The sequence below is a fragment of the Clostridioides sp. ES-W-0016-02 genome, from assembly GCF_020641035.1.
GTDB lineage: Bacteria > Bacillota > Clostridia > Peptostreptococcales > Peptostreptococcaceae > Clostridioides.
Genome location: NZ_CP061361.1, coordinates 1,805,311 through 1,862,981, shown reverse-complemented (window position 1 = coordinate 1,862,981; position 57,671 = coordinate 1,805,311). Strand labels below are relative to the sequence as shown.

Here is a 57,671-nt window from a genome sequence, read left to right as displayed (position 1 = left end):
TTATATTTTAATATTTATGTCAATTAAATGTTAGTAAAGTATTTTATCTGCATTTACACCAATATATAGTAACACAAAGCTTTTCAATTTTTTATGGTTAAGCATAAGCAAAAAATGTTAACTAAAAATTACAATTAAGTAGACATTTGTATTAATCTATGATACAATAGTATTTGTGGTAATACACAATTAAATCAAGTATATCTTGATATAGGTTAATAGGAGTATTTTTAATGAATAATGGAATAGTGAAATGGTTTAACAACGAAAAAGGATTTGGTTTTATAACAGTAGAAGGTGGAGATGATGTATTTGCTCATTTCTCAGCTATACAAACTTCAGGATTTAAATCATTAGAAGAAGGTCAAAAAGTAAGCTTTGATATAGTTAAAGGTGCTAGAGGTCAGCAAGCAGAAAACATAACTATATTATAATTATATAGATTTTTTCGGAAAAGACTCTTTTAAGAGTCTTTTTTTATTGGTAATATACAATATAATTATTAATTAAGTAAATAATATTATTTGGACAAATAAAAAAAAACCTCTCCTAAATATAAAATACTCTTCATAAATAAGGGTTAATTCAGTAAAGATATATAGTATATTATATATAAAAAATCCAATAGATTAGCTCTATTAGATTTTTATTTCATATATAAATATTTTTCATTAATGTTTTCAAAAGTTTAATAACGTTTTTGAAATTTTATCAAATTTTTCACTAGATATATCAAATTTTTGCTTAAATTTTTCATCGTTCATTCTTTCAACAATTACTTTATCTGGAGATAATTCATAAATAATACTTTTTATCTTATTAATAGATTCCTCATTATCATTATATTCCTTTATAATTGTTACTTCTAAAATAAATTTTCCTTTATACTGTTTATTAAATAAAATCATATTTGAAATATATTCTTCTAGAGTATATCCTATAATTGGTCTCTGAATTTTTTGAAAATCTTTTTCCGATATTGTTTTTATCTCTCCAATGACTTCATCACACATATTGGCTATTTCTATATATTCGTCTTTACCTAATAAATATCCATTAGAAAGTAATCGTACAGGCACTCTTTTGCGCTTTACTAACTCGATTACATCACAAATTTTATCATTCAATAGTGATTCTCCTTTTGAATTAATGAAAACTAGTTCTGCCTTATGCTTTTCTATTATACTTTCTAATTCTCTAAGTGAGTCATCCATCTTGTCAAATGATTGAAGTGTATCCACTTTATTATATGACCTTCCAATAGGACAGAATATACAATCAAAGTTACAATACTTTTCAGGAAGTATATTTACTTCTAATACTCTTTTTCCATCCTCAATATAAATATCTTTATAACTAAAACCACTCATTACTCTATCCTCTCAAAATTAATTTATTGATACTTCTTTATTATTAATATCTAAAATTGAAATTTTACATGTTCCACCTAAATTTTCTTGAACTGTTTTCGCCAAATAATTCAAGGCATTCTCAAATTCTTCAAATCTACTTTCATCTACTAATTCAATACATAAAAATGCATTATTTGTATTTTCAGTAAGCATTGTCCTCACTGCTTCACGCCAATTCCAACATCTACAAATTGCACCTTCATTATCTTTATAGACTATCTCACCTTCATATGGAGATGAGTTTTCTTCTGTTCCTAATGGTATAAATTCTTCATTTCCAACTGCTCTAGTCAACCTAATATCTCCCATAAATTTGTCTATGTCTTCTCCACCACAAGGCAATGCATATTTTAGCGAAATAGAATTGTAAATATCCACTAAGGGGTTAATAGTTGCTATATGATTTCCATTATGAACTCTTTTTAGCAATGCCTCAATAGATGACCTTGCTCCTTTTTTCGTTTTAAATTTTTTGAATGCTTCTCTCCATACTTTAATTACTTGGTTATTGCTAAATTCTAAATCCTTCAAGTGTTTTAATGCATCTTTTTCTCCCTGCAAAATCATTTCCTTGTATTCTTCTTTATCCTTTATAGAGTTGTCTATGTCCTTACAAATAACAACTCCAATCTTTGAACTAGGAAATAGGTTCCAAAACTCATCCTCAACAACAAATTTTTTCATTAGAATACCTCCTCAACTTTAAAATATATAAAAATAAAAAAGCCTACAGAAATATTATTAAATATCTCCCAGGCTTTTATCCTTCCGTGTACACAATAACTGTGCGTTTTCTCTTGGACCTGCCCATTATAAAATGCGGAACCCTAGAAAACTAAACTATATATTTTTGTAATTTATAAAATACAAATAAATTTTAGCATAATATAAGATTTAAAACAATACTATATTGGATTCTTATATTTGTACAAAATAATATTTAAAGGTTATTTAGCTAATCTAATAGAATACTACATTATTGATATAATTTTATTAATAAAATTATAAGTATAAAAATTTCAGAATAAGTCTATTTTAAGTGTAAGTTATAAATCCCAATTAAAATAGACTTAAATTTCATTTTATGTTAAAATCTTTACAGTAATAAACAATTTTATTTTAAGGAGATAATTTTATGAATAATTACTTAAAATTTGCTACATATCAGCTCATAGGCTTTACATCTTCTATACCTAAACTTATAAAAATCAAAAAAAATCCAGATAAATTTAGCTTAAAAGAAAAATTTGAATTTATGCAAAAACAAGCTAAAAAATCTTTAGATATAGTAAATATAGACCTTAATATACTTGGCAAAGAAACATTACCAAAAGAACCAATTTTATTTGTTGTAAATCATTCAAGTATGCTTGATAGTTTTATACTAGCAGCAAGTGTAGAAAGACCAATTGGATGTGTAATTGCAGATGAGCCAGTTTGGAGAAATATACCTATATTTAAAGAATGGGCGAAGTTGTTACGATGTGTATATGTAAACAGAAAAAATAATAGAGAAGGGATTAAAAGTATTGCTGAAGCCTCACAAAATATACTTACAGGTCAGAGTATGGCAGTGTTTCCAGAAGGAGATTTAACCTGGATTAAAGAACCAAATTCTCTAGTATCAGATTTTAGAAGTGGAGCCTTAAAAATAGCATATAAAGCAAAGTGTCCTATTGTTCCATTAGTCATAAAAAATTCAAAAGATACTTATGAAGGATATCAACCTATTGGTAAAATTAACTCTGTTCCTGTTGAAGTTGAATTCCTAGAACCAATTTATGACCATATTGAAAATCCTAGACTAAAATCTTCTGTATTAGGAGAAAATATTAAAAAAAATATGATAAACAAAATAGAAAGTTTTAGAAAAACAAATAAAAACTTTTAAAGAATTTTAACATTAAAATTTATTGACTAGAAAAAATTTTAATGTTAAAATTTTTTTAAGAGGTGATTAAGATGGCAAAAAATACAAAACAAACAACAGTTCACATTGATGAAACATTACTTAAAGAAGTTAAAAGAATAGGAATTAATGAAAATAAAAGTATATCTCAAATAATAAATGAATCAATAATAGATTATGTATTAGTTTACAGAGAAAACGAAGACAAAGAAAAAAATGAACACGATAAAAATTTAAATGATACAATAAATGCTTTTAAAAGAGAGGAAGAAAAAAGAGTTGAGGCAAAAAGTGCTGCTAGAGCTATAGCAGAAGCAAAAAAACGAGTTCTCTACTAATAAATATAAAAAATCGGTACAAACTATGCACCGATTTTTTTATATCTAAAACATATTCAAAAAGACTTAAATTTTCTTTAAATTATATCAAATCTCCAACAACTTTCACTTTTATCAGGAGTGCATTACCTGGAAGATATGCAAGTGGAACATCTTCTATATTTAATACTTCTATAGTATCCTTTTTAGCACCTGCTTTTAAAGCTTTGTTTATGGCTTCTTGTTTTGCATCTTCTATAGCATCTTCTCTAGACATTTTATCTAAGCTGTACACTTTTTCTACATCCCCACTTATTTGCCCTAAAGCTGCACCAATAGCATTTGCTGCAGTATAATGAGGAGGTCTTATAACATCACTTATACCTTTTAGTTTTTCTGGAACAATTATACTTCCTCCACCAGTTAAAACTAATTCAACATCATTTTGGCTAGTCTTCATTTGGTCTACAGCATCTTCTAGTTTTAAAATTACTTTTTTATATACCTCATCACAATAATCTTTATCTAAATTTTCAACATTATTTTTTCTATCCTCAAATGCCATGCCTAACTTTGTAACAACATCTGATAAAGTTAAAGTATCACCACCAAATATTATTGCATCTTCAGTTATTCTATACCCTACACTCTCAGGACCTATTTTTATATTGTCTTTTTCGCCTTTTACACAAGTTCCCCCAGCAAGTCCAATAGTTAAAACATCGGGCATTCTAAAGTTCGTATGTACTCCTCCAATTGTAACAGGAATTGAAGATTCTCTAGGAAATCCATTGTATAATACACCTAAATCACTCGTAGTTCCTCCAACATCTAGTACTATTGCATTTTTTACTTTTGACAAGAAAGACGCTCCCCTTATAGAATTTGTTATTCCACATCCAATTGTGAAAATAGGATACTTCATTGTGTACTCCAAATTCATTAATGTTCCATCATTTTGACTAAAATATATTTCTGCATCTATTCCTAAATCTTTCAATGCTTTTTCAAATCCTAAAGAAACAGCCTTACCTACTCTAGACAATGCAGAGTTTAAAATTGCTCCGTTTTCTCTTTCCAGTATGCCTATATTACCTATTTCATTTGATAAGGATATTGGAATATCACCAAGAATCTCTCTAACCCATTTTGCAACTTCTTCTTCTTGTTGCTTATTTACAGGAGCAAATACTCCACTTATTGCAACACTTTCTACCTTGCCTTTTATCTTATTGCAAAAATCTACAACTTCATCTTTACAAAGTTCATTTATCTTTCTTCCATCAAACTCATAACCACCAGATATCAATATTGAATCTAATTCTATTTTTTCTCTTAAATCTTCTGGCCAATCTATAAATGGTAAAATAGCAGTGGTTGCTGGTTTTCCAATTCTTATCATTGCTACATTATTAAGTCTTTTTCTTTCTACTATTGCATTTGTACAGTGAGTTGTACCAAGCATAGCATATTTTATTAATGAATGGTCAATTTTACTTTCATCTATAACTTTTTTTAAGGCATTATAAACACCAGTTTCAACATCTTTTGTAGTTGCTACTTTAACTGAATGGATTACTTTTAATTCCTTATCCAGTATACAAGCATCTGTATTTGTTCCTCCAACGTCAATTCCTACACGATACATCAAAATTTCCCCCTAAATTTTTATTTTCCTTGTAATTCTTCTACTGTTTTATACTCTACATCATATCCAAAGTATTCAGGTCCAACTGTCTCAATTCCTTTTTTAGTTCTCCATTTTTCATTACAAGGAAAAGCTACTACCATCACACGAGAACCATATTTTATTCTTTCTGTAGTTATTGGGAATCCAGTTTCTAAATCTAATATTGCTATTAAATCTGGCGTAATACAAAGTGGTGTACTACCTTTTTTTGCAATTAGATTTTCATTTTGAAATAGTACAGAGTATTCTCCATCATATCCATTAATTCCAGCGAAGAATGCATGCCCTCTAGTAAAACCACCTTTTAACTCTCTTTTAATATCAACTACTTTTCCTTCAAATAATTTATACCCTTTTAATTCTTTCAATATATTTTCAATAGCACCTTTTGAGTCTGACTTATTCTCAAGTAAAAATCCTCCTATAGTTTCAGCTATAGTCAAGGTATTTCCTATCGCAGCTTTTTTAACTTGAGCTCCACTTAAATTATAGTCACTAATAGAAGAACTTCCTCCCATTTCTACTGTTAAAGTTCTAGCCAATCTTTCTGACCAAATTCCATCAACAGGATAAAGGATGGCTGAATTACCCTTTTCATCAGCCATTACAGCAGGTGATGCTTCATATCCTTCAAGATAAAAAGTTACCATTTGAGCTTCCGGAAACGCTCTACCCATAGAATCTGCATCCAAAATAGGAAGCCCTTTTTTTGCAGCAACTGCTATTGGCATAAGTGAATTTATTCCTCCTATTTCTATAGGAATTATAACATCAACTTTTCTATTCAATAATTTTTCCATTATCTCTAAAGGAGTAGTTAATTCCACTTCAGAAAGTAATTTTTCTATTGTAATTACAGGGGAACCCATACCAGATACTGGTACTACTAAAGCATCATCCTCTAGCTCATCTAAACTAATCACTTTTACAGGCCCATACTTTTTAATTGCTTGTTTTGCAACTAATTTACCTATGTATGGGTCTCCTCCTCCTCCTGTTCCAAGCACTGCTGCGCCAACTGCTATTTTATCCACGCTTTCTTCTGTTAAAAATCTCATGTTACTTTCTCCTCATATTCCAAATTTATTTTATACTTTACAAGCATATTTCATTAAACTGCTTTTTCTGCTTCTTGTTTGTTTTTTGATGAACAAATCACTTTTCCAATAATTGATTGTATTATAAATCCTGCTATAAATCCATCTAAAGGTGCTATAGTAGTAAGAGTTATAAATCCATATGTAGAAAGGTATGTTATTAATATACCAATTATCCAAGATATTATTGAATGTTTAACTATTGGTTTGTATGCTATCCCCTTATCAAATCCTTTAAGTTCTTGTTTTACTATATAATATTCTGCTGTATACACACCACCAACAGGTGCAATAACAATTCCAAGTAAATTTAAAAATCCTATAAATCCTTCATATATTCCAAATACAGCTAATAAAGTTGCTACAACACCAAGAACTATAGTTAATACTTTTTCAGGAGCTTTTTTTAGTACAAGAGCTATACTTAGTGATGCAGAATATACATTGCTTGTATTTGTAGTCCATTGAGCTAATGTAAGTACAATTATACCTGGTATAGCAATTCCTAATGTAATAAAAATTCTCATAATATCTGAAGTACCCATACATTTTACTAATATTATTGATACTACTATCATAAAAGCATTTCCAAATTGTATCCCTAGAAAACTTGAAAGTGCACAATCTCTTCTACTTTTAGCCCAGCGACTTATGTCAGGTGATACTATTGCTCCAACTATTATTATACTCATTGATAGAGAAACTCCACCTGCAAATGTCATAGTCGATTTCATATTATCATCAACTGGAATTCCATTTGCTTTAAAAGCTAAGAATATAGTTAACATCATAAGAATTAATAAGAATGGTACTGAATACACACTTAATTTTTCCATTGCTTTATATCCATAAATAGCTGTACTCATCATCAAAAGACCACCTATGAGGCTTAAAATTTGCATGCTCACATCTAGATTAAATATATCTTTTATTATTATTTGAGCATTTTGAGCAAAAAAGCCTACTTGAACTCCAAACCATCCTAATAAAGAAACTCCTATAACTAGAGAAAATATTTTTGCTCCAGCTTCTCCAAACACATATTTTGTTATCATAGATGTAGATAAGCTTGTAGATGAACCAACTAAAGAGCATATAGTATACAAAATAGCAGAAAAAAATGAACCTACAATTACTGATAATATTGCTTGTTTCATTGGCATACTTTGAGCTAACTCAGCTCCTAAAATAACAGATGATAAATCCACACCTATTGCTACTAGCACTGAAAACATAGCTACCCAACCACGTTTTTGATTCTCTGGAACCTGTTCCAGGGCATAATTAATTTTTTCTTCTTCCATTTTCATCCCTCCATTAAAATTGTAAAACCATTTAATTTGTTTGTTTTACAATTTTCTAATTTATAAATTTATTAACAACTATATATTTATAATTTTCATTTAATATATAGTTTTAAATTTTCTGAAATAATTTTATAATAAAAAACGCCTCTTGGAAAAAATCCAAGAGACGAATACCAATCCGTGTTACCACTCTTATTAGTAAAAATTTATTTTACTCACTCATTTTCTTAAGGCGAATTAAACCACTACTACAATAGAACTGTAATAGTATTCTCCAAAGCTCTTTTCACACAAATTTCAATATTAGTTCTCAGCCAAATCTAACTCTCTGTAAAATTCCTTTATGCTACTTTCTTCTTCTGCGAATCTACGTTATTTATTTATTTATGATTTATATCATAATATATATGCAATATTTTGTCAACTTAAAAAGTAAATTACTTGTATTTTTTAGTTTTATATGTAATTTTTTATATTATTACTGTATTTATATTTTGTATTTTTTAAATTTAATAAAAATTTATATTATTTTTATATACAATTGAATATAATTTTACAAATTATTTTCATTTTTTTGTAAAGTTCTACAACCATATTTTACAATCCAGTTAGTATATTCATTTACACTATACCAATCCTTCGCAAGCTTTACAAATAAATCTGGGTGTGTTTTAGAAATGTCATTTAAATTATTAGCAACACTCTTTCGCACATACAGTGATGAGTCGGTTTTTAATTGTTCCAATATAGGTAGAATAGGTGTAGGGTCTTTTTTAAATTTAGTTAGTGCTTAACCCCAAGGCAACTGTGGACGACAACATGAACGTACAGCAAATAATCATATCTCACATTATACAACAGTATGTTATATTGTTAAATCTATCTATTTAAAATACTTCACACTGCACATTCTGAAATATTGTAAAGTATCTACTGACAGTAAAAATGTCCGAACAGCCTATAAAACAAGGCTATACGAACATTTAATAAAATTTTAAAATATAATCAGAAATTTATTTTAAGTTCAATCAAATTTTTATTGAATTATATCTATTGAATCTCCAATACTTATAATTCCTTCCTTTAAAACCTTAACAAAAATTCCTTCACGTGGCATTACACAGTCCCCTGTTAATTTTTTAATTTCACATCCATTATGACACTTTTTACCTATTTGAGTTACTTCAACTTCACATTTGCCTATCTTTAATTTTGTACCAACAAGTAATGAAAACACTTCTATTCCTTCTGTAGTTATATTCTCAGCAAAGTCTCCAAATTTTAATTTGTCAAAACCTCTCATCTTCATTTTATCTATACTTTCTTTTCCAAGTAAACTTATTTGACGATGCCAGTTTCCCGCATGTGCATCTCCAACTATTCCATAATTTATTTTTAGTTCTGCACATTGCACAGGAACCTTAATTACACCCTTTTTGTCACTTATATTTATTGACACTACTTTAGCCATATTTCCTCCAAATTTTCACCCATATATTCTTAAATTATTCAAACTTAAAATCACCTGATTTTCCACCAGTTTTCTCCACAAGATGTATATTGCTTATAACCATCTTTTTATCAACTGCTTTACACATATCATAAATTGTAAGTGCTGCTAAAGAACAAGCATTTAATGCTTCCATTTCTACACCAGTTTTACCAAGTGATTTACAGGTTGCATATATCCTAATAGCAGATATAGAATCATCTATCTCAAATTCCAAATCACATCCAACCAATTTAATTTGATGGCACATTGGTATATTTGAAGATGTATTTTTAGCTCCCATTATCCCTGCAACTTGAGCTACAGATAATACATCTCCCTTTTTTATTTGTCCATTTTTTACCTTTTCTAAAGCTTCTTTACCAAGAGTAATCGTAGCTGTTGCTATAGCAGTTCTCTTTGTATCATCTTTTTCACTTATATCTACCATTTTAGCATACCCTTTTTCATTTATGTGCGTTAACATTACCTATCCTCCAATTTCATACATACGTCTATTTGTATCACTACATTTATTTTCTATTAAATGATGTTTTTCTGGCTTTTCTTTTATTATATCTTTCATAGTTTCTCTAAATAACAATGGTTTATGTAAAAGTGGTTTTATATCTATTTCCTCTTTTGAATGTAGACACAGTTTTATTGCACCACTAGAGGTAAGTCTAATACGATTACAAGTGTTGCAAAATGAACAACTTAATGGAGTTATAATTCCTATTCTTCCTTTTGCTCCTTTAAACTTATAATATTCTGCTGTACTTTTTTCATCATTTTTAACTTTATATAAACCATATATTTTTTCAACCATTTCTTTTACATTAAAATATCCTTTTTTGTAGACTCTATTAGCTTCACCTAATGGCATAAGTTCAATAAATCTTACATCAATTGGTGATTTAACTGTTAAAAACATAAAGTCTTTAAGCTCATCATCATTAAATCCATTTATGGCAACACAATTTACCTTTACTTTTATACCTAAATTTAAACATGACTCAATCGATTTTAATACTTCTTTTAAATTGCCACCTCTTGTCACAGATTTATATTTATATTCCTTTAAAGAATCTAAGCTTATATTTACTTTATTCAGACCACATTCTTTAAGCTCAAAGATTCTATCAGAAAGTCCAAGAGCATTAGTTGTCATTCCTATATTTTCTATTCCACATTCTTCTCTTGTAAACCTTATAAGTTCATTTAAATTGGGATATAAAAGAGGTTCTCCTCCAGTAAATCTAACCTTTTTTATACCTTGTTCTGACATAGCCTTTATAATGAATTTATAGTCTTCAAAACTTAGATTATCGTTTATATAATTTTTTTCAAATTTAACATCTGGTGGCATACAATAAACACACCTTAAATTACACTTATCTGTAAGTGAAATACGAAGGTAGTCTATTTTTCTTCCATACTTATCAATCATACTCTATCTACCTCTTTGTCTATTTTTTATCTATCTGAATTATATACTATTTTTTGTTATTAGTGGCACATTCTGTGGCTTCTCCTCTTAAAATTTCTATGCCATGGTCTAAGACATCAATAATGAAACTTAGATTTTCAACTGCACCTTTAGGACTTCCAGGTAAATTTATTATTATAGAATTATTCCTTATTCCACTTACACCCCTACTTAGTATAGCTTTTTTAGTAATTTCTGTAGATTTCATTCTCATGTATTCACTGAGACCTGGTATCTCTCTTTCTAAAACATCTTTAGTAGCCTCTGGAGTTATATCTCTCTTTGAAAATCCAGTACCTCCATTAGTAAGAATTAAATCTACTTTATTACTGTTACAAATTTTTATAATATTTTCCTTTAACATTTCCTTATCATCTTTTATCAACACGTATTCAGTAACTTTATAATTCCCTGTATTTTCAACAAATTCAGTTAATTTTTTTCCTGTTATGTCTTCTCTTTTCCCTTCATAGCCCTTATCACTAAGCGTTATAATTGCTACATTAAACATATGGTTTCACCCCTTTATATATTAATTAAACTTTTATAAATAAAAAATCTATTTAATAGAACCTATTCTGGTAATATTCCTTCTGATAATAATGCTTCTAAAACTGCTCCTGCTATACAACGTCCTTTATCTGATATCGTAAATGAATTTTTTACTTCTTCCATTCGAGGGTCTATATCCAATATCTTTAATCCTTTTTCTATTTGTGAACCATTTCTCAATAAGCCTCTCAAAACACCATCTATAGAAGCTTTCACTTCTATTTTATTTCCATTTTTTTCAGTGATATAACATATTATATCTCCTTTTTTAACTACATCCCCTATATTACATACATTTTCTATTATTCCAACGTTCTCAGAATAAAAAACTCGTTCTTTGGTTATACCCAATATAGCACCTGGTATTCCTGTATTTTTTAAAGCATATCCTTTTCTTATCACTTTTCCTAAATTATGTCCTCTCATAGTTTCAATAACTATGTCTACATCTTTACCTGCACAAAATCCTGGACCTAAAGCTATTGTAAGTGCTGCCATCGCTTTATTTGTTCCAATATTTTTTTTTGCAAGTATACAATCTATAACCGCTACAGGACGTATTTCACCTATATATTTACCTTTTGGGTCTATTATTAGTGCCACGTTTCTTTTATTTAAAGCTTTTTTTATTTCTGCTTTATCTTTGCAATACACACAATAAACACCTTCCACAGAAACTTTCTTTTCATAGATAGCCTCACTAAAAGAAACTTTCCTTCTTATTGCGAGAGGAGTCTCAACTTCTAAAGCGATTATTTTAAAACCACAGTTATGTAACTTATGTATAACTGCTGTTGCTAAATCTCCAGCCCCTCTAACTATTATAACATTGTTCATATTTTCTCCTACTAATAAAAATTTTAAAGTCTATACTTTATATTATATAATATAATTTTACTTATTTATATAATATCATCTTATTTTATTATTATAATGGTTAAAAATTACTTTTACTTGATATTTTTCAAACAAAAAGAGACATCCATAAAATTTATAAAAGATGTCTCTTTCTAATTCCTTATATTTTATTTTTCAGATATATCATTGTTATCTTCTAAAATAACTGCTGTTCCATAAGCAAGCATTTCTGCCGCTCCTTGCATAACTGAAGCTGAAGACAATCTAAATGCTATTATTGCATTTGCACCTTTAGATTCTGCATCTTCAACCATTCTACCAATTGCAATTTGTCTTGCTTCTGTAAGCATTTCATTATATCCTGTAAGTTCTCCTCCAACAAGATTCTTAAAGCTTGCTCCTATATCTTTTCCAACATGTTTTGCTCTTATCGTACTTCCTCTAACTAGCCCTAAAACTTCTGCTATTTTTTTTCCTTCTACTTTTTCTGTAGTTACTATTAACATAATATATCAACTCCTTTATATTCCTGTTTAATATATTATATCATGTAAATAGCAATCTTCTTAATAAATCTTGTAATTTAATACTTTATCTAGGAAATCTATACTATAAAATAAGATATTTCGTTAACCAATTATGTTCCTAATCAATTTTCTATATATAAATTTACTTAGTTAACTCATCATATAAACTTAAATTGTATTCTACATTCAATTTTAAATCCTTAATTTTTTTAATAATCATTTCACTAAAGCTTCCTTTTTCAAACCAGATATTTTGTATGTCTAAAAGTTCTATCTCTTCTAAAATGGCCTCCATCTTAGACTGCTTATCTATAATAGCTACAACATCAATATTGTGTGGTACGTCTTTTAGACACTCATATACATCTATACCTTCAATATTCTTTTTCTCTTCATCTATAGCAACAACTTTGTACATATTCTTTTTAAGTTCATCTAATATTTTATATGCTTTGCTTTCTTCGTCACTATTATTTAATATCACTGCCCAAGAATCACATTTAAGTAAATTCATAAATTCTCCTCCATATAAATCCTACTCTATTTTACAACCGTAGCTAATTAAACTTCAGTCAATTTTTTATACTCATCAATAGTATTTACATTTAAAAATAAATCTTCGTTATCAAAGTATATATAGCTTTTATCTATTTTTTCTATAAGAGTTCTAAGCTTCAAATCATTTTTCCCTATACATAAAGATACTTTATTTATTATACTCTTTTTGTATCCAGAACACAATGGTTGTAACTTTCCATTTGTTACTGAAATTACACTTTTATCATCCATTTCATCAGCTATTTTTTCGACTACTTCATTATTTAGATATGGCATATCACATGCAACTGTAACTATATCATACTTTGCATGTTCAAGAGCAGTATATATTCCTCCTATTGGACCAACATTTTTTATTATATCATTATAAACTTTAATGTTATATTTTGAGTATAATTCTTCATTGTTAGATACTATTATTACTTCATCAAAATTTTTAAATACTTCTATTGCAATTTCAATAAAAGGCTTTTCATGTAATTCTAGAAAAGCTTTATCTTTCCCCATTCTAGAACTTTTCCCTCCTGCTAAAATTACACCTGTTTTTTCTATACAAATCGCCTCCTTTAAAATACTTTTATTTATATTTGAAAAATGGCGCTATTGCGCCATTTCAACATTGATTGACTACTCAAAAATCTGAATAATTTTTTCTTTAAATGCATTCATAAGTTTTTCTTTTTCTTCTAAATATTCACTATAACACTCATATTCTCTACATATACAATTTATAATTTCACTTGATGTAAAATTGATTTTTTCAAGATTATAGTTATATAAAATTTCAACACTATCAACCTCACTTATGCTATTAAAAATACAATCATATATATCTTCAATTATAAAATTACTATCTTCTTCAAATTGACCTAAAAGTTGTTCTCTATTTTCTTCAAGCAATACATTTTCCTTTATAAATTCTACAAAGTTTTCAAAATCTTCAGTGTTATTACATGGTTCTATTTCAAATAGTATCCTAAAAAATAAATTCCATGGAAACTCTGTATTTAGTCTACTTCTAAAATGATTTCCTAAATCATTACAGAACTTATCATCAAATGTAGGTTCTCTTTCAAACTCTATTTGGTCATTAAAATCTATATCTTTATTTACAATTTCATTTAATCTTGCAAACTCATCAAGCATAAAATTGCCTAAAACTTCATCACTTATATCTTGTTTATTAAAAGAATAACTTAATATAGTTTCACATGGCTTTTTAAAATCCACAACAAAACCTATACTTTTATTCATCTTTTCTGAAAAAGCATCATACACTAATTTTGCAAAGAGTTTTTCAATTTCTTTTTTACTTACTTTCATGTTAAAAGACTTTCCTGAATGAAAGTTTTTATAAATACTCAAAAGCTGATTATCTATCATAGTAAGATTATTCTTTATAGAGTCCATCATATCCTTTATAAATTTATCAGCAAGTAAATATGTGTTATTTTTATAAATTATTTTATGTTCAATCTCACTCCAAAACACATTTACAAGAGATTTAATTTGAAGTTCAAATTTTACTTCTCTATCTAAATATGCAAAAACTCCATCTATCTTATATATTTCAAATCCATTTTTTTGCTTATTAGGTTGTCTTTCAGACAATTTTAATTTAATATTTTTATTTTCTTTATTATAATAGTTTATTTTATCATCTGTTTTATTAAAATATCTTCTTAAAAGCCTATATATCTTATTTTCATCCTCAATAAATCTACACTCAATTCTTAGTCCTATTAAATCAGATACATTATGAATAAGATTACTTGCCTCCCCATATTTTTTTAAATATCTATTTCTAATTATCTTTTCCCTCAAACTTGATTCTGATTTTATTCTAGAGGTTACATTTATATACTCTTGATTTTTTTCGTCCAAGATATTTTCAAAGTACTCTTCTATTTCATCTGATATAGTTTCTAAAGTTGGAGACATTACCCTCAACATTTCTATAGACTCTTCAATAAAATCAAATTCTTTTAATCCCATAAATTTTTACACTCCTATGTTTAATAACTGTTAGCTATTTCAGTTCTTTATATTTAACTACATTCTTATTTTAACATTTTTTCCTATTATAAGTAAGTATTCTCCAAAAACCTTCATATATATTTCAAATTAGAATTAAAATATCAGATAAAATTAAAAGATTTTGTGATAATAAAGTTATAAAAATAGTGGATTTTTTTTCCTAATACGAGTATACTATAGATATAAATATTTAACTAATTAGTTAAATATTTATATCTATAGTAGGGAGGATATTATGGTAAAAGTATTTAAAGCATTAAGTGATGAAACTAGAAGAGAAATTTTAAAATTGCTTAATGAAAGAGATATGAATGCAGGAGAAATAGCAGGTCATTTTAATATGTCTAAACCAGCAATATCTAAACATTTAGATATTTTAAAAGATGCAGAACTTATTAGTTCAGAAAAAATGGGGCAATTTTTGATTTATTCTATTAATTTATCGGTCCTTCAAGAAGTACTTGGAAACTTCTTGGATATTTTTAAAAAGATATAGGAGGCTATTATGGAAAATATAGGTTTAATATTACTTATAGCATTATTAATTATAAACTATGTAAATGCACCAGAAATTTTAGGTTTTTCAAAAGATAACCCTAAAGTTAAAACTGCAAGAAGGTTACAAATGTTATTTTTAATAGTCGCAGTTGGAAGGTTTATCATTCCTTTACTAGGTATAGATGAGATATTTTCTTATGAAATTAACGACAAAGTATCAGTTATAATAAATGCCATTATAATTATGTATTTTGGTAATTTATTACCTAAGCTACAAATTTATAAGAACATAGATACTAAATGTGCTTGGGCCATTGGAGATGAAAAAATATGGAAAAAGGCAAGTAAGATTTTTGCGTATTTATCATTTGTTATATCTATTGGAATGATTATATTGAGTTTTTATTTTGATTCAGATACAGTCACAACAGCATGCCAGTTCATATGGTTTGCAATACCATTATTATATTTATTACTTCATTATAGAAACAAATTTAGAGCTCCTAGTCCTAAATAAATAGTTGTAAATAAAATAAAGCCACCTCTTCTTAAAAAAAGCTATACTTTATTTTAATATTGAAATGAAGTGTTTATAAAATAAATTGCCACCAAGGCATTTATGGTGGCAATTTATTAATAATCATATTTTTAGTATTTTATATAATTTCTAAATATATTAAATTAAATTTTCTTCAATTAAAAACCTATATATATACCTATTGTTAAAAAAACTAAAGATACAGCTGTTAAAATCAGTAATATAGGCATTATAAATTTTACCCATTTTGAAAAAGGAATATGAGCTACTGCAAGTGCTCCCATTAGTACTCCAGATGTTGGAGTTATAAAGTTTGTAAGACCTACCCCAAATTGATAAGCAGTTACTATAACTTGAGCTGATATATTAACTAAATCACCAAGAGGAGCAAGGACAGGCACTGTAAGTGAAGCAAGTCCTGAAGATGATGGAATCAAAAATGCCAACGCAGCTTCCAAGAAAAATGATAGATATACAAATATAACCTTTGGAAGTCCACCTAAAAAGCTTGCTGCAGAATTTAATATAGTATCTATTATAAATCCATTTTGAGCAATTATTACAATTCCACGAGCTAAAGCTATTGCAAGGGCAGCTGATGCTAAATCTTTTGCTCCATCTATGAAACTATCGGAAATTTCACTTTGTGACAATCTACCAACTAATCCAGAAAGTACACCTATCGCAGCAAAACACATTGATATCTCTGGAATATACCATCCTTGACTTAAAACACCCCAAATCATTATTGCCATTCCTATTCCAAATATAGCAAGAACAGATACTTCTTTAAAAGTAAACTCTTTTATTTCAGTTGAAGTATGATTAAGTATTGATTTATTATTTTTATCTATCTCATACACTATTGAGCTTTCAGGGTTTTCTTTAACTTTTTTAGCATAATACATAACAAATGCTATACTGATTAATATATATGCTATAAAAATCACTACTCTATATGCTACTCCTGAACCAGGAGCAAGTTGAGCTAGTGCTTGTGCAATACCAACTGAGAATGGATTTATTGTCGATGCAGCCGCTCCTGCCGCTGCTCCTATAAATACAATCGCAATGGCGGTTAGAGAATCATATCCTAAGGATGTCATAAGTGGAACAAATATCATATAAAATGGTAATGTTTCTTCTGCCATCCCAAATGTAGTACCTCCAAGACCAAATAAAATCATTGATATTGGAATTATAAGTAGTTCTTTTCCTTTAAACTTCGATATAACTGATGCTATTCCTGCTTCTATAGCTCCAGTTCTATTTACAATACCAAAAGCACCTCCAACTATTAAAACAAATCCTACAACTTCTGCTGAATCAATAAAACCTTCTATGGGTGCTTTAAAAACATCCGTAAATCCTTGAGGATTACTTTCTACACTTTGATAAGTCCCTGGTACAACAACCATCCTACCTTCTACATCTTCTCTACTAAATTCACCACTTGGTACTATCCAAGTTAATATTGCCATTAATACTATTAGCAAGAATATAATTGTAAAAGTGTGTGGTATAATAAATCGTTTCTTCTTACTGTCAATCATTATAATGTCCTCCATACTTTACTAAATTTTGAATCTATATAGGATACTTTTTAATCTCTCTGACTAAAGTTTTCCCTTTTTACAATTTTTTATTAGCAAAGATACAAAATAAAAAAGCTCTCTTTTAGATTTTAAAAGATAGCTTTTTTTATTTTTATTCAATTTAAATACTTTACTTTCTATTTTACTAATTGAATTTTTTCATTATAATTTGATATTGTTTCTTCAATATTTTTAGATTTCATTATAGTTGACATTACAGCAAAATCATCACAGTATTTTAATGTTTCTTTGACATTAGATGGTAGGATTCCTCCAAGTGCAACGGTCTTAATATCAGTAATTTTCTTAGCTTCCTTCAAAAGTTCAATTCCTTTTGGCAATAAATTTTCTTTACACTTAGTTTCATATATATGTGATAATGTTATGTAATCTATTTTTATATTTAGTTTTCTTATTATTTCTTCTAGACACTTTACTTCTTCTACTTTATGTAATGACAATCCCAGTATCTTATTTTTATTGAAATTATATCTATTTCCCAGTAAATTCAAAAACAATTTAAATGGAAGATGAATACCTTGACAATCTGTCTTTTCAAAAAATTCTATATTGCTATTTATTATAAAGTTTACTTTAAATCCATCATTATTCTCTTTCTTTTTTATACTATTCTTCAAGCTTTCATCCAATATTTTTTCCTGAAAATTAATATACTTAATTTTATTTTTTATCTTTATATATAAATCTTTTAATGCTTCATATTCTAAATCTTTTTCTCTTATTATAATATTTTCTACACCACTCAATATAGATTCTTTAATAACCTCTAAGTATCGTTCCTCGCTACATAAATTTCTATTTGTTATCAAATACATCTAAAATCTTTCCCAATCTTTAAATACATGTTGATAACCAATTGAATTTAGCATTTTCTCTATATCTTCAACAGTACTTTCATCATTTATTTTGAATTGAGCAGTATCATGTTCATCTTGAGAATGCCCTCCTACATCTGTAGATACACCTGCACTTAATTTAGTTACTCCTAAAGGTACTATATGACTTCTCATTTCCAAATTTTCTCTAGTAGATATATTTAAAGCTGCATGAGGGTCAAACAGCCTCATACAAACCATCGCTTGAACTAAATCAGTGTCGCTTATATCTACTAATTCTTCAAAACAACCTTTGAATGGTCTCATTCTTGGTGTTGAATATGAAAGCTCAATATGAGGATATTTTGTTTTTAGATATTTCCCATGCAATATTGTAAAGAAGGTCTCTTTTCTAAAATCATTTAATCCTAAAAGTGCTCCTATTGATAGAGTTCTCATACCTGCCTTTGCTCCTCTTTCAGGAGCATCTAATCTAAATTTATAATTTGATTTTGGCCCTTTTAAATGAACTCTTTTATATATTTTCTCATCATAAGTTTCTTGGTATACAGTTAGACCTTCAACTCCTTTGTCTACAATATACTTATATTCATCTATTTCCATTGGATATACTTCAATTCCTATAGATGGAAATTTATCTCTTAATATTTCTATAGCCTCACCTATATATTCTACACTTGAATGAAAACTACTTTCACCAGTTAAAACAAGTAGATGTTTGAAACCTTCTTTTGAAATTTCATTTCCTTCCTCTCTGATTTCATCCATAGTTAGTTTTTTTCTTTTTATTCCACTTTTTATATTGTAACTACAATAAACACATTGATTTACACAATAATTTGCTATGTACATTGGTGTATATAGGCAGACTGTCTTTCCAAAATATTGAACACTTAATTTATGTGCTTTTTGTGCCATAGCTTCTAAATGTTTTACAGCAGTTTTAGAAAGTAAATTTAATATATCAAAATCCTCAAGTTTGTCTTTTGATAAACTTCTTAAAACATCATTGTCTGTAACATTATTTAAATATCCATCAAAATCAAAATCCCTATATTTTTCTATTACCTCATAAAAACTCATCATCAATCACCACTTTCTATAAATTGCCTAAAAAACCTGTTAAAGGAGAAGATGCATTTGCAAATTCTGATACACTTCCTGCTTTTGCTATATAAGCTTCTCGTCCACCTTCTACAGCTAACTTAAATGCTCTAGCCATTTGCACAGGGTCACCTGCTGAAGCTATAGCAGTATTAACAAGCACTGCATCAGCTCCCATTTCCATAGCTTCCATAGCTTGAGATGGTTTACCAATACCTGCATCAACTATTATTGGTATATCTAATTCATCTATCATTATTTTTATCATTTCTTTCATTTGAAGACCTCTATTTGAACCAATTGGAGCACCAAGAGGCATAACTGCTGCTGCTTTAGCTTCTATAAGTCTTCTTCCAGCATAAAGGTCTGGTGTCATATATGGAAGTACTATAAATCCTTCATCAGCAAGTATTTTTGTAGCTTTTATAGTTTCTTCATTATCAGGAAGTAAGTATCTAGTATCTGATATTACTTCTATTTTTATAAAGTCTCCACAACCCATTTTTCTAGATATTCTAGCTATTCTTACAGCTTCTTCTGCATTAGTAGCTCCTGACGTGTTTGGAAGTATAGTCATTTCTTTTGGAATATATGTTAAGATATTTTCTTGTTTATTATCTAAATCTACTCTTCTAAGTGCCATTGTTATTATTTCGCTTCCACTTTCTTTGATTACTTTAGGCAATATATCATTTGAGCCATATTTACCTGTTCCAACCAATAATCTGCTATTGAATTCATGTCCTCCAAGTACTAATTTATCCATTTTCTTTCCTCCTCATCTTATTTTTTTCAATTTTCAATCTTTTTATTTTCTGATTCACGTATTTATATATCTATAAGTATTTTTGTTGCCAAATTTGCCATATGATTTGCACAAATAGCAACTCTTGGAGCCATAAGTCCCTCTCCAATTTTAGCTTCATTTACAAAATCTCCACATATATAAAATCTATCTCTTATTTTCTTAGTAGTTATTATATTTGAATCATAGTAACCTGCCATACCTGATGATGCTATCAAATATTTATCTTTCAAATTTATTAAGATATAATTACAAACTTGTGCTTTACATGAAGCATCATCAAAAGCTTCAATTATCAAATCTGCCTCTTTAAGTATATCCATATTATATTTATTTAAAAAAATATTTTGCTTTTTTAATTTTATAAATGGATTAATTTTTGTTATATTTTCAACCATAGCATCTGTTTTTAGTTTTCCTATATCATCTATAAAGTATTGCTGTCTATTTAAGTTAGATGGCTCCACAACATCATAATCTATAAGTAGAAGTTCTCCAACTCCAATTCGAGCTAAAGAGATAGCTATATTGGACCCAAGTCCACCTAGTCCCAATATAGCAACTCTTCCTTTTTTTAATTTATTATGCACATTTGGAGTATGTCTAGCTATCAACAAGCTTTCTAACTCATCAAAAGAAGGTTTAACCCCTTTTTGTATAAGTGTTAATTTATCATTTTCAGAAAGTGGAATGTCAGCTTTAATTGGATATCCATTCAACACCAATACATCACATTTATGATTATATTTATCTCTAACTTTATAGGCAGTTGTATTTTTTTCAACATCTGTTAATACTTCATTTACAAATATTTTTATTTTAACCACCTCCAATAAAGCTAATAAGTTCTACAACATCTTCATCCTTTAATATATATGTATTGTAATTGGATTCTTCAATTATTTCTAGATTTATCTCAACTACAACTCTATCGCTCTTCAAATTATATTTATTCAACAAATCTATAACAGTTAAGTTTTCTTTGAATTCAACATTCTTTCCATTAACCTTCACTAAATCACCTCCTCATTTTGACTTTATTCAACTAATGCTCTGCACAAATTATATTAAATTAAGTTCCTCATTGTTTAATATTTTTTTAACTGTTCTCATTGAACACATTTTTCCACACATAGTACAACTATCTTCATGAGTCGGAGTTGACTCATCTCTATATCTTTTAGCTTTTTCAGGGTCTATTGCAAGTCTAAACATTTCACACCAATCTAAATCTGCTCTAGCTTTACTCATTTTGTTATCCCATTCACGAGCTCCTTTAACATTCTTAGCTATATCTCCTGCATGAGCAGCTATTTTAGCAGCTATTATCCCTTCTTTCATATCATCTAAATTAGGTAATCTTAAATGTTCTGCTGGAGTTACATAGCATAAGAAGTCTACTCCTTTAGCACATGCTAATGCTCCTCCTATTGCACTAGTTATATGGTCATAACCTGGGGCTATATCTGTAACCAATGGACCAAGAACATAAAAAGGAGCTCCATGACATAGTCTTTTTTCTAACACTACATTTGCTTCTATTTCATCAATAGCCATATGACCAGGTCCTTCTATCATGACTTGTACATTTCTTTCCCATGCTCTTTTAGTAAGCTCTCCTAATACTACAAGTTCTTGAATCTGAACTCCATCTGTAGAATCTTTTATACAACCAGGTCTACATGCATCCCCCAAACTTAATGTAACATCATACTCTTCACATATATCTAAAATCTTATCAAAATTAGTATAAATAGGATTTTCTTTATTATTTAACTCCATCCAAGCAAATAATAGTGAACCTCCACGAGATACTATATGAGTTAATCTTTCATGATTTTTTATCTTTTGACAAACACTTCTAGTAAGACCAGCATGTATAGTAATAAAATCAACTCCGTCAATAGCATGTTGTCTTATTACATTTAAAAATTCTTCTTCTGTTATATCCTTTAGTTCTTTTTCTAAATACCCTACTGCATCATACATAGGAACCGAACCTATCATTGCAGGTGACATTTCAACAACTTTTTCTCTAAATTCTCTAGTTTTTCCATAGTTACTCAAATCCATTATTGCTTCAGCTTTCATGTCTATTGCCACTTTAACTTTTTCAAGTTCATTTTCTATATTCTTACAATCTCTTGAAATTCCTAAGTTTACATTTATCTTTGTTCTTAAATTTTTACCTACACCTTCTGCACTTAAGGATTTATGATTTTTGTTAGCAGGTATAACAACTTGTCCCTTTGCTATTAATTCTCTTAATTCATTTACATCTACTTGTTCCTTTTGAGAAACGATTTCCATTTCTTTAGTTATTATGCCTTTTCTAGCAGCATCCATTTGCGTTGTATAATTCATATTACATTCCTCCAAGATTAAAGTTATAGTTTTTAACAATAAAAAAAGTGCTTTTCCTTGTTTTGGAAAGCACTCTTATAATCATATATACACTTAGACAAATTTCTCACTATGCAGAATAATTTATCTATTTATATAACAAAATTATATTACAAAGCTTCCCTTCGCAAGCATTATCTTGATCAGGTTATTAGGGTTTGTAAGTTACGGCTTTATCTCTCAGCTAGCCAATTCTAGCGCCCCTAGCTCTAAATTTTTATCATTTTTACAAATTCAGTATAACACAGCAAAAATATTAGTTCAACATAATAATACAAATTTTATATTTTAATCCAGCTAACTTTACTCCAATGATGCACCTTTTTTCGAATTTTCAAGATAAGATTTAAGTATAACAGCCCTTATATTTTCATACTTTATTGAATCTGGAAGTTTTCTTTTTATGTTATTTAAATTTTCATAACCTACTTCTTCACATACTTCTAAAATCATCTTCCTTTCATCTTCACTATAAAAATTTTCTAAATCTAATGTAAATGATATACTTTGCCCATCTTTTAAATAATCATATACATATCCAATAACTGTAGATAGGGAGACTTCTATTTCTTGACTTACACTTTGTATATCCTTACCTTGATTTAACAAATCTAGTGCTATTTCATTGTTTTTTCTGCTTTCTCCATCTAGTATCAATTTTCTTTTTTTCTTTTTCTCCCAAGTAACATCAATACTATTTTCTTTTACATAATGTTTAACTTCATCTAAAATACTAGCCCCATACTTTTCAATTTTTACTTCACCTATACCAGAAATATCCTTTAATTGTTCTTTATCAATAGGATATCTTCCACTTATTTCTTTCAAAGCCTTATTAGTTAAAATCATGTATGGAAGTAATTTTTCTTTTTTAGCATATTCTTCTCTAATATTTATTAGCCTTTCATATAAAGCTTTATCTGTATTAACTTCAAGAAATTCACTATTGACATTTATTAAATCGACATTTTTTTCTTTGTCTTTTTTATCTATATTGTTTTTTTCGACATATTCTTTGATTAGTGTTTCAAAATCTTCACCATATTTTTGATATTTAATTTCTCCTACTCCAGATATATTTAGCATTTCTTCTTTATTGACTGGATAACTACTAGACATAGCTCTAAGTGTTCCATCTCCAAAAACCATATATGGAGCTATTCTTTCTTCACTTGCAATTAAGTGTCTTAATTCTCTTAAAGCACTATATAATTCATCTTCTATTTCTAGAGATTTTGTCATTACAATTTCCTTAAATTCTACCTTTACCTCGCCCTTCAAAACTTTCATAGACATATCATTTAATCTTATAGTTGGGTAACTTCCTCTGTTTCCGCTACCTAAAGTTTCGACTAAATCTAAAAAACCATGAGAAACTAATGTATTTATAAAATTCTTCAAGTCTTCACTTGAATAATCTCTCATAATATTATATGTAGACAAAGTATCTAAACCAAGTTGTAAAATTTTTTTGTTTTTAGACCCTCTAAGTACATCTACAATAGTAGTAACACCATAACTTCTTTTCATTCTAGCTACACATGAAATAACTTTTTGAGCATCTATAGTTTTATCCACTATTTCTCCTTCAACTAAACAATTACTACAGTTATTACAGTTTTCTATATAATTTTCTCCAAAGTAATTTAATATTGTCCTCCTATAGCATGAATTACTATAAACTAAATCAATCATATGCTGAAGTTTTTTATGTTGAAATAATTTTCTTTCAGGATTTTCAACACCAATATCTATTAAATATTTTTGTATATGTACATCTCCTGGAGAAAATAAAAGTATACATTCACTTTTTTCTCCATCCCTACCAGCTCTCCCTATTTCTTGGTAGTAATTTTCTACACTTTGAGGCATATTGTAGTGTATAACCCATCTTATATTGGGCTTATCAATACCCATCCCAAATGCATTTGTTGCTATCATTATATCTATATTATCATTTATAAAATCTTCTTGATTCTTATTTCTTTCATTTTTAGATAAACCTGCATGGTATTTTGATACAGATATATTTCTCTTTGCCAAACCATTATAAATATTTTCAACTTCTTTTCTAGTAGCTGTATATATAATTCCAGACTCATTTTTATGATTTTGAATATAGTCTAAAATATATTTATTTTTACTAGATGATTTCACTATATTTATTGCTAGATTTTCTCTATCAAACCCTGTTATGTAACAATCTGGACTCTCTAAACACAATAAATTTATTATATCAGCTCTTACCTCTTCTGATGCAGTAGCTGTAAAGGCTGTGACTATAGGTCTTTTAGACAAACTATTGATAAACGTAGAAATCCTTCTATAACTCAGTCTAAAATCATGTCCCCATTGAGATACACAATGTGCTTCATCTATTGCAATTTGACTTATGTCATTATTATTTATTAGTTCAAGAAATTCTTGGGTATCTAATCTTTCTGGAGCAATATAAAGTATTTTATAAGTATTTTTTCTAATATTACTTAATATTTCATTAAATTCTTTGTTTCCCAATGAACTATTTATAAAAGCAGCATTGATTCCCATGGCTTTTAAAGCATCTACTTGGTCTTTCATAAGAGATATAAGTGGTGAAATCACTACTGTCATCCCATCTAATATCAATGCTGGAAGTTGATAACATATAGATTTTCCTCCTCCAGTTGGCATTATAGCTAATACATCTTTTTTATTCAAAATAGAATTTATTATGGACTCTTGGCCTTTTCTAAAACTTGTATATCCATAGTATTTTGATAATATTTCTAAAGGTTTTTTATTCATATATTTCTCTCCCAATTCAAATTAATTAAACTTCTTTTCTGATTATGTTCAAATTTTTATTTTTATATTCACAATCGCATTATTCCAAAGTTTCTAGCTGTTATATATTATATATTAACATATATTTTTAAAAAAATAGTTTGCAAAGTAAAATAATTTATGATACATTCTAAATATAAATTTAATACTTAATCTTCGGGGTAGGGTGAAATTCCCAATCGGCGGTATAGCCCGCGAGCTGAGTTAAAACTTGGTTGATTTGGTTAAATTCCAAAGCCGACAGTAAAGTCTGGATGGAAGAAGATATATACTAAATAAGTGTTTTTGTAGAGCCGTTTTGCTATACATTTATACAATATTTATTGTAGATTATTCTAAACCCCGAGTTAATTCTCGGGTTTTTTTGTTTGAAAATTATCTAAGTTTAAATAGGAGGTGTAAATATTGTGAAATTTATAAGTCAAAAAGAGAAAGATATTTATTATATGAAAAAAGCTATTGAATTAGCTAAAAATGGAGAAGGTTTTGTAAATCCAAATCCATTAGTGGGATGTGTAATCGTTAAAGATGATGACATAATAGGTAAAGGATATCATGAGAGATTTGGCTCTAATCACGCTGAAATAAATGCTATAAATAGTGCTAATCAAAGTTTAAAAGACACTACCCTTTATGTAAATTTAGAACCCTGTTCTCATTATGGCAAAACACCTCCTTGTGTAGATAAAATTATTCAAAATAAGATTAAGAGAGTCGTAATATCTACATTAGACCCAAATCCAATCGTTTGTGGTAATGGAGTAAAAAAACTAAGAGACAATAACATTGATGTTACTGTAGGTATATTAGAAAAAGAAGCAAAACAATTAAATGAAATATTTTTTTACTATATAAAAACAAAAAAACCTCTTTGTATTGTAAAATCAGCAGTAAGTTTAGATGGCAAGATTGCCACAAAATCGCTAGAATCAAAATGGATATCTAATGAATCATCAAGATATCTAACTCATAAGTATAGAAATAAATATCAAGGTATAATGGTTGGGATAAACACAGTTTTAAATGATAATCCATTGCTAACTTGCAGACTTAACCAAGAAAATGTATCTCACCCTGTAAGAATAATAATAGACACAAACTTAAAATTGCCAGTTGATAGCAAATTAGTTAAAGATAAAAACAATAAAACTATAGTTTTTACGTGTTGTGAAGATAGTGAAAAATCATTAGTTCTAAGAAAAAATAATATTGAAGTAGTACTTTCTCCTAAAAAAAATAATATGGTAGATTTAGAATTTGTAATGTATAAATTAGGAGAATTAAAAATTGATTCTGTTTTAGTTGAAGGTGGTGCTACACTTAATGACAGTCTATTTAGAAACAATTTAGTTGACAAAGTCAAATTGTTTTTATCACCTAAAATTATAGGTGGAAAAGATGCTCCTACTTTCGTTTCTGGAGATGGAATAGATTACTTATCAGATGCTATACAATTAGAAATTAAGAATGTAACTTTAATAGATGGCGATATTTTGGTAGAGTCTGATGTTTTAAATTAAATTTATAAATATACACGTCTAGGAGGTTAAAATGTTTACTGGCATAGTAGAAGAAGTTGGAATACTTAGAAAAATTACTGCTAATGGCAAAAGTGGAAAAGTCACCATACAATCAAATAAAATACTAGATGGTACAAATCTTGGAGATAGTATTGCTGTAAATGGAGTTTGCTTAACTGTTTCAAGTTTAGGTAAAAATGAATTTACTGCTGATGTCATGATGGAAACAGTCCGTTCCACAAATTTAAGTTCATTAAATCCAAGTGATGAAGTAAATCTTGAAAGAGCTATGAGCCTTTCTTCTAGATTTGGTGGACACCTAGTAACAGGTCATGTTGATAGTAAAGGTACTATTTGTAAATTTGAAAAAGATGAAAATGCAGTTTTAATAAGCATACAACCGTCCAAAGAACTTTTATCAACAATGATACACAAAGGTTCTGTTGCTATTGATGGTGTAAGTCTAACTATAGCTTATTTAGATGATGAGATATTTAAGGTTTCGGTTATACCTCATACTAAATTTAAGACTACTCTCTTGACAAAGAATATTGGAGACTTTGTCAATTTAGAAAGTGATGTAATTGGAAAGTATATTAATAATTTTCTTGTAAAAAACTACAAGGAATTAAATTCTAATAGTAGTAACTATAAATCAAATATAGATAAAGAATTTTTATTTAAAAATGGTTTTTAAAAATAATAAAAGGAGTGAATTACATGTTTAACACTATTAAAGAAGCTATTAATGATATCAAAAATGGAAAAATGGTAATCGTAGTTGATGATGAAAGCAGAGAAAATGAAGGAGATTTATTGATGGCAGCTGAAATGGCTACACCTGAGACAATAAACTTTATGGCTACATATGGTAGGGGCCTTATTTGTCTTCCTGCTACTGAAGAAAAATTTAAAAGTCTAAATATACCTCTTATGGTTAAAGAAAATACAGACACATTTCAAACTGCATTTACTGTCACTATAGATGGAATAGATACTTTAACAGGTATATCTGCATATGAGAGAGCTGAAACTGTCAAACTATTCTGTAATGAAAGTTCCACAAGTAAAGATTTTAAAACACCTGGACATGTATTTCCATTAATAGCAAAAACTGGAGGTATCCTAGTTAGAGATGGTCACACAGAAGCTTCTGTAGACCTTGCTAGACTTGCAGGATTTAAAGAAATTGGTCTTATCTGCGAAATAATGAAAGATGATGGTACAATGGCAAGAGTTGATGATTTAATGATATTTAAAGAAAAACATAATTTAAAAATAATTACTATAAAAGACTTGATAGAATATCGAAAAAGAAATGAAACCACTATAGAAAAAATTTCTAGTGCTTTTCTTCCAACAAAATATGGAAATTTTGAAATAATAGGATATAAAGATATTTACTCAAATGAAGAACACATTGCCCTTACTTATGGAAATGTAAATGAAGAAAATACACTAGTCAGACTTCATTCTGAATGTTTAACAGGTGATGTATTTCATTCTTTAAAATGTGATTGTGGGCTACAGTTAGAAACTTCTATGAAAAAAATTGTAGAAAATGGAAGTGGTGTTTTAATTTATATGAAACAGGAAGGCAGAGGTATTGGGCTTTTAAATAAAATTAAAGCTTATAAACTTCAAGAAGAAGGTTATGATACTGTTGAAGCAAATTTAATGCTTGGATTTGAAGAAGATATGAGGGATTTTTATATCGCTGCTCAGATATTAAAAAATTTACATATAAAAAGTATAAACCTTTTAAGTAATAATCCTGACAAAATAAATCAATTAGAAAAATATGGAATAAAAATTGAACATAGAGTTCCTATTAATGAAGAAATTAATGATTTTAATAAATTATATCTGAAAACTAAGAAGGATAAAATGGGACATCTATTAGATATTATATAGCTAATGGTATTTAATTTTTATTCTACTAAGTAATTTTTATTACAATAATATGCATATATACTAAAAATATAGATTTATAACCTAAATAAAATTGGAGGAAATAAAAATGATATATGAAGGAAAACTTATTGGAAAAGATTTAAAAATAGGTATAATAAACTCTCGTTTTAATGAATTTATAACATCAAAACTTTTATCTGGTGCTCAAGATTGCCTTTTAAGACACGATGTTACTCAGGAAAATATAGAAGTGGTTTGGGTACCTGGAGCTTTTGAGATTCCTCTCGTTGCTCAAAAAATGTCTAAGAGTGGTAAGTATGATGCTATAATATGTTTAGGATGTGTTATAAGAGGTGCTACTTCTCATTATGATTATGTATGTAGCGAAGTATCTAAAGGCATTGCAAAAGTATCTTTGGATAATGAATTACCTGTTATATTTGGAATAGTAACAACAGAAAATATTGAACAAGCTATTGAAAGAGCTGGCACAAAAGCTGGAAATAAAGGATATGATTGTGCTATGAATGCACTAGAAATGGCAAACCTATTTAAGGTTCTAGATTAAATACCTTTATTGATTAAATAGTGGAAATTAAAATAGAGACTATAAAATACTATTAAGTACCAATATGGCAAAGCATACTTGTCTTTTGGTACTTAATAATTTTAAAGATAATTATCTATTTGAACAACCTTACCCATATCTTCATATTCATTAGAAATACCAACACTATTCACGTATATTTTGAAATTAGAATATATACAATCATTATGTAAATTTTTAAGGACACAAGATAGATTTTTAGTGTTAAATTCCCTGTAATCTAGGAAATATAAGTTAATAATAAAAAATACTTTTAAAAGCTTAAAATAACTACAAATATAAATCTAAATATAAAATACCATAAATTTGTACATATTACTATCAAAGCTATCGTTTTTATTTATAGCATATATTAATGTTATATTAATTATCTATTTTATTATTTTCTCGATTAATTATACAATATAATTAAGTAAGCAATAATAAACTATAAATGAACACCATAATTTAATGGTTGTTTATTGAATATTTATGGGGGACTGAATTATGAAAACAAGTTCAATACAAGATTTAACACTAGAAAAACGTAACCTTATAAAAAAATATTCTCTTACTTTGAATGAAGATTTAATTTGGGAATTTAAACACGATAAATACCACACTGTAAAATACTTCACACACAAGTTTGCAGTTAAAGAATCTATATTTGCTCTTTTATTCAATATACACAGATTATGTTATGCTAAAATAAAATACTTTGAATCAAATTTTTCAAAATATGAACCTTATAAATACAACTATCAAGAAGGATTTGTTAAATGTGAAATATATGATATGAGTTTTATGTTGCATAAATATAGCAACATGATGATAGACTTAAGAAATTTACAAGAAATCAAAAATATAGAAGAGTTTAGATTATTTTGTGATTACTTAGAAAGCTTTGAAGATAACTTACAAGATTTAATTGTGTAGTATTTAAAAAGAGAGGTTTTAATATATTATTTATGATAACTAAATTATATTAAAATACTAAAAACTCTTAATAAAATATAATATACTTGATATAAAAAAATATTACTGGAATTAAAAATTCCAGTAATATAAGTTAACTAAAATACTATATTCACATAAATTAAATACATTCTAATCTATCAAAATTACTCTATAATTTTTATACTACTTTTTATCCTAAACGTTCATCAGATAATTCAGCATGCCACTCTGATACATTTTCTAGTCCTTCTATTTCATCTGCAATAAATACAGGGTCTTTTATTCCAGATTTTTTTTGGCTTGTATAGTCTTTTAAAGCAATAAATGCGTACTTACCTAAAAGAGTTATTGCTATTAAGTTTATTATAGCCATCAGTGCCATAAATAAATCTGCTAAATTCCAGACTACTTCTACTTGAGTAAGAGAACCAAATAAAACCATACCTACAACGAAAACTCTAAATACATTAAGTTTAATTTTACTTCCACTCATAAACTCCATATTTGATTCTCCATAGTAATAATTTCCTACTATAGAACTAAATGCAAATAAGAATATACAAACTGCTATAAAAATATTTCCTATTGGACCTATATGGTGAGTTAAAGCTTCTTGAGCTAATTCAATTCCTGTTGCTCCACTACTAGCATAATCTGAATATAATAATACCATGAATGCTGTACAACTACATATAATTATAGTATCTGTAAAAACACCTAGAGATTGGATTAAACCTTGTTTTACAGGGTGAGTTACATGTGCTGTTGCAGCAGCATTAGGTGCACTACCCATTCCTGCTTCATTAGAAAATAAACCTCTTTTTACTCCAGTCATTACAACTCCCATAAATGTACCAATTGCCATTCCTCTAAAATCAAATGCGCTTTCTACTATTAATGATATAACTCCTGGTATTTCTGTTATATTCATTACAACTATAGCTAAAGCAACTAATATGTATAATCCTGCAAATACAGGAACTATTATTTCTGAAACTTTTGCTATTCTATGAACACCACCAAAAATAACTATTGCTGTTAAAATTCCAAGACCTATTCCCATAGCCATTTTACTTATACCAAATGCATTATTAAACGCCAATGAAACAGTATTTGCTTGAACTGCATTGAATACAAATCCATAACAGATAGTTATAAGTATTGAAAATAAAACACCCATCCATCTTTTATTTAAACCTTGTTCCATATAATAAGCTGGTCCACCCCTAAAAGCTGGTCCATTCTTAACTTTATAAATTTGAGCCAATGTACTCTCCACAAAACTTGAAGCAGAACCAATTAAAGCTATAAGCCACATCCAAAATACAGCACCAGGACCTCCTGCTACTACTGCAATTGCTATCCCTGCTATATTTCCAGTACCAACTCTTGAAGATGTACTTATACAAAAGGCTTGAAATGAAGATATTTTTCCTTCTTTTTTTGCATTTTTATTTGCTGCACCATCACCTAAAAGCCTAAACATTTCTATAAAATATCTGAATTGTACAAAATTTGTTTTAATAGTAAAGTAAATACCAATTACAACTAACATTATAATTAGAATATAAGACCATAAGTAATTGTTTACAAATACTACTGCATTGTTAATGCCTGTTAAAATACCATTTAAAAAATCCATTTTATTAATTACCCCCTGTTAATATTGTTTTCTCAATAAATCTTAAAATCAAAAAAATGCATAATTCCTTGTGAAAAATTCATTAATTTAATTATAATATTTATAAAATTAAATTACAAGGTTTAAAATGAATAATTTCTTTAATAAATTGCAGTTTTATCTTTAAATTCAACTTTATTTTATTAATTTTATAACTTAGATGTAATTAATACTTTATATTGCTTACCAAATACAATAAATTATACTTTTGAAGTATATTTTTTCGTTTGTCGTTTAATATTATAAGTAATGATATGATTTTAAAATTTATTTAAATAACAAAAATTTTCTCTAAATTCTGTTAATTTTTTAAAAACTTTGTTAAATAATATACTTTTATACATCCATTGAAAAAACTAGAAAAAAGTAATACTATATATAGTACTAGCATTAGACACAAAAGAATACAAATGGAGGTACTTATATTATGGAATTTCAACAAATAATAGCTATATGTATATTTTTAATAGTTATGGCAGCTATTATTACAGAAAAGGTAAACAGATCTGTAGCAGCGGTTGGTGGTGCACTATTAATGATAATATTCAATATACTTACACTTGATGAAGGATTAAGCCATATAGACTTCAATACTATTGGAGTATTGGTTGGTATGATGCTATTTGTTGCTGTTGTTAAAAACTCAGGACTATTTGAATATATAGCTATTTGGACTGCAAAAAAAGCTAAAGGTGATCCATGGAGAATAATGATTTGTTTTGCTATTATAACAGCTATTTTATCTGCTGTATTAGATAATGTTACTACTGTTTTACTTATAGGTCCAATGACTATAGTTATTACACAAATTCTAGGACTTAATCCAGTTCCATTTTTAATAACACAAATTTTAGCTTCAAATATCGGAGGTACATCTACTCTTATAGGTGACCCTCCAAATATTATGATTGGTAGTGCTGCCAATCTTAGTTTCATGGATTTTGTAATAAATTTAGGACCTGCTGTTATAGTAATACTTATTATAACAATAATATGTTTTAAATTTATTTATGGAAAAGAACTTGTTGTAGATGATAAAGCCAAAGAAGTAATATTAAAGCTTGATGAAAAAAAATCTATTAAAGATAAACCCTTACTTATAAAAAGTCTTCTTTTAATAGCATTTATACTCTTTGGTTTTATGTTTCATAGCACAATCCATATAGATTCTTCTGTTGTAGCATTAACTGGTGCATCTATAATGCTTCTTATAGGAAAACAAGATGTAGATGAAATTATGGCAGGTATTGAATGGTCTACAATCTTATTCTTTATGGGATTATTTGTAGTAGTTGGTGGATTAGTAGAAGTGGGTATAATAAATAAATTAGCTCAAGCATTGATTGGACTTACAGAGGGCCATATTGTATTTACAATGTTATTAATATTATGGTTATCAGCAATAGTTTCTTCATTCTTAGATAATATTCCGTTTGTTGCAACATTAATTCCACTTATTTTGACTATGCAAGCTGAAGGAATTGATGTAATGCCACTATGGTGGGCAACATCCCTTGGAGCTTGTCTTGGAGGTAATGGGACACTTATTGGAGCCTCTGCCAATGTTGTACTAGCAGGTATAGGCAATAAGCATGGTCATCCTATATCTTTTAAAGAGTATTTTAAGATAGGTTTTCCACTTATGATTATATCTATTATTATATCTACTGTTTATTTAATTATAAAATTTTAGAAAATATAGTATAATAGTATTAAAGGGGATGTGTATATATGAATATTAATACTGTTCAAGGAGATTCAATTGAAGTTCTTTTAAGACAACTTGGAGCTACAAAAATATCAAAAGTAAGTAGTACATTATATTTTATTAAGTTTGATTTAGGAGACAACTGGGAAATATCTTATACTTATAATATTAATGCTAAAGATCAATATTTTTTACAAAGAATTGAACCATATCCTATTGGTAGAGGTCTTTTTAATGATGAATATGAAATAATATCATTTATATCAAAGGATTTAAACAAATTTCTAAATGCTAAAAATAGTAGTAACTTTAAAACTTTTGTTGAAGTTACTAGAAAAGTCAATTCTATTATTGATAATGTAGAAGAGTTATTTTTAAACTATAATGTAGATGGAGATGATTTAAAAACACTCAATAAAGAACTTAACGATATATTAAATGATATTAACTATATAGAAAAGCATACAAAGAAAATCTAAAGTAAGATACTTATAAATTTAAGGTTATATATAAAAACTTTGTACAACCTCAAAATTTAATACTAAATATAAAGAATCTTATTTGTTAAAATGATAAAATAGCTGATGAAGCATATGCTTCATCAGCTATCTTGTTTTTAATGATGCCCACATCCATCATGTGAACAAGTATGATTTGATGGAAATTCTACTAATTTTCCATCTTTAAGTAAGTCCAAATTACCACTGATAGTATCAGCTTCAGCTCTATAAACTTTTATTCCCATACTATTTAATTTAACTATGGCACCTTGCCCTATTCCTCCAACTACTACTGCATCTACAACTGTACCTGATAATGCTTTTATTGGTTGGCATTTCCCATGTTCATGACCTAAATCTCCATTGTCTAAAGATTTAACTTCTCCACTTTCTAAGTCACACACAACAAAGATTGGTGCAGAACCAAAATGACCATATGGTTTACTATCTAATCCTTTATTTTCTTCTACTGGTATACATACTTTCATTATTATTTCTCCCTTCTCTTGCAACATTTTTTCATAGATTTACATTCTTTACTGCATCCTAGATGTATTGTATTTATATCAAATACATCTATAAAGCTTTCACTAGAATTACTTAACATAGAATTTATAAAATCCATACATATGTTAAACACTTCTTTGTTAATATGATATAAAACATAGTATCCTTCTTTATATCCTGTTATTATGCCAACTTCTTTTAATATTTTTATATGTTGTGAAACAGCAGAATCTGAAATTCCTAAATATTTAGAAATTCCTTTTTGGCAGATATTTCTTTTAGATACTAATATAAGTATGTTAAGTCTAGTTTCATCACTCAATGCTTTAAATATTTTAACCAAATTTTCCATAAAGACCTCTTTTTGATTAAGTAATTACTTAATTAAATTATAGTACTCTTAATTAGATTTTTCAACTATTATTTTGAAATTTTGGAACTTATTATAAATAATTCTAATTGTTTCTATATATATTTCAATTGTCAATTTAAATCTATCAAAATAAATATACCTAGAGATACATCTCTAATGTATCTTGAAGTAAAATAATAATATACAAATAAAAAACTGTCTAAAATAATTATATTATTTTAAGACAGTTTTTTATTTGTATATTTAAAAATTTACTTACTAATTATACTAAGCTCTTTTTAATTTATCTAGATAATAAACAGCATTTAATGCTGCTATTTGTCCTTGCCCAGCTGCTTTGATATAAGAATAGGGTTTACCTACACAGTCTCCTGCGGCAAAACATCCTTCTATATTAGTTTTCATATTATTGTCAACCTTAATATGGATACCATCAATTTCTATTCCAGGAATCAATGTACTTGGAGCTGTACTATCTTTTATAACGAATACTCCATCAACTTCAATATGATTTTCTTTAAAAGATATCTTATTTACAAGTTTATCTCCATCTATTTGCACTGGTCTATCATGTATAATCTCAATAGAATCATCTAAATTATCTGAACTTCTCATAAGGTTTTCTTTTTTATACATAGGTATAAAATAAGTTTTTGAAGTAAGTTCACTTAAGAAATTTGCCTCTTCTTTAGATTCTTCATTATATCCTATAACTGCTACTTTTTTATTTCTATAAAGTGGTGCATCGCATGTAGCACAATATCCTACTCCTCTTCCTAGAAATTCTTCTTCACCTTTTATTGGTCTAGTATATTCTACACCAGTTGCAAGGATTACAGTAGTAGCTTCATACATATCATTTCCAGACATTATTGCAAAGTATTCTCCCATAGCATAAATATTATTTATTCTTTTATTTTCAATTGAAATATCCATGTTATCTATATGGGATTTAAATTTGTCTTTTAATTCATCTCCACTTATATCATAAAAACCTAAATAATTATCTATTGAAGGAGCTTTAACAAGCTTATTGCTTAAATTATCATTGCCAAACATAATCATTGTTTTATTTCTTATTTTTGCATTTATAGCAGCAGATAATCCTGCTGGACCACTACCTATTATAGCTATGTCATATCTCATAATATTCACCCATTTTTATAAATATGATTTTACTTTCATCTCAATTTTGTTCTTAGGCATAAATCCAATTAGAGTTTCAACTGGCTCTCCATCTTTAAATATAATCATAGTTGGTACTGTAGATACACTAAATTGTTGAGCTATTTCTAAGCTTTCATCTATATCAACTTTTACAAATCTAGCTTCGTCTTTCATCTCTTCGCCTAATTCTGCAAATACAGGTCCTAACATATTACAAGGTCCACACCAAGTTGCAAAGAAATCTACTACAACTACTCCTTTACTACCTTCAACACTACTTCTAAATTCAGATGTATTTATAATTTTTGCCATTTTTTTAATCCTCCTAAAAATTTATTATCCTTATAATTATACTATGAAATTTATAAATATAATTTTACTTTTATAAATTCTTTTATATTTTATTTTATACTATTAGTATACCCATTCTTTATTTGTAAAAACAGATTTTTATATTTTTATTATTTTAATTTTTTTGGTATTGATATTTCAAATGTAGTTCCAATACCTATATCAGAAGTTACATCTATTTCGATAGATAAATTCAAGCTAATCATATGTGCTATTGAAAGACCTATTCCAGAACCTTCTAAATCTTTATTTCTCACATTTTCACTTCTAAAAAATCTGTCAAATATAAAAGGCATTTCTTCTTTTTTTATACCTATACCAGTATCTCTTATAAGTAATGTTACTTCATCTTCCACATCTTCTTTTAATTCTAATACTATCTCATCACCTAGTTTAGTATATTTAAAAGCATTATCAATAAAAATTAATATAAGTTGTCTCAATTTATTTTTATCTGTTATTATAACTTTATTCTTTAATTCAGAGTTAAATGTAAATTTTTTTTCTTGAAACTCAGCAATATCCACATAATCTTCTGATATTTCTTCTAGTAATTTTTCTAAATCAATTTCCTCCAAGTTAACTTTAACAATAGAATCTTCCTTAGTAAGAGATAGTAAATCCGTTATCATCTTTTTAAGTCTTCTAGTTTCTTTCATTGCAGTAGCTATTGTTTCAACTTCATCATTTACTGTATTTTCTGGAGATTTTAACATACTTTCTAATTTTGATGAAACTATTGTTATTGGAGTCCTTAACTCATGTGAAGCATCTTGTATAAATTTAGCTTGGTTCCTCCAAGCAGTCTCTATTGGAATTAATGCTTTTCGAGTAAGATATACAGCTACAAAGTATGTTATTATAACAGAAATTAGTATTCCAATTATAAGTACAGATGTCAACTGTTTTAAAGAATTCATCTCTGAGTCAATGTTTCTGATTATTTGTATCTGATATCTGCCCACATCCACATTTAATTCTCTAAATGTATAACCATTTTCTGTATATTTAAAAAATGTATTTTTCTTATCTAGTCTTCTGTCTGGAAGTAATTCATCAAAATATTCATTTTGAGTATAGTAACTTATTCTGTCATTCTCATAAACATATACCATATCTTTAGGGTCTTTAAGTCTTATTGGGTTTAAAAATGAGGTTCTCTTAAATTGAGAAACTATATACTCCAGTTCATCATTGATTTCACTATCAATTCCACTATATGTAAGACCTCTAAAATATGAATATATAAATATAGAAAATATTATTAAAAAACTACCCACTACAACAATGTACATTTTTATCAAATGGTTTTTAGTGCTGGTAAATACATTCTTATTTATCATCGAATATGTATCCTACCTTACGCTTAGTTTTAATATATTTATCATATCCATATTTACTTAGTTTTTTTCTCAGATTACTTACATATACCTCTACTATTTCAATAGTTGCATCTGAATCAATTCCCCATATTCTATCATAAATCTGTTCTTTTAATAAAATTGAACCTTTATTTAAAACAAAATATTCCAATAAGTTAAACTGTTTATTTTGAAGTTTTATTTCTTCTTCTTCAATATACACTCTTTTTTCTAATGTATCTAGATATAAAGATTTAAATTCTAATCCATTTCTTTCTTTTATTTTTCCATTAGTCCTCAATATGGCATATACTCTTGCTACTAGTTCCTCCATATAAAAAGGTTTTGTTAAATAATCATTAGCTCCTATAGTAAATGCTTCTACTTTATCATCTAATGCTTCTTTAGCAGTCAATATAAGTACAGGTGTATCTATATTATTGATTCTCATTTTCTTCAAAATATCAATTCCATTTATATTAGGAAGCATTAAATCTAAAATAACTAAATCATATATATTTTGATTTATTAAATATAATGCTTCTTCTCCATCTTCACACTTTTCAGTTTCAAAATGATTACTAAGTTCTTCTACTACACTTTCTAAAAGCACCCTATTATCTTCAACTATCAAAACCTTCATAAATATCCCCTACCTTTACTTGTCTATCTTGACTTTATGAGATTTCAAATCAATATCTACATTTGCTTTTTCTTTTATATCATCATAAGTATATCCTACTATTTCAACATTCTTTGCTTTTGTTGAACATGTTATATCTATATCTGTTTCTTCTGAAGCCTTCAAAACTTTGTATGATGGTACACGACTTACTGTCAAGTATTCCCCATTATCATTAACTTCTGCCGTCTTAAGGATAATATTTCCTAAGTCTTTTGATGATGAATTCTTTACTTTTATTTGATATGTAATTCCCTCTTTTGACTCATTTACTTTTTTAAGTTCTGAAGTAGATAATACTTCATACTGACTACTATTTTCTAGCTTAATTTTATTGTTTCTTATATCAATAGTATTTTCTTTTAAATTAACATATACAATTTTACCCTCTGCTTCATATTCATATGCATAGACTTCTACACTTTTGGCAAAAGTTTTATGTCCACATTCTACATAAGCAACTTTCCCAGGCATTAAAGTCATATCTAACAGAGATTTACTATCAGATGAAGTAATTTTTTTATTATCATCGTATTCATTATATATTAGTTCAACATTCGATATATTAAATGTTGAATTATTTTCTATCTTTGTGGATGTATCTATTTTTCCACCTTCATCTACAGTTATAATCTCTGTTGCTCCTATATTCAATACTTTTGCATTGTCCTTATCTATTGTTACTTCATTATTGTCTTCTGCTTGAATCTCAACTGAATCAGATTGTTCTTCTTCCCTTTTACATGCAGTCAGTGTAAAAATAAATATTGTTAATATAATCATTAAAAAAATTAATTTTTTTACTATTTTATTCATATTAAGCACCTCATATAGTAGTATTTTATAGTAGATTTTTATACTTTTTCATAAATTCCTTCAATGCTTGTGTAAGTATTTGGTGTTTTTCAAAATTTGAGTTGCTACATAATCTTTCAAAGTCACTCCAAGTTTCTTTATCTATACGTACTCTTGTTGTTTTTAATTCACTTAAAGATTCATTATCTATATGTACATCTTTTTTATTAGATATTTTTTTAGGTTTTATATTATAATCCTTCACTTCTAAATACCAATCATACACTTCACAAAGCTTATCTAAATCTTCTTGAGTTATATTTATTTTTCTGTCTTTTTTAGGTTTAATATTTTTTCTTGATTTTATATTTTTTAAATCTGTGTCGTTAAACTCAATTTGTTCAATACTCTTATTTAAAACCTTTTCATTAGATTTCTTCTTTTTGGTGCTTACCTTTTTTACATTATTAGTGTTATCTTCCTTAGTTTTTTCTTTATCCAAATCTTCTTTATTCTTTAATTCGTCTTTTAATATGTATTTACCTTTTTCTGACTTATATCCTTTTTTATTTAAAAAAGTTCTTAAAGTACTTTGACTAATTTTTAGATTTTGAGCTATCTCTGTAAATTTGATTCCTTTACTTTGAAATTCTAAAAATTTATCAATTCTTTCCTCATTATTCATTAATACTCCTCCGTCAATATCTTCTTGTCTTTCTTTTCATACTTCTTATTATATTCTTCTTTTCTAAATCTACTCTGTTTGATTCAACTATTTTTTGTAACATTTTATTATAAGTAAAATCATCTAAATTATTATTTTTTATATAAAGAAGTGTTTCTTCTTCATACTTAACAAAACAAATTGACAATAGCCATGCCATACCCATTTTAACATAATATTCTTCACTTTGTATATTGTTACAGTATTCAAAAATATCTTTAATATGTTCATCATCAACATAATATATTAAAAACATAACTAATGCAAATCTAATCTCCCACGGATTTTCTGAACAAACATATTTTTTTAATATATCATACATGTATTCTTTATAATTATTTGTACATTTTAGTCCAGAACAAAATCCATCACAAATTGCCCAATTACTAATTTTAGGTACAAATTTTTTTATGTAATATAAAATCTCTTCAAAATTACTATTTATATTGCCAATCACCATACCCTGTAACATAACTTCTTCATAATAAGTATCTTCTGCTACTTCTAAAAATTCTTTCCAGTTGCCTTTACTTATTTCTTTTGACAACTTTCTTAAATTAGGAATTCTAATACCTATTATATTTTCTGTTCCTGGTATAAGTTTCTTATTAAAATCTCTATACTTAACATCTTGCATAGATTTCATATACTCTAAAAATTCGATATATTCCAATTTATCCCATTTTTCCCTACTAAGCATCATTTATTTACTCCTTAGTTCCTTTTTTCTTATTGTAACATAAAATTATATAAAAAAAAGCTTCTACATATCAGAAGCTTTTTCAAAAATGTACTAAATTTTTCAATTTAAAATTTAAATTAAATTAATCTTTACTACAGCATAATATCTCTTTAGAAAATCTTACTAATCTCCCACACCGAAGTCTGTATTATTGTATAAAACTTCTATATTTGGATTTTCATTTAAAAATTCATACTTATTAATAAACCATTTAACCAACTCTTCATCTCTTTTTATTTTAGAAGAATTGTTTATAAAAACATTCACAGTTGCTTTTTCAAAAGTATTTAGAATAATATCCATGTCATTATCTATCATTTCTTTAGTCTGTCCTTTTATTCCAACCATAATACAAGGCGAATCAAAATATTCTTTTACATCTTCTGGAGTTTTAAATCTTGCATTCTTATTTAAAAAATTATTTCTAAAATCATAATCAAATGTTTCAACCCCAATTTTAAATATTATAGGAATTTCAAAATAATCTCTCATTTCCTTTAGTCTATTTTTGTAGGACCAATGACTTTCTAAGAATAGTTTTTTTATATTTTTTTCTTTTATAATCTTCTTTATTCTCTCTAAAGTATCTTTAGGTATTTCAAAACAGCTACCAGAATTTATGACTTCAAGAACTCCATATTTTCCAGTTATATTTTTTAAAACTTCAAAGTTTACTTTGTTCATTTCTTCTTCCAAATTAGAATTATCATCTATATAATCACAAAAAGAACATCTTCCCCATATACATGGAAAGCTTTTAAGTAAAACTATTTCTCTTTGATTTTTATTTATTATCTCACTATATCTATCCATATTCTCTCCTATCTTTCTCCAGTTAATGATACTTTTAAAGTCTTTGGAACTGCATTTAATCCCAAATTTACCAAAACAACAGCAATTAATTTATCTGTATAATCTGTGAACACTTGAGTTATAAACACACTAAATACATCTCCAAGCCCTAGTACTTTTAAAATTTGAACTATATAAGAAGAACCCGATGATGTCACCCCGCCAAACAAAAAAGCTGAAATTACTGAGCTTACTATAGATGTTGGTATGGCAAACAACAATACTCCTAATGGAGTTTTTAAACCAGTTAAGAATTTCTTTTTAAAAGCAATACCAGCAAGTAATCCTGTTGATATCTGAACTGGTGCAAAATAAAGAGAATATACATCAAATGTAACTCCACTTATTAAACTTCCAAACACACCTGTAATAACAGCATATTTAGGCCCCAAAAGTGAAGCTATCATTATAGTTCCTATTGAATCTAAATATATAGGTAGCCTCAGCCCCATAGCTATAAACGCACCTACTATATTTATAGAAATCCCAAAGGCTATAAGTGTAATAGTTTTGACACATATTTTTCTTTTCACACTATATCACTCCTTCCACAGAGTCTATAATGTTTTCATATCCTTTAAAAAGTCTTTTTAAAAACATATACATAAATTTCTTTTCATCAACCTCATTTAAAATAATCGCATTAGCATGTTTTTTGTAGAAATTAAATGAGTCTACTATGGATTGACCCATAGCTATTCCATCTTCCACAATTTCTACATATGATTCAAATCCTTTACATATACTTCTGTCTATAAAATATGCCACTGCTAGAGGGTCATTTATTACACAACCTATTATTCCTTCTTGCTCCCAATGAAAATCAATATAAAATCTAGTGATTTCAGTTATATATTTTGCCATTTTTTCATCAAGTCTATTTATAAACTCAATAATATTAGGAGTAAGTACAATTTTTCTAGTTACATCTAAACCTACCATGTGAATTTTTTTAGATAAATTCTTGTAAACATAATCTGCTCCATGTGGGTCTACCCAATAGTTAAATTCTGCTACTGGAGAACAATTTCCATGAATTTTAAAAGCTCCTCCCATAGATACAAATTCATCAAGATTTTCAAAGGCTTTTTTATCTTTCATAAGTGCTTTAGCTATGTTTGTAAGTGGTGCAAGTGCTATTATAGATACTTTTTCACAATTATGTAAAGTATTTATTATAAAATCTACTGCTCCATTTTTTGCTTTAACTTCTGTCACTTTTTGATAAAAATTTTCTCCTATACCATCTTCTCCATGTGTATCTTGAGCTGTTACAAGTGTTCTTTTTAGTGGTGCTTCTTCTCCTATATATACTGGAATATTTAGTGAAGAACACATTTGAAGTGTTTTTAGTGCATTTTCTGCACCTACATTTGCTGGTACGTTACCACAACATGTGGTAATTCCAATTACTTCTAGCTCTGGTGAGTTTAAAGCCAAAAGGATTGCCAAAGAATCATCAATTCCTGGGTCACAATCAATTATTACTTTTCTTTTTTCCATATTACTATCCTCCTTGATTTGTGGTCGAGGAGAACTACACATCTTTTTTCCACTTTCAAAAAGGTGTGTCTAAGGGTATTAATTATATACTGCCACTATATAATTCCTTAGTTTTTTATACTTGGAGTTCTCGAACAAGTACAGATGTTAAGTTTAGTTATGATTTTAAGTCATTTATTATAACCTGTCAATCAACTAAAACCTTTCAAACACCTGATTTACTAACTACAAAAACACTGTTTGTAGTTTAAAAGAATTTATTATATTTTTATGTGTCTCATTAAAGCATGCTTAAATAATAAACAAACTTTAATAAAATGTGGCACGTTTAAACCGATTATTATTATACAACAATATTATAAATATTACAATTAATACCTTTAATTAAATTTACATATAAAATTTATACTAAATTTAATTTTTATGTTGCAAATAAGCATCAAATGTTATATATTTTTAACAAGAAGTTAAAAATATATAACATTTACTAAAGGAGTTGTTAATAATGAAAAGTTTTAGGGAATTAAATAAACTAGGATTTTTAGGTTTCTTAGGTTTTTTAGGACTAGCTGGAATATATGCTGGTGAAATACGAACTATTAGTTTTTGTGCATTCTTTGTTTTTTTTAGATACTTTAATATTATGCCAGATGAATTATTTAGAGAAAACCTGAGAAAAGCAGCTGTGCCAGCATTTTTCTTTACACTTTCATCGCTATCAGTAGCTATGGTTTTATCCATCATCTCAGATAATATTTCTACTATTGAAAATGGTCTAGGAATAAGTTTTTCTATATCAATGATTAGCTTTGTTGCAGTTTTTGCATACTTACAGTATAAAGAAGGAAAAGGACTAGAGTAATGATGATTCGTTCAAGAACTAAAGAATATAGAGCAAAATATAATATGAAACAAGATGAACTGGCATCATTAGTAGGAGTAAGAAGAGAAACTATAGGAAATCTTGAAAATGGAAAATATAACCCTTCATTAAAATTAGCATTTGACATTGCTAACGTATTCAATGTAAGTATAGAAGAAGTTTTTGAATATATAAAGGATTAGTAACTATTCTCTTCTTAAAATTTTTGCTATACTTTTCTTAAATAGATTAAAACTAATACAATTTGGTGATTATATGAAAAGAAAACTTTCAACACGCTTTTTTGGATATATTTGGTTTGTTCATATTCTTTTTAGTGGCTTTTATATTAAAAAAATTAGTACTAGATACTATGATAGGAATAATAATTCAACCAGTTTTACAGTTGTAATATCCAGTTTTGCATATACACTTGTAAAATATATTAAAGCGAAGTATTATACATATATATTTTCAAATAAAATAATTTATTTTATTTACTGAATATTTTTATTTTTTAGGGGGATGTATTGTGTTTAAAGACAAAATTGATGAATGTGTTCATATAATGACTGCATACATTGTTAGTTTAAAAGAATACTATTCATTTATAGAAACTCAGATTGATGATTTTATTAAAAGATATGGAGAAGATATTGTAGAGTCTTGTCTTCATAGAATTATGATTTTATTATGTGAATGTGGTTTGGCATAAAATTTAATTCATCAAAAAGAATAAGAAGAATTTTATATAAATTCTTCTTATCTAAATATTTAATTTAATAAAGATTTTAAATTACGCTTTTTCTTTTATAAATGCTCTTACTTTATCCATTGTTGACCACACATCACTATCATATATTTGTGTAAATTTTTCTCCTGTGCTCTTACTCATTTCTTCCATCTTGCTACAAGCACCTCCGCCAATAACATACAAATTTTCTGTTTTATATGGCTTATAATCTTTTATATCTGTTACTAAACAGCTTTCATCTTTTCTTTTATAATATAACCCTATTATTTCTGCTGAAACTCTATCATCTCCACTATAAACTATTGTATGTTTAATCTGCTTGATATCTCCACCATTTATATTATTATTTAATACGCCTTCTACGATTAACTTAGCCACACCCTCATATCCAAGTTTTTCTGCTTTCTCATAATCCTCTTTATTGTCACAAAAAAAACTTTCTATTAATATAGCAGTAGGTTTTGAACTATTTAGAATATACAATCCTTTATCTAATTTGGCTCCTCTATTTTTAAATACCATACCTAATTTATTACATATTCTAGTTGCATATTCTAAACCTTTATTACTATAATATAACACTTCTGAGCCTTTTCCTTGACCATCACTTGCATTTAAATGTAACTCTATAAGTAAATCATATTCTCCATTATTAACTTTAGGTATTTTATAAGACTTTTCCTCATTTTTAGAACTAAACTGTTTTTCAGGGCATATTATTACGCTTACTGTATGCCCTTTTTTCCTAAATATATCTGCTAATATTGGTGCCAATAATTTGTTATACTGATATTCATTAACTAATCCATCAGCAGAAGTACATGCACCATTTTTTAGAATACTGTGTCCTACTGTAATACATATTTTCATAACATTTTACTCCTTTAATTAAATTTTATCCATGTATATGTCCCATAATAATGAAAATCTAAATTTATATAAATCATTCATCTTCATAAAAAAAATAATTATCATTTTATTTTTTATAAAAATATCACAAATATTCTTAATATTCAATATATAATACATAAGTGGTAATCTAAAACGCATAACTAGACAAAAACATTTTTATTTTCATTTATTTTCATCTGATTTGATAAACTTTTATGTGATTCTACTATATAATCTCTATTGTCTATTTTTATTTAAAAATTCGTAAAATTATTAATTGATAATACTTTTTTTAACTATAACACTTTTTTATCATTTATATATTTTATAAATACTCTGTTTTAATTTTTTTATGTTAATATCTAATGATTACATTTTTTAGTATAACTTTAGTTATATCAAAAATATTTTAAAAATCTTAAATATATTCACACATTCTCATAAATTATGTTATAATGAGAATATTGCGATGACAGTTTTAGATTTTTGACAACTGGAGTGTAAAATCACTCCCTTTTCTTTTTACTAATTATGATAAATATTTAGTTAATACTAATATGCTATTATATAAAGTAAATATAAAAAATAAACTTTGTTATATGTACATTTTGCATTAATGCAAAAATGAATTTCATATATATTTCTCACAATAGGAGTGCTATGGCACTCTTTTTTGTTTTTTATAATTATGTGAAATATTCAGATACCATGTAATAAACCTTCATTTTTCAATTTTATATAAGAATCAATCATTAGATAAATACTATCTTTTTTATCTTAATATTATCCAAATCAGCACATAATAAATCCAATGTATCTTCTTAATATCACATAAGAAGATTCTAATCAATTTTAGTATCCTAAATTATTTTGCAAAACCAAATTAATTTGATTTAATAGTAATTCAATTAAAATGTGTAAGTACTGTACCAATATAGAAAGTATAGAAATCTAGATTGTTGACAAACTTAAAAATAAAACATACAATAACATTGTAAATTAAATTAACACTGTTAAGTTAAAGAGGTGATTATATGAGTGTCAAAGAAAGACGTAAAAAGGAAAAAATAGAAATGAAGAAAAAAATTATGGATGCTGCCATTGAAATTATCAATCAAGAAGGATATGAAAATTTATCAATTAGAAAAATTGCTACAAAAATAGAATATTCTCCAACTACTATTTATCTTTACTACAAAGATAAGGCACAGATTATTAATGATATGGCTAATGAACTTTATAATAAAATAGAAAATGATTCTATTACTGTTATGGATAAGTACTCCTCATTTTCAGTAGATAAACAAATCAGAGAAATTATGCTTACTTTTATCAAAATTCTTTCTAGCAATCCAGAAATGACAAAAGCCATAATGTATAGTGGAATGAATATTATATTTGCATCTCAAAATACTGCTAGTACTCCTGCTAATAATGGTATAGAGATGTTTGATAAACTTCTTGCTATTGGAATTAAGCAAAAAATATTTAAACCAAACATAGATAATGCTTCTTGGATGCTTATAAGTGCATTATTAGGTTTTGTTTTATGTGCTGTTGAAAATCACTTGTATTCTTTACATAACTTCCCACAATTTATAGACAATTTCGTGGATATTTTACTTGGAGGAATTTACAATGAGCATTCACATCAAAAATCTTAATAAGAAAAATAAATTTTTAAGAATTCTAAAAGTATTAATAGTTTTATTTTTTATATTTATATGTATTATTATTGTAGCTGTAGTTAATTTGAAACCAGAAAAATTAGTAGTACAAAATATAAATCCTACTAAAATAAAAAATGGTACTTATCTTGGAAATGCTGATAATGGTCTAGTAAAAGCTACTGTATCTGTCAAAGTTAACAATGGAGTAATAAAAGATATTCATATATTGAAACATGACACTCTTTTAGGTAAACCAGCTGAAAAGATTGTAAATAATATTATTAAGCAACAATCTTTAGAAGTGGATGCTATAACTTCTGCAACTTACAGCAGTGATACTATACGAAAAGCTATAGAAAATGCTTTACAAAAAGGAGAGTAAAATATGGATACTATTATTGTATATTCAAGTAAATATGGTTGTACAACAGACTGTGAAAATATATTAAAAAGTAAACTATCAAATAATGTTACTATTGTTGATATTAAGGATAAAAACAGTAAAATTGAATTATCAAAATTTGATACAGTTATTATTGGAAGTTCAATATATGTGGGTTCAGTTTCAAAAGAAATTCGTACATTCTGTAATGATAATATAGAGTCATTAAACCAAAAGAAAGTTGGAATTTTTCTTTGTTGCGCATTCTCTGAACAGACGGATAAATATCTATCAAGTAATTTCCCATCATCATTATTAAAGAGTGCAAAATCAATAAGTGTATTTGGTGGTGAAGCTAGATTAGAGAAAATGAAATTTTTTGATAAATTGATTATGAAGTCAGTTACAAAAAATGATTACAATGGTTTGAAAATATCACAGGATAATATAGATAATTTTTTAAGAAATTTTAATGACTAAAATAAGCTATACTCTTCGTTAACAATCCCATCTACCCCTACTTTATGGCAAAGAGCTCAAAAGTCATGGAATGTTTTACCATATATTTTTATATCAAAAGTTACATAACTTTCCCTTATATAACTTTTGATATAAAATATAATAAAGTATACAATATGTTTTCACATTTAAACTTGAACATTATAAAACAAAAACTATTATATTTACTACATTGGAGATGATACTTATGGGAAAAGTTAAAATCAGACTAGCAAAGGAAACAGATGCTGAAGAAATATTAGAAATATATACACCATATATCACTAATACAGCAATTACTTTTGAATATGATATACCAAATATTAGTGATTTTAAAAATAGAATAAAAACAATTTGTTCAAAATATCCATATCTAGTATGTTTAATTGATGAAAAAATTGTTGGATATACTTATGCTCATGAACATAATGAAAGAACTGCTTATCAATGGAATGCTGGATTATCAATTTATATTGATGAAAGGTTTGTAAGTTGTAAAATAGGCATAGCTCTTTATAATTCAATAATAGATATATTAAAATTACAAAATATTCAAAACTTATATGTTAGCATTGCATCGCCTAATATTAAAAGCGAAAGACTTCACCAACACTTTGGTTTCAAACCATGTGGAATTTATCATAATACAGGATATAAGTTTGGTAGTTGGCATGATGTTATGTTATTTGAAAAATACATAGGTACTCATCCTATAAAACCAGACTACATAAAAACAATCAAACAAATTGATACGAAAGAAATCGACACTATTTTAAAAAAAAGCAGTCTTCTTGTCAAATTACTTTAAAATAAAAACTTTAAATAAACCAAAATAAAAATAAGAAAGTAACTTTAAAATAAGTATTTTAAAGTTACTTTCTTATTTTTTATTAAATTTTATAATAATAGTCATATTAACGTAAATACTATAAAAAGAGTTTAAATTTATTTATTTAGTAAAATTAAATCAAAATAGAAAAAATGGAAGGAGAATAATTGATGATAAAACTGATTGGTATATTAATAGTTGTGATTGGATTTATACTTAAAATTGATACATTATTTACTGTATTATTAGCAGGAATAGCAACAGGACTTGTAGCAGGATTAGATTTTAACCAAATCTTTACAACTCTAGGAGATTCTTTTGTCTCAAATAGAGGTGTGTCATTGTTTATACTAACATTACCTGTAATTGGTGTTTTAGAAAGATATGGATTAAAACAAAGAGCAGTTTCTCTAATAGAAAAATTACAAAGACTCACAACAGGAAAAGTACTGAGTATATATATGTTTGCTAGACAAATAGCTGGAGCCTTATCAATAAGAATGAGTGGACATCCTCAATTTGTAAGACCACTTGTTAACCCCATGGCACAAGCTGCTGGATTAAGCAATAGTGATGAATTAAAAGAATCAGACGAAGAAGCTATAAAAGCATTATCTGCTGCATCAGAAAACTATGGTAACTTCTATGGTCAAAACTTATTTGCAGGTAGCAGTGGAGTTTTACTTATAGCATCTACTCTTACTCAATTTGGATATAATGTAACTGGAATTGAGATTGTAAAAGCTAATATCATTATGGCCGTAATAGCATTTATAGCTGCCACAATCCAATTTACTCTATATGATAAAAAATTAAATAAAAGTCATAAGAGATAGATTTATTTAGGAGGTATAAAAGTGCAAAATTTTATAAACATATCATTAGAAATTTTTTATGCATTAATGGGGCTTTTAATGATTGTCATAGCATACAGGTCTTTTACTACAATAGACAATAATAAAAAATACGGTACATCATTATTTTGGATACTAATATCACTACCATTTATATTTGGAAGATTAATTCCAGCTAATATAATAGGAATCATACTAATATTATCTAGTTTATTAACACTTACTAAACAAGTCATATTTGCAAAATACGAAGAGCCAAATGAAAATTTTGGGAAAGAACAGGCAGACAAACTTAAAAATAAAATATTCATACCATCATTAATATTAGCTTTTGCAGCAGTAATTGTAGCTATGAGTCTTTCTAATTTCGATAATTCTTCACAGTTTGCAATAGGTGTAGGTTCAATAATTGCACTAATATCTGCTCTTATAATAACCAAATCAAAATCATCTACCTCAGTTCATGATGGTTCAAGATTATTGCAACAAATGGGACCAGCTAGCATGCTACCACAACTTTTGGTTGCATTAGGTGCTTTGTTTACTCAAGCTGGAGTTGGCGAAGTTATCTCAGGTATGATATCAGGAGTAGTTCCTACTGACAATAGATTATTTGGCGTTATAGCTTATGTATTGGGTATGGTTATATTTACTATGATAATGGGAAATGCATTTGCTGCATTTTCAGTCATAACGGCAGGAATTGGAATTCCTTTTGTATTGTCTCAAGGTGGAAATCCTGCTATAATTGGAGCATTAGCATTAACAGCAGGATATTGTGGAACTCTACTTACTCCAATGGCAGCTAATTTTAATATAGTTCCAGCCGCTTTACTTGAATGTAAAAATGATTATGTTGTTATAAAGTATCAAGCACCAGTTGCTTTAATATTAATTGTAGCACACATATTAGTAATGTATTTTTTAGGATTTTGATATAAATAGGAGGTAAAATAATGAAAGTTTTATTAACAGGGTTTGACCCATTTGGTGGAGAACCAATTAATCCCGCTCAAGAAGCTGTCGAAAGGGTCAAAGATAATATAAATGGCTCAGAAATTATAAAAATAACTATACCAACAGTTATGACAAAATCTGTTGAAGCAATAGATAAAGCTATTCAAAAACACAGCCCTGATATAGTAATATCAGTCGGACAAGCAGGAGGTAGATTTGATATTACACCTGAGAGAGTTGCTATAAATGTAGATGATTTTAGAATAAAAGATAATGAAGGAAATCAGGTTATAGACACGGTTATAAAAGAAGATGGTCAACCTGCATATTTTTCAAAATTACCTGTAAAAGCTATGGTAAAACATATGAATGAAAATAAAATTCCAGCTAGTGTTTCAAATACTGCAGGTACATTTGTTTGCAATCATGTAATGTATGGAATTCTTTACATGATAGATAAAAAATATCCTAATATAAAAGGAGGCTTCATACACATACCATACATGACTTCTCAAATAATAGATAAAAAGAATACACCATTTATGTCTTTAGAAGAAATAGTTAAAGGTTTGGAATTAGCCATAGAAGCTTGTGTAATCTACAAAGATGATATAAAAGAAATTGGTGGTGAAATTTCATAAAAAATATCTAAAATAAATTTTTTAAATTATAAATGAAAATAGACATTTTTTTAAATATAGACTGTAAGTATATTTGTTTAAATTCAAATTTACCTACAGTCTTTTACAATATGTACAATCTTCAAATGTAAAATTAAATTCTATTCTGTTCTCCCCACTCACACATTGCATCTAAAATCTTAATCAAAGACTTCCCTCTCTTTGATAAACTGTATTCTACTTTAGGTGGTATTTGAGGATATTCAGTACGAATAATCAAATCATCTGCTTCTAATTCCTTTAAAGATAAACTCAGAGTCTTATAAGAAATAGTCTTTATATAACGTTTTAGTTCATTATATCTAACAACTTTAAATTCAGCAAGGCAATAGAGAATTACCATCTTGTATTTTCCATTAATCAGTGAAAGTGTATAACTAAACCCTGTTTCACTTAAATCTGCTTGTGAGATACAATCCATATCCATGTGCTACACTCTCCTTTAGGTTAGTATTGAACAAAAATGTGCGTACTTGTCTTTTAGCTAATTTATAATAAAATTATAGTGTAAGAACAATTAAAAGTCAATTTGCTATAATACATATAAATTCTACTTAATACTAGTACTTTAGCATATTGTCAAATTTTAATTTATTTACTCTTTAATTCAAGTTATAAAAAACTTCTAACAAATGTAGTTTCATATCACTGATAAATTTAGTAATAGGAGGTGTTTTAAATGTAAATCTAAGAACAAATGGAATATACCTGTACTTATAGATTCATAGAAAACCTATTTTAGAAAAAGCAAAGACCCTTGAATATCTATTAAATAAATTTTACTGGAGGAATTTCTAATGAAAGTTTTATTAATAAATGGTAGCCCAAACCAATACGGGTGTACTTATACAGCATTAAATGAAGTTGCTAAAACATTAAATAAGCACGACATTGAAACCGAAATATTATATTTAGGTAAAAAACCAATACCAGGTTGTATTGCTTGCTCATCATGCTTTCAAACCGGCAAATGTACTTGGAATGATAAGGTCAATGAGTTAGCGAAAGAACTAGATAATATTGATGGTATTATTGTTGGTTCACCTGTATATTATTCTGGTGCAAGTGGACAACTAACTTCATTTCTTGACCGCTTATTTTTTTCAGCTGGAAGTAAAATGGCAAAGAAACTTGGTGCATCAGTTGTATCATGTCGACGTGGTGGAGCAACTGCAACATTTGACCAACTAAATAAATATTTCTCAATCAGTAATATGCCTATTGTATCATCACAGTACTGGAATCAGGTTCATGGTTTTACACCAGAGGATGTTATGAAAGATAAAGAGGGATTACAAACTATGAGAACTTTAGGTGAAAACATGGCATGGCTTCTTAAGTGTATTTCAGCTGGGCAAAAAACAGGAGTCAAAGACCCTCAATATGAAGAAAAAATTATGACTAATTTTATACAATAAATAATTTGGTTTTATTAATTGTTAATTTAAAATTAAAGTGATACTTAATAAATGGAATAGCGCATAGAAAGCAGTATAATACCTAAATAGTGGTTTTGATTCTATTTATATCAAAACCACTATTTTATTATTTAATCTGTTTAAAACGATTAATTTCTGACATGCTCAGTTATACCCTTCCATTTTCTTTTATAAAAATAGATTAACCCAATAATAGCTGGGAGTATTGGTGATAAAGATTGAGCAAAATAAACGCCTATAAATCCATATTCTAAAATAGTTCCTAGTGTATAACTAAGGGATAGTCTAATAACTACAGAATCTAATAATGCATTAAACATAGCTAGACTAGTAAAACCTATACCAGTTACAAATGAATCATAAATATGCATTACTGCATAAATCAAACTGTTAATTAAACAATAAATTCTAAGATACACAATTCCCTCTCTAATAACTGCTTGATTTTTAGACCCCCAAAATACAACTATTGATTCTGCAAATATTTGTACAAAAACAATGGAAATAAATGTTACAACCAAGCTTAATAATGACAGCTTGACCAACTGCCCAACATAGCATCCCTGCAAAAGTATTTATCTTCAATCCAATTCCAGATACTGCTGAGACAGCAACTCCATAATTATTTAACATGCCAGTCATTAATAAGTAGAATATATTGACCATAGACATTTGTATGAAATATAGAAAGTTATTAATAACCATACTTATCAATGTCTTCTATATTCTTAGATTTTTATCAAATACACTCCTAAAATATACAATATATATATATGTATTGGATAGTATAAATAAAACAAATATTTCATACTCTTACCTTTTTCTCCATTATAAAGCAACATAAAAGGAAGTGACGCAATCATCATCCATTGGTAATTTTCTAGAAGAGATTTTTTCAAGCTATAATCTCCTCCTGCTATGGCTACAAATATAAATATACACATCAAAAAATAACAAATACTTAAACTAAACTTCTTTCCTCTACATAAATAAAAAATAATCCCCAGTGCAATCAAAATTGGTCCACCTTCTACCAAAAATGGTACTGGTACAAAAATCATAATAAACATAAGTACTTTATCCGCTGAGCTAAAAAGTAAAGTTAATATAACGATTCCTAAAATTATAGGAACACTTATCATCAAAAGCCCTCTCACAAGATACTTTTTTTCTTTTTCTGTTCTAAATTTCTTTATAAATTCTATAGCCTGTAAATAAATTACTACCAAAAATAATGTTGCAAAAATATTATTCATAATAATTGAACCTTCTGGATTTTGGAAAGCAGTATTAATTATTTGATTCCCTATTGCCATAATGATAGCCCCTACATATAATCTAGCAATATACTTTTTTTTGTTGCTTGTATGACAAAACCCTTCTACTACCATAAACGTAAACAATGGTGCTGATATTCTACCTAACCAATGAAACCAAACTGGTATATGCATTGTTTGTGGCATAAAAGCTGCTATATGGTCAAATGTCATAAATACCAGTGCTAATATTTTAATAGTAAATCCATTGAAACCTTTTTTAAGAAAATCCATATCATATCTCCTACTTCTGATTTATTTTTATGACGACTTCTGTTCCTATTCCTATTTCACTATTCACATAAATACTACCTTTATGAATCTCTATTATCTCTTTAGAAATAGCCATTCCAAGACCAGAGCCTTTATGTAATTCACCTGTATTAGTACCTCTATAATATTTTTCAAAAATATGCTTTAAATCATTTTTACTTATTCCTACTCCACTATCTTTTATTATAATTTCTATAGTATCTTTTTTTACTATTTCTATTTTTATCAGAGTTTCTTCTTTATTATGCACTATTGAATTAAATATAAGATTTGTTATAGCTCTTCTAAATAAAATTGAATCTACATATACTTCAATTAAATCTTCATAACTTACAAACTCAATATTTCTATTTTTATATCTATTGTCATTTAGAATATCTATTATTATATTTCTAACCAAACTAACTAAATTTATTTTCTTCTTGTTCAAAACTAAGCTATTATTTTTTAATCGAGTTGATAAATTTAAATCATCAACCAAATTTTTTATATACTTGGACTTATTGTATATAATCTCTGTATATTCTCGTAATTCCTCTTCCACAAATTCATAATCTTTATCATTGATTATCTCTGCATATCCTTGTATAGAAGCCAGTGGTGTATTTATATCATGTGTTATATTAGCTAACCATTCCTCTCGCATCTCTTCATTTTCTTTTCTCTCTGCTTCGTTTACCCTCAATGTATCAGCCAACATATTGATATTTTCAAAAACTTCTTCATATATTCCCCTGTTTTTAAGATATAAACTATAATTTCCGTTAGCCATAGTTTCAATACTCCATATTACATTGGATATTGGCTTTGTAAGTTTTCTACTAAATAAGTATCCTATGCTTAAAGCTACCATCCCATCAATTACCAATGTCAAAGTGATAATTTTATTTAAAATTGCTTTAGCATTATCTTGAGAATAAGTTAAAATTATTCTCGATACATCTCTACTAGGCATACCTATTATTATATTTAGATGTTTGTTGCCTAAATATTTTTCTAAAACAAAATTAGTATACTCTGTTTCTATATATTTGTAGTTATTAACCATTTGAAAAGGAGTATATTTTTTTGGAGTATTCGTTGGCACATTTACTCCATACAATTCTTCTCCTGAGTCATTTAAAACTTGTACCCAAGAATGTGATTTTTTTAATTTGTCAATGCCAGCTTTTGATAACTTGAACTCTCCATTTTTTTCATATAGATCTTTTTCAAAAGAACGAGCAAACTCTTCAGGACTGTTTTTAGAACCTACAACATTAAAAAAATTATTAGTCGAAATCACATATAAAATAGACGCAATATTTATAATAACCACTGATATAACTACAAATACGATTGTAAACATAAAGTTTCTAGTAATCTTCCACTTCATATTCTAATCTTCCTTTACTGCTAATTTATATCCAAGTCCTTTTATCGTAAGGATATATTCTGGCTTTGAAGGATTATCTTCTAATTTTTCTCTAATCTTTCTAATATGAACCATTATAGTATTATCAAATCCAATATAATCTTCACCCCATACTTTATCCCATAACTTTTCTTTACTTATAATTTGATTTTGATTGTGTGCAAATAAAGACAATATTTTTAATTCTTTTGCAGATAATGCAATAGACTTACCATCTTTTATGAGTTCTGCTCTACTTTCATTTAATTTATATGGACCAAATGATATAATCTTTTCTTTATTATCTGAGTTTATGCTTTCATTTTGTTCTTCATTAAAATAATTTAGTCTTCTTAGATGAGCTTTTGCCCTAAAAGCGACTTCTTTAGGACTAAAAGGCTTTGTAACATAATCATCGCCTCCAATTGCTAGTCCAAGTAATTTATCTAACTCTTCCGTCTTAGCTGATAAAAATATGATTGGTACATTAGAGTTTTTTCTTATTTCTTTACAAATATCGTACCCTTCACCATCTGGCAACATAATGTCCAGAATGATTAAGTTGGGATTATATTTTTTAAATACTTCCAATCCTTCCTTTCTTGTTTTTGCAGTATACACATTGTTAAGACCTTCTTTCTTAAATACAGTTTCTAAGAGTTTTAAAATTTCTACCTCATCATCTATTACTAAAATGCTATTTTCCATAAATAACCTCCTATGATAATTTATCTATATATTAACATATATCTTCTCTAAGCTTCATTTATATTATTTTAAATCAAGTCAATATATAAACAAAATCATTGTTCTTTTTTATTCTTAATTAAAACCTTTTACTTGATGTAAAATTTTTATATGTTATTTTAGTTAATATTATTATCAATATGATTGAGATTAATATAGATAAACCTATTAAAGTATTTGGTACATTATACTTAACAATTTGTTGACTCATCATAATCCAGTTTGGAGTAATAGAAACAAATTTTATAGCATTATCTGGTATAAAGCCTGTAATAAAGTATGGAACAGCCATAATTAAGCCTCCTAATATGAAAGGCATTACAGCTGATTTAAAT

Annotated in this window: 65 protein-coding genes, 4 riboswitches and 1 other annotated feature (1 of these 70 running past the window's edge); of the genes, 23 read left to right on the top strand and 42 right to left on the bottom strand. The window is 27.4% G+C overall.

The genetic code is table 11. From position 1 onward, the window contains the following. Positions 1-233: 233 nt before the first annotated feature. Positions 234-434, top strand: a complete 201-nt coding sequence (locus IC758_RS09065) for a cold-shock protein (RefSeq protein ID WP_227433218.1) — start codon at positions 234-236, stop codon at positions 432-434. A 246-nt stretch (positions 435-680) separates the two neighbouring features. On the opposite strand, the gene IC758_RS09060 is transcribed toward IC758_RS09065, so the two are convergent. Then, positions 681-1,370, bottom strand: coding sequence for a radical SAM protein (locus IC758_RS09060; RefSeq protein ID WP_227433217.1), 690 nt, complete (start codon positions 1,368-1,370; stop codon positions 681-683). An 18-nt stretch (positions 1,371-1,388) separates the two neighbouring features. Beyond that, positions 1,389-2,096, bottom strand: coding sequence for a B3/4 domain-containing protein (locus IC758_RS09055; protein ID WP_227860913.1), 708 nt, complete (start codon positions 2,094-2,096; stop codon positions 1,389-1,391). Between the two features lie 63 nt (positions 2,097-2,159). Beyond that, positions 2,160-2,254: riboswitch (guanidine-I (ykkC/yxkD leader) on the bottom strand. A gap of 293 nt (positions 2,255-2,547) precedes the next feature. On the opposite strand from IC758_RS09055, the gene IC758_RS09050 reads away from it, so the two are divergent. Together IC758_RS09050 and IC758_RS09045 are read left to right on the top strand one after the other, a co-directional pair. Next, positions 2,548-3,303, top strand: a complete 756-nt coding sequence (locus tag IC758_RS09050) for a lysophospholipid acyltransferase family protein (protein ID WP_227433216.1) — start codon at positions 2,548-2,550, stop codon at positions 3,301-3,303. 71 nt (positions 3,304-3,374) lie between these two features. Further along, positions 3,375-3,659: a transcriptional regulator gene (locus IC758_RS09045; protein WP_227433215.1), complete on the top strand. Its 285-nt coding sequence runs from the start codon at positions 3,375-3,377 to the stop codon at positions 3,657-3,659. 82 nt (positions 3,660-3,741) lie between these two features. On the opposite strand, the gene IC758_RS09040 is transcribed toward IC758_RS09045, so the two are convergent. The 12 genes from IC758_RS09040 to IC758_RS08980 all read right to left on the bottom strand — a co-directional run bounded on the left by IC758_RS09040 (position 3,742) and on the right by IC758_RS08980 (position 15,200). Beyond that, the gene (locus tag IC758_RS09040) at positions 3,742-5,286 is read right to left on the bottom strand and encodes a hydantoinase/oxoprolinase family protein (protein ID WP_227433214.1); all 1,545 of its coding nucleotides are present in this window, start codon (positions 5,284-5,286) and stop codon (positions 3,742-3,744) included. A 20-nt stretch (positions 5,287-5,306) separates the two neighbouring features. Then, complete coding sequence (locus IC758_RS09035) at positions 5,307-6,386, bottom strand: DUF917 domain-containing protein (RefSeq protein ID WP_227433213.1); 1,080 nt, start codon at positions 6,384-6,386, stop codon at positions 5,307-5,309. 53 nt (positions 6,387-6,439) lie between these two features. Continuing rightward, positions 6,440-7,729, bottom strand: coding sequence for a cytosine permease (locus IC758_RS09030; RefSeq protein WP_227433212.1), 1,290 nt, complete (start codon positions 7,727-7,729; stop codon positions 6,440-6,442). 162 nt (positions 7,730-7,891) lie between these two features. Beyond that, positions 7,892-8,103 (bottom strand) — a binding site (T-box leader). A gap of 665 nt (positions 8,104-8,768) precedes the next feature. After that, on the bottom strand, positions 8,769-9,203 hold the full coding sequence (locus IC758_RS09020) for an MOSC domain-containing protein (protein ID WP_227860912.1): 435 nt from the start codon (positions 9,201-9,203) through the stop codon (positions 8,769-8,771). 34 nt (positions 9,204-9,237) lie between these two features. Beyond that, a complete protein-coding gene (gene moaC / locus IC758_RS09015) occupies positions 9,238-9,708 on the bottom strand; it encodes a cyclic pyranopterin monophosphate synthase MoaC (RefSeq protein ID WP_227433210.1) in 471 nt (156 codons plus the stop codon). Between the two features lie 3 nt (positions 9,709-9,711). Next, a complete protein-coding gene (gene moaA, locus IC758_RS09010) occupies positions 9,712-10,671 on the bottom strand; it encodes a GTP 3',8-cyclase MoaA (RefSeq protein ID WP_227433209.1) in 960 nt (319 codons plus the stop codon). A gap of 46 nt (positions 10,672-10,717) precedes the next feature. Beyond that, positions 10,718-11,221: a molybdenum cofactor biosynthesis protein B gene (locus tag IC758_RS09005; protein ID WP_227483237.1), complete on the bottom strand. Its 504-nt coding sequence runs from the start codon at positions 11,219-11,221 to the stop codon at positions 10,718-10,720. A gap of 62 nt (positions 11,222-11,283) precedes the next feature. Beyond that, complete coding sequence (gene yqeB, locus IC758_RS09000) at positions 11,284-12,099, bottom strand: selenium-dependent molybdenum cofactor biosynthesis protein YqeB (protein WP_227823822.1); 816 nt, start codon at positions 12,097-12,099, stop codon at positions 11,284-11,286. Between the two features lie 188 nt (positions 12,100-12,287). Further along, the gene (locus IC758_RS08995) at positions 12,288-12,626 is read right to left on the bottom strand and encodes a heavy metal-binding domain-containing protein (protein WP_227433206.1); all 339 of its coding nucleotides are present in this window, start codon (positions 12,624-12,626) and stop codon (positions 12,288-12,290) included. Between the two features lie 163 nt (positions 12,627-12,789). Beyond that, on the bottom strand, positions 12,790-13,161 hold the full coding sequence (locus IC758_RS08990; protein ID WP_227433205.1) for a CoA-binding protein: 372 nt from the start codon (positions 13,159-13,161) through the stop codon (positions 12,790-12,792). A 47-nt stretch (positions 13,162-13,208) separates the two neighbouring features. Next, entirely contained in the window at positions 13,209-13,712 is a 504-nt protein-coding gene (locus IC758_RS08985) for a molybdenum cofactor guanylyltransferase (protein ID WP_255630973.1), read from the bottom strand. A gap of 120 nt (positions 13,713-13,832) precedes the next feature. Further along, a complete protein-coding gene (locus IC758_RS08980; RefSeq protein ID WP_227433204.1) occupies positions 13,833-15,200 on the bottom strand; it encodes a GTP pyrophosphokinase family protein in 1,368 nt (455 codons plus the stop codon). 277 nt (positions 15,201-15,477) lie between these two features. Between IC758_RS08980 and IC758_RS08975 the strand changes: the two genes are divergently transcribed. Together IC758_RS08975 and IC758_RS08970 are read left to right on the top strand one after the other, a co-directional pair. Next, complete coding sequence (locus IC758_RS08975) at positions 15,478-15,738, top strand: autorepressor SdpR family transcription factor (protein WP_227433203.1); 261 nt, start codon at positions 15,478-15,480, stop codon at positions 15,736-15,738. A gap of 9 nt (positions 15,739-15,747) precedes the next feature. Continuing rightward, positions 15,748-16,257: an SdpI family protein gene (locus IC758_RS08970; RefSeq protein ID WP_227433202.1), complete on the top strand. Its 510-nt coding sequence runs from the start codon at positions 15,748-15,750 to the stop codon at positions 16,255-16,257. A gap of 179 nt (positions 16,258-16,436) precedes the next feature. On the opposite strand, the gene IC758_RS08965 is transcribed toward IC758_RS08970, so the two are convergent. From IC758_RS08965 to recQ, 8 genes are all read right to left on the bottom strand, one after another. Then, entirely contained in the window at positions 16,437-17,831 is a 1,395-nt protein-coding gene (locus tag IC758_RS08965; RefSeq protein WP_227433201.1) for a YfcC family protein, read from the bottom strand. Between the two features lie 179 nt (positions 17,832-18,010). Further along, positions 18,011-18,709, bottom strand: coding sequence for a thiamine phosphate synthase (locus tag IC758_RS08960; RefSeq protein WP_227433200.1), 699 nt, complete (start codon positions 18,707-18,709; stop codon positions 18,011-18,013). After that, positions 18,710-19,813: a 2-iminoacetate synthase ThiH gene (thiH, locus tag IC758_RS08955; RefSeq protein WP_227483240.1), complete on the bottom strand. Its 1,104-nt coding sequence runs from the start codon at positions 19,811-19,813 to the stop codon at positions 18,710-18,712. A gap of 16 nt (positions 19,814-19,829) precedes the next feature. Continuing rightward, complete coding sequence (locus tag IC758_RS08950; protein ID WP_227828421.1) at positions 19,830-20,600, bottom strand: thiazole synthase; 771 nt, start codon at positions 20,598-20,600, stop codon at positions 19,830-19,832. Between the two features lie 62 nt (positions 20,601-20,662). Then, on the bottom strand, positions 20,663-21,466 hold the full coding sequence (thiF, locus tag IC758_RS08945) for a thiamine biosynthesis protein ThiF (protein ID WP_227483242.1): 804 nt from the start codon (positions 21,464-21,466) through the stop codon (positions 20,663-20,665). Then, the gene (gene thiS / locus IC758_RS08940; protein WP_227433196.1) at positions 21,459-21,653 is read right to left on the bottom strand and encodes a sulfur carrier protein ThiS; all 195 of its coding nucleotides are present in this window, start codon (positions 21,651-21,653) and stop codon (positions 21,459-21,461) included. The genes thiF and thiS overlap by 8 nt, the downstream gene beginning before the upstream one ends. Before the next feature lie 48 nt (positions 21,654-21,701). Then, entirely contained in the window at positions 21,702-23,003 is a 1,302-nt protein-coding gene (gene thiC, locus IC758_RS08935) for a phosphomethylpyrimidine synthase ThiC (protein WP_227433195.1), read from the bottom strand. Positions 23,004-23,145: 142 nt separating this feature from the next. Next, positions 23,146-23,257: riboswitch (TPP riboswitch) on the bottom strand. An 88-nt stretch (positions 23,258-23,345) separates the two neighbouring features. Beyond that, complete coding sequence (gene recQ / locus IC758_RS08930; RefSeq protein ID WP_227860911.1) at positions 23,346-25,829, bottom strand: DNA helicase RecQ; 2,484 nt, start codon at positions 25,827-25,829, stop codon at positions 23,346-23,348. A 187-nt stretch (positions 25,830-26,016) separates the two neighbouring features. Then, positions 26,017-26,138: riboswitch (FMN riboswitch) on the top strand. Positions 26,139-26,275: 137 nt separating this feature from the next. Between recQ and ribD the strand changes: the two genes are divergently transcribed. The 5 genes from ribD to IC758_RS08905 all read left to right on the top strand — a co-directional run bounded on the left by ribD (position 26,276) and on the right by IC758_RS08905 (position 30,824). Beyond that, positions 26,276-27,388 carry a bifunctional diaminohydroxyphosphoribosylaminopyrimidine deaminase/5-amino-6-(5-phosphoribosylamino)uracil reductase RibD gene (gene ribD / locus IC758_RS08925; protein ID WP_227433193.1) on the top strand — a complete coding sequence of 371 codons (1,113 nt, stop codon included), beginning with the start codon at positions 26,276-26,278 and terminating at the stop codon, positions 27,386-27,388. A gap of 31 nt (positions 27,389-27,419) precedes the next feature. Beyond that, positions 27,420-28,085: a riboflavin synthase gene (locus tag IC758_RS08920; protein WP_227860910.1), complete on the top strand. Its 666-nt coding sequence runs from the start codon at positions 27,420-27,422 to the stop codon at positions 28,083-28,085. Positions 28,086-28,108: 23 nt separating this feature from the next. Continuing rightward, positions 28,109-29,302 (top strand): bifunctional 3,4-dihydroxy-2-butanone-4-phosphate synthase/GTP cyclohydrolase II, encoded by a 1,194-nt coding sequence (locus IC758_RS08915; protein WP_227860909.1) that lies wholly within the window; start codon positions 28,109-28,111, stop codon positions 29,300-29,302. Positions 29,303-29,408: 106 nt separating this feature from the next. After that, positions 29,409-29,870 (top strand): 6,7-dimethyl-8-ribityllumazine synthase, encoded by a 462-nt coding sequence (gene ribE / locus IC758_RS08910; RefSeq protein WP_227433190.1) that lies wholly within the window; start codon positions 29,409-29,411, stop codon positions 29,868-29,870. Between the two features lie 525 nt (positions 29,871-30,395). Next, a complete protein-coding gene (locus IC758_RS08905; protein ID WP_227433189.1) occupies positions 30,396-30,824 on the top strand; it encodes a hypothetical protein in 429 nt (142 codons plus the stop codon). 211 nt (positions 30,825-31,035) lie between these two features. Here IC758_RS08905 and IC758_RS08900 read toward each other — a convergent pair whose 3' ends face one another. After that, complete coding sequence (locus IC758_RS08900) at positions 31,036-32,487, bottom strand: alanine/glycine:cation symporter family protein (RefSeq protein WP_227823814.1); 1,452 nt, start codon at positions 32,485-32,487, stop codon at positions 31,036-31,038. 466 nt (positions 32,488-32,953) lie between these two features. On the opposite strand from IC758_RS08900, the gene IC758_RS08895 reads away from it, so the two are divergent. Together IC758_RS08895 and IC758_RS08890 are read left to right on the top strand one after the other, a co-directional pair. Beyond that, complete coding sequence (locus IC758_RS08895) at positions 32,954-34,219, top strand: ArsB/NhaD family transporter (RefSeq protein ID WP_227433187.1); 1,266 nt, start codon at positions 32,954-32,956, stop codon at positions 34,217-34,219. Positions 34,220-34,257: 38 nt separating this feature from the next. After that, positions 34,258-34,713, top strand: a complete 456-nt coding sequence (locus IC758_RS08890; RefSeq protein ID WP_227433186.1) for a hypothetical protein — start codon at positions 34,258-34,260, stop codon at positions 34,711-34,713. Positions 34,714-34,850: 137 nt separating this feature from the next. On the opposite strand, the gene IC758_RS08885 is transcribed toward IC758_RS08890, so the two are convergent. From IC758_RS08885 to IC758_RS08830, 12 genes are all read right to left on the bottom strand, one after another. Further along, entirely contained in the window at positions 34,851-35,222 is a 372-nt protein-coding gene (locus IC758_RS08885; protein WP_227433185.1) for a NifB/NifX family molybdenum-iron cluster-binding protein, read from the bottom strand. A 2-nt stretch (positions 35,223-35,224) separates the two neighbouring features. Continuing rightward, positions 35,225-35,593, bottom strand: coding sequence for an ArsR/SmtB family transcription factor (locus IC758_RS08880; RefSeq protein WP_227433184.1), 369 nt, complete (start codon positions 35,591-35,593; stop codon positions 35,225-35,227). A gap of 288 nt (positions 35,594-35,881) precedes the next feature. Next, positions 35,882-36,760 carry an NAD(P)/FAD-dependent oxidoreductase gene (locus IC758_RS08875; protein WP_227433183.1) on the bottom strand — a complete coding sequence of 293 codons (879 nt, stop codon included), beginning with the start codon at positions 36,758-36,760 and terminating at the stop codon, positions 35,882-35,884. A 15-nt stretch (positions 36,761-36,775) separates the two neighbouring features. Further along, complete coding sequence (gene trxA / locus IC758_RS08870) at positions 36,776-37,093, bottom strand: thioredoxin (RefSeq protein WP_227433182.1); 318 nt, start codon at positions 37,091-37,093, stop codon at positions 36,776-36,778. A 149-nt stretch (positions 37,094-37,242) separates the two neighbouring features. Next, the gene (locus IC758_RS08865; RefSeq protein ID WP_227433181.1) at positions 37,243-38,475 is read right to left on the bottom strand and encodes a sensor histidine kinase; all 1,233 of its coding nucleotides are present in this window, start codon (positions 38,473-38,475) and stop codon (positions 37,243-37,245) included. Beyond that, positions 38,465-39,136 carry a response regulator transcription factor gene (locus IC758_RS08860; protein ID WP_227433180.1) on the bottom strand — a complete coding sequence of 224 codons (672 nt, stop codon included), beginning with the start codon at positions 39,134-39,136 and terminating at the stop codon, positions 38,465-38,467. The genes IC758_RS08865 and IC758_RS08860 overlap by 11 nt, the downstream gene beginning before the upstream one ends. 15 nt (positions 39,137-39,151) lie before the next feature. Then, on the bottom strand, positions 39,152-39,991 hold the full coding sequence (locus IC758_RS08855; RefSeq protein ID WP_227433179.1) for a hypothetical protein: 840 nt from the start codon (positions 39,989-39,991) through the stop codon (positions 39,152-39,154). Positions 39,992-40,016: 25 nt separating this feature from the next. After that, positions 40,017-40,655 (bottom strand): DNA-binding protein, encoded by a 639-nt coding sequence (locus IC758_RS08850; protein ID WP_227433178.1) that lies wholly within the window; start codon positions 40,653-40,655, stop codon positions 40,017-40,019. A gap of 13 nt (positions 40,656-40,668) precedes the next feature. Next, positions 40,669-41,397: a DNA alkylation repair protein gene (locus tag IC758_RS08845; protein WP_227823811.1), complete on the bottom strand. Its 729-nt coding sequence runs from the start codon at positions 41,395-41,397 to the stop codon at positions 40,669-40,671. 162 nt (positions 41,398-41,559) lie between these two features. Then, entirely contained in the window at positions 41,560-42,249 is a 690-nt protein-coding gene (locus IC758_RS08840) for a radical SAM protein (protein ID WP_227433176.1), read from the bottom strand. Positions 42,250-42,257: 8 nt separating this feature from the next. After that, positions 42,258-42,821: an ECF transporter S component gene (locus tag IC758_RS08835; RefSeq protein ID WP_227433175.1), complete on the bottom strand. Its 564-nt coding sequence runs from the start codon at positions 42,819-42,821 to the stop codon at positions 42,258-42,260. 1 nt (position 42,822) lies between these two features. Beyond that, positions 42,823-43,791 (bottom strand): nucleoside hydrolase, encoded by a 969-nt coding sequence (locus IC758_RS08830; protein ID WP_227834490.1) that lies wholly within the window; start codon positions 43,789-43,791, stop codon positions 42,823-42,825. A gap of 101 nt (positions 43,792-43,892) precedes the next feature. After that, positions 43,893-43,936: riboswitch (PreQ1 riboswitch) on the bottom strand. A 360-nt stretch (positions 43,937-44,296) separates the two neighbouring features. Here IC758_RS08830 and IC758_RS08825 point away from each other — a divergent pair. The 3 genes from IC758_RS08825 to IC758_RS08815 all read left to right on the top strand — a co-directional run bounded on the left by IC758_RS08825 (position 44,297) and on the right by IC758_RS08815 (position 45,368). Then, positions 44,297-44,653 carry a DUF3796 domain-containing protein gene (locus IC758_RS08825; RefSeq protein ID WP_227433173.1) on the top strand — a complete coding sequence of 119 codons (357 nt, stop codon included), beginning with the start codon at positions 44,297-44,299 and terminating at the stop codon, positions 44,651-44,653. A gap of 2 nt (positions 44,654-44,655) precedes the next feature. Then, positions 44,656-44,856, top strand: a complete 201-nt coding sequence (locus IC758_RS08820) for a helix-turn-helix transcriptional regulator (RefSeq protein ID WP_227433172.1) — start codon at positions 44,656-44,658, stop codon at positions 44,854-44,856. Positions 44,857-45,185: 329 nt separating this feature from the next. Further along, positions 45,186-45,368: a hypothetical protein gene (locus tag IC758_RS08815; protein WP_227433171.1), complete on the top strand. Its 183-nt coding sequence runs from the start codon at positions 45,186-45,188 to the stop codon at positions 45,366-45,368. Between the two features lie 81 nt (positions 45,369-45,449). Here IC758_RS08815 and IC758_RS08810 read toward each other — a convergent pair whose 3' ends face one another. Further along, complete coding sequence (locus tag IC758_RS08810; protein ID WP_227433170.1) at positions 45,450-46,277, bottom strand: N-acetylmuramoyl-L-alanine amidase; 828 nt, start codon at positions 46,275-46,277, stop codon at positions 45,450-45,452. Positions 46,278-47,332: 1,055 nt separating this feature from the next. Between IC758_RS08810 and IC758_RS08805 the strand changes: the two genes are divergently transcribed. The 7 genes from IC758_RS08805 (at position 47,333) to pcp (ending at position 52,129) form a co-directional block, all read left to right on the top strand. Then, a complete protein-coding gene (locus IC758_RS08805; RefSeq protein WP_227483248.1) occupies positions 47,333-47,962 on the top strand; it encodes a TetR/AcrR family transcriptional regulator in 630 nt (209 codons plus the stop codon). Continuing rightward, complete coding sequence (locus IC758_RS08800; protein WP_227433168.1) at positions 47,937-48,350, top strand: FMN-binding protein; 414 nt, start codon at positions 47,937-47,939, stop codon at positions 48,348-48,350. The genes IC758_RS08805 and IC758_RS08800 overlap by 26 nt, the downstream gene beginning before the upstream one ends. Positions 48,351-48,353: 3 nt before the next feature. Next, positions 48,354-48,830, top strand: coding sequence for a flavodoxin domain-containing protein (locus IC758_RS08795; RefSeq protein ID WP_227834492.1), 477 nt, complete (start codon positions 48,354-48,356; stop codon positions 48,828-48,830). A gap of 226 nt (positions 48,831-49,056) precedes the next feature. Beyond that, positions 49,057-49,656: a GNAT family N-acetyltransferase gene (locus IC758_RS08790; RefSeq protein ID WP_227433166.1), complete on the top strand. Its 600-nt coding sequence runs from the start codon at positions 49,057-49,059 to the stop codon at positions 49,654-49,656. Between the two features lie 191 nt (positions 49,657-49,847). Then, positions 49,848-50,513 (top strand): DUF969 domain-containing protein, encoded by a 666-nt coding sequence (locus IC758_RS08785; RefSeq protein ID WP_227433165.1) that lies wholly within the window; start codon positions 49,848-49,850, stop codon positions 50,511-50,513. A 21-nt stretch (positions 50,514-50,534) separates the two neighbouring features. Further along, positions 50,535-51,467 (top strand): DUF979 domain-containing protein, encoded by a 933-nt coding sequence (locus tag IC758_RS08780; RefSeq protein WP_227433164.1) that lies wholly within the window; start codon positions 50,535-50,537, stop codon positions 51,465-51,467. Positions 51,468-51,487: 20 nt separating this feature from the next. Next, entirely contained in the window at positions 51,488-52,129 is a 642-nt protein-coding gene (gene pcp, locus IC758_RS08775; protein WP_227834493.1) for a pyroglutamyl-peptidase I, read from the top strand. A 133-nt stretch (positions 52,130-52,262) separates the two neighbouring features. On the opposite strand, the gene IC758_RS08770 is transcribed toward pcp, so the two are convergent. Further along, positions 52,263-52,595 carry a winged helix-turn-helix transcriptional regulator gene (locus IC758_RS08770; protein WP_227433162.1) on the bottom strand — a complete coding sequence of 111 codons (333 nt, stop codon included), beginning with the start codon at positions 52,593-52,595 and terminating at the stop codon, positions 52,263-52,265. A 370-nt stretch (positions 52,596-52,965) separates the two neighbouring features. On the opposite strand from IC758_RS08770, the gene IC758_RS08765 reads away from it, so the two are divergent. Next, positions 52,966-53,586, top strand: a complete 621-nt coding sequence (locus tag IC758_RS08765) for a flavodoxin family protein (RefSeq protein WP_227483251.1) — start codon at positions 52,966-52,968, stop codon at positions 53,584-53,586. 149 nt (positions 53,587-53,735) lie between these two features. Here the strand turns inward: IC758_RS08765 and IC758_RS08760 are convergent, their stop codons facing one another. The 5 genes from IC758_RS08760 to IC758_RS08740 all read right to left on the bottom strand — a co-directional run. Further along, positions 53,736-54,176, bottom strand: a complete 441-nt coding sequence (locus IC758_RS08760; RefSeq protein WP_227834494.1) for a hypothetical protein — start codon at positions 54,174-54,176, stop codon at positions 53,736-53,738. Between the two features lie 159 nt (positions 54,177-54,335). Continuing rightward, on the bottom strand, positions 54,336-55,157 hold the full coding sequence (locus IC758_RS08755) for a TraX family protein (protein ID WP_227433159.1): 822 nt from the start codon (positions 55,155-55,157) through the stop codon (positions 54,336-54,338). Positions 55,158-55,167: 10 nt separating this feature from the next. Further along, positions 55,168-56,571 (bottom strand): sensor histidine kinase, encoded by a 1,404-nt coding sequence (locus IC758_RS08750; RefSeq protein WP_227433158.1) that lies wholly within the window; start codon positions 56,569-56,571, stop codon positions 55,168-55,170. Positions 56,572-56,574: 3 nt separating this feature from the next. Then, a complete protein-coding gene (locus IC758_RS08745; RefSeq protein ID WP_227433156.1) occupies positions 56,575-57,297 on the bottom strand; it encodes a response regulator transcription factor in 723 nt (240 codons plus the stop codon). 118 nt (positions 57,298-57,415) lie between these two features. Continuing rightward, positions 57,416-57,671, bottom strand: partial view of an ABC transporter permease gene (locus tag IC758_RS08740; RefSeq protein WP_227483255.1) — the 3' end only. Its footprint extends 518 nt past the window's final position; only the last 256 of its 774 coding nucleotides appear in the window; the start codon falls outside the window, past its right edge; it ends in the stop codon at positions 57,416-57,418.

What these genes read in the sequence shown, in the direction of transcription:
- IC758_RS09065 (WP_227433218.1), top strand. Translation starts at nt 234, where the DNA reads ATGAATAATGGAATAGTGAAATGGTTTAACAACGAAAAAGGATTTGGT.
- IC758_RS09060 (WP_227433217.1), bottom strand. Translation starts at nt 1,370, where the DNA reads ATGAGTGGTTTTAGTTATAAAGATATTTATATTGAGGATGGAAAAAGA.
- IC758_RS09055 (WP_227860913.1), bottom strand. Translation starts at nt 2,096, where the DNA reads ATGAAAAAATTTGTTGTTGAGGATGAGTTTTGGAACCTATTTCCTAGT.
- IC758_RS09050 (WP_227433216.1), top strand. Translation starts at nt 2,548, where the DNA reads ATGAATAATTACTTAAAATTTGCTACATATCAGCTCATAGGCTTTACA.
- IC758_RS09045 (WP_227433215.1), top strand. Translation starts at nt 3,375, where the DNA reads ATGGCAAAAAATACAAAACAAACAACAGTTCACATTGATGAAACATTA.
- IC758_RS09040 (WP_227433214.1), bottom strand. Translation starts at nt 5,286, where the DNA reads ATGTATCGTGTAGGAATTGACGTTGGAGGAACAAATACAGATGCTTGT.
- IC758_RS09035 (WP_227433213.1), bottom strand. Translation starts at nt 6,386, where the DNA reads ATGAGATTTTTAACAGAAGAAAGCGTGGATAAAATAGCAGTTGGCGCA.
- IC758_RS09030 (WP_227433212.1), bottom strand. Translation starts at nt 7,729, where the DNA reads ATGGAAGAAGAAAAAATTAATTATGCCCTGGAACAGGTTCCAGAGAAT.
- IC758_RS09020 (WP_227860912.1), bottom strand. Translation starts at nt 9,203, where the DNA reads ATGGCTAAAGTAGTGTCAATAAATATAAGTGACAAAAAGGGTGTAATT.
- moaC (WP_227433210.1), bottom strand. Translation starts at nt 9,708, where the DNA reads ATGTTAACGCACATAAATGAAAAAGGGTATGCTAAAATGGTAGATATA.
- moaA (WP_227433209.1), bottom strand. Translation starts at nt 10,671, where the DNA reads ATGATTGATAAGTATGGAAGAAAAATAGACTACCTTCGTATTTCACTT.
- IC758_RS09005 (WP_227483237.1), bottom strand. Translation starts at nt 11,221, where the DNA reads ATGTTTAATGTAGCAATTATAACGCTTAGTGATAAGGGCTATGAAGGG.
- yqeB (WP_227823822.1), bottom strand. Translation starts at nt 12,099, where the DNA reads ATGAACAATGTTATAATAGTTAGAGGGGCTGGAGATTTAGCAACAGCA.
- IC758_RS08995 (WP_227433206.1), bottom strand. Translation starts at nt 12,626, where the DNA reads ATGTTAATAGTAACTACAGAAAAAGTAGAAGGAAAAAAAATAGCAGAA.
- IC758_RS08990 (WP_227433205.1), bottom strand. Translation starts at nt 13,161, where the DNA reads ATGAATTTACTTAAATGTGATTCTTGGGCAGTGATATTAAATAATAGT.
- IC758_RS08985 (WP_255630973.1), bottom strand. Translation starts at nt 13,712, where the DNA reads ATGGGGAAAGATAAAGCTTTTCTAGAATTACATGAAAAGCCTTTTATT.
- IC758_RS08980 (WP_227433204.1), bottom strand. Translation starts at nt 15,200, where the DNA reads ATGGGATTAAAAGAATTTGATTTTATTGAAGAGTCTATAGAAATGTTG.
- IC758_RS08975 (WP_227433203.1), top strand. Translation starts at nt 15,478, where the DNA reads ATGGTAAAAGTATTTAAAGCATTAAGTGATGAAACTAGAAGAGAAATT.
- IC758_RS08970 (WP_227433202.1), top strand. Translation starts at nt 15,748, where the DNA reads ATGGAAAATATAGGTTTAATATTACTTATAGCATTATTAATTATAAAC.
- IC758_RS08965 (WP_227433201.1), bottom strand. Translation starts at nt 17,831, where the DNA reads ATGATTGACAGTAAGAAGAAACGATTTATTATACCACACACTTTTACA.
- IC758_RS08960 (WP_227433200.1), bottom strand. Translation starts at nt 18,709, where the DNA reads ATGTATTTGATAACAAATAGAAATTTATGTAGCGAGGAACGATACTTA.
- thiH (WP_227483240.1), bottom strand. Translation starts at nt 19,813, where the DNA reads ATGAGTTTTTATGAGGTAATAGAAAAATATAGGGATTTTGATTTTGAT.
- IC758_RS08950 (WP_227828421.1), bottom strand. Translation starts at nt 20,600, where the DNA reads ATGGATAAATTAGTACTTGGAGGACATGAATTCAATAGCAGATTATTG.
- thiC (WP_227433195.1), bottom strand. Translation starts at nt 23,003, where the DNA reads ATGAATTATACAACGCAAATGGATGCTGCTAGAAAAGGCATAATAACT.
- recQ (WP_227860911.1), bottom strand. Translation starts at nt 25,829, where the DNA reads ATGAATAAAAAACCTTTAGAAATATTATCAAAATACTATGGATATACA.
- IC758_RS08920 (WP_227860910.1), top strand. Translation starts at nt 27,420, where the DNA reads ATGTTTACTGGCATAGTAGAAGAAGTTGGAATACTTAGAAAAATTACT.
- IC758_RS08915 (WP_227860909.1), top strand. Translation starts at nt 28,109, where the DNA reads ATGTTTAACACTATTAAAGAAGCTATTAATGATATCAAAAATGGAAAA.
- ribE (WP_227433190.1), top strand. Translation starts at nt 29,409, where the DNA reads ATGATATATGAAGGAAAACTTATTGGAAAAGATTTAAAAATAGGTATA.
- IC758_RS08905 (WP_227433189.1), top strand. Translation starts at nt 30,396, where the DNA reads ATGAAAACAAGTTCAATACAAGATTTAACACTAGAAAAACGTAACCTT.
- IC758_RS08900 (WP_227823814.1), bottom strand. Translation starts at nt 32,487, where the DNA reads ATGGATTTTTTAAATGGTATTTTAACAGGCATTAACAATGCAGTAGTA.
- IC758_RS08895 (WP_227433187.1), top strand. Translation starts at nt 32,954, where the DNA reads ATGGAATTTCAACAAATAATAGCTATATGTATATTTTTAATAGTTATG.
- IC758_RS08890 (WP_227433186.1), top strand. Translation starts at nt 34,258, where the DNA reads ATGAATATTAATACTGTTCAAGGAGATTCAATTGAAGTTCTTTTAAGA.
- IC758_RS08885 (WP_227433185.1), bottom strand. Translation starts at nt 35,222, where the DNA reads ATGAAAGTATGTATACCAGTAGAAGAAAATAAAGGATTAGATAGTAAA.
- IC758_RS08880 (WP_227433184.1), bottom strand. Translation starts at nt 35,593, where the DNA reads ATGGAAAATTTGGTTAAAATATTTAAAGCATTGAGTGATGAAACTAGA.
- IC758_RS08875 (WP_227433183.1), bottom strand. Translation starts at nt 36,760, where the DNA reads ATGAGATATGACATAGCTATAATAGGTAGTGGTCCAGCAGGATTATCT.
- trxA (WP_227433182.1), bottom strand. Translation starts at nt 37,093, where the DNA reads ATGGCAAAAATTATAAATACATCTGAATTTAGAAGTAGTGTTGAAGGT.
- IC758_RS08865 (WP_227433181.1), bottom strand. Translation starts at nt 38,475, where the DNA reads ATGATAAATAAGAATGTATTTACCAGCACTAAAAACCATTTGATAAAA.
- IC758_RS08860 (WP_227433180.1), bottom strand. Translation starts at nt 39,136, where the DNA reads ATGAAGGTTTTGATAGTTGAAGATAATAGGGTGCTTTTAGAAAGTGTA.
- IC758_RS08855 (WP_227433179.1), bottom strand. Translation starts at nt 39,991, where the DNA reads ATGAATAAAATAGTAAAAAAATTAATTTTTTTAATGATTATATTAACA.
- IC758_RS08850 (WP_227433178.1), bottom strand. Translation starts at nt 40,655, where the DNA reads ATGAATAATGAGGAAAGAATTGATAAATTTTTAGAATTTCAAAGTAAA.
- IC758_RS08845 (WP_227823811.1), bottom strand. Translation starts at nt 41,397, where the DNA reads ATGATGCTTAGTAGGGAAAAATGGGATAAATTGGAATATATCGAATTT.
- IC758_RS08840 (WP_227433176.1), bottom strand. Translation starts at nt 42,249, where the DNA reads ATGGATAGATATAGTGAGATAATAAATAAAAATCAAAGAGAAATAGTT.
- IC758_RS08830 (WP_227834490.1), bottom strand. Translation starts at nt 43,791, where the DNA reads ATGGAAAAAAGAAAAGTAATAATTGATTGTGACCCAGGAATTGATGAT.
- IC758_RS08825 (WP_227433173.1), top strand. Translation starts at nt 44,297, where the DNA reads ATGAAAAGTTTTAGGGAATTAAATAAACTAGGATTTTTAGGTTTCTTA.
- IC758_RS08820 (WP_227433172.1), top strand. Translation starts at nt 44,656, where the DNA reads ATGATTCGTTCAAGAACTAAAGAATATAGAGCAAAATATAATATGAAA.
- IC758_RS08810 (WP_227433170.1), bottom strand. Translation starts at nt 46,277, where the DNA reads ATGAAAATATGTATTACAGTAGGACACAGTATTCTAAAAAATGGTGCA.
- IC758_RS08805 (WP_227483248.1), top strand. Translation starts at nt 47,333, where the DNA reads ATGAGTGTCAAAGAAAGACGTAAAAAGGAAAAAATAGAAATGAAGAAA.
- IC758_RS08800 (WP_227433168.1), top strand. Translation starts at nt 47,937, where the DNA reads ATGAGCATTCACATCAAAAATCTTAATAAGAAAAATAAATTTTTAAGA.
- IC758_RS08795 (WP_227834492.1), top strand. Translation starts at nt 48,354, where the DNA reads ATGGATACTATTATTGTATATTCAAGTAAATATGGTTGTACAACAGAC.
- IC758_RS08790 (WP_227433166.1), top strand. Translation starts at nt 49,057, where the DNA reads ATGGGAAAAGTTAAAATCAGACTAGCAAAGGAAACAGATGCTGAAGAA.
- IC758_RS08785 (WP_227433165.1), top strand. Translation starts at nt 49,848, where the DNA reads ATGATAAAACTGATTGGTATATTAATAGTTGTGATTGGATTTATACTT.
- pcp (WP_227834493.1), top strand. Translation starts at nt 51,488, where the DNA reads ATGAAAGTTTTATTAACAGGGTTTGACCCATTTGGTGGAGAACCAATT.
- IC758_RS08770 (WP_227433162.1), bottom strand. Translation starts at nt 52,595, where the DNA reads ATGGATATGGATTGTATCTCACAAGCAGATTTAAGTGAAACAGGGTTT.
- IC758_RS08765 (WP_227483251.1), top strand. Translation starts at nt 52,966, where the DNA reads ATGAAAGTTTTATTAATAAATGGTAGCCCAAACCAATACGGGTGTACT.
- IC758_RS08755 (WP_227433159.1), bottom strand. Translation starts at nt 55,157, where the DNA reads ATGGATTTTCTTAAAAAAGGTTTCAATGGATTTACTATTAAAATATTA.
- IC758_RS08750 (WP_227433158.1), bottom strand. Translation starts at nt 56,571, where the DNA reads ATGAAGTGGAAGATTACTAGAAACTTTATGTTTACAATCGTATTTGTA.
- IC758_RS08745 (WP_227433156.1), bottom strand. Translation starts at nt 57,297, where the DNA reads ATGGAAAATAGCATTTTAGTAATAGATGATGAGGTAGAAATTTTAAAA.